Raw genomic sequence first — 57,671 nt, 5'->3', positions numbered from 1 at the left:
ACCACGGCCAGGGCGATGATCGCCGCCGCCGTCACCACCAGGGCCGTTCCCATCCTGGAGGGTCCGCGTCGGGCCAGTCGGACGACCGACAGTACGACGACGACGAGCACGACCGCCGCGATCACCAGTTGCCAGAAGGGCAGCAGGAGTCCCAGCAGTGCGTCGTCGGCGAGGGTGACCGTGGGGGAGCGGGACGCCTCATCCATGGCAGCCACTCTGGCACGGTTCGGCCACCTCGGCGTCGTTCCGGTACCCGGGCAGGACACCGGAAGGGGCGGACGTCGGCAGGTGAAGGCCGCCGACACAAGTAGTGACGATCATTGATTTGCCTTCCGTGGGGTGTCCGCGTAACTTTCTCTCTGCACGCGGGAGGCCGGACGAACCGGCCGAGAACGGGCACCAGGATCGTGGCGGTGACGCCGAGCGATGCTGAGGATCGGGCGGTGCGAGACTCCCCGGAAGTCGGGGTTGCGAACGCGAAGCCGACCGGGTAGAGTTCTGAAGCCGGCAGGGAGCCGGGCGGGCACCGTGAAAGCGGATGCCGGCCGGTCTGTCGATTCCCACGATCGGAACGAACGCCGGAAACGGTGCACGTTGCAGCGTGGATTGGCCGAACCGGGCTGACAGATCGCGACAGCGAATTTGACAGCGAAATTCGGCCCCAGTAACTTAGGGAAGTTACCCCGGTCGGGTTGCCGCTGTTGTGGTGGTCTGGTTGGTGTGTGGTTGTTCTTTGAGAACTCAACAGGGTGCTTGTAAAGCCAGTGCCAATTGTTTTATGCCCCGTGCTGGGCAGGCTTGTGAGTATTGGTCTGTTCGGTTGGGATTCCTTTGGCAACATTTGTTGTCGGGATTGCTGTTCGACAGGTTTTTGTTGGAGAGTTTGATCCTGGCTCAGGACGAACGCTGGCGGCGTGCTTAACACATGCAAGTCGAGCGGAAAGGCCCTTTGGGGTACTCGAGCGGCGAACGGGTGAGTAACACGTGAGTAACCTGCCCTAGGCTTTGGGATAACCCTCGGAAACGGGGGCTAATACCGGATATGACCTTGCCTCGCATGGGGTGGGGTGGAAAGTTTTTCGGCCTGGGATGGGCTCGCGGCCTATCAGCTTGTTGGTGGGGTGATGGCCTACCAAGGCGACGACGGGTAGCCGGCCTGAGAGGGCGACCGGCCACACTGGGACTGAGACACGGCCCAGACTCCTACGGGAGGCAGCAGTGGGGAATATTGCACAATGGGCGGAAGCCTGATGCAGCGACGCCGCGTGAGGGATGACGGCCTTCGGGTTGTAAACCTCTTTCAGCAGGGACGAAGCGTGAGTGACGGTACCTGCAGAAGAAGCGCCGGCCAACTACGTGCCAGCAGCCGCGGTAAGACGTAGGGCGCGAGCGTTGTCCGGATTTATTGGGCGTAAAGAGCTCGTAGGCGGCTTGTCGCGTCGACCGTGAAAACTTGGGGCTCAACTCCAAGCCTGCGGTCGATACGGGCAGGCTAGAGTTCGGTAGGGGAGACTGGAATTCCTGGTGTAGCGGTGAAATGCGCAGATATCAGGAGGAACACCGGTGGCGAAGGCGGGTCTCTGGGCCGATACTGACGCTGAGGAGCGAAAGCGTGGGGAGCGAACAGGATTAGATACCCTGGTAGTCCACGCTGTAAACGTTGGGCGCTAGGTGTGGGGGGCCTCTCCGGTTCTCTGTGCCGCAGCTAACGCATTAAGCGCCCCGCCTGGGGAGTACGGCCGCAAGGCTAAAACTCAAAGGAATTGACGGGGGCCCGCACAAGCGGCGGAGCATGCGGATTAATTCGATGCAACGCGAAGAACCTTACCTGGGTTTGACATGGCCGCAAAACTTCCAGAGATGGGAGGTCCTTCGGGGGCGGTCACAGGTGGTGCATGGCTGTCGTCAGCTCGTGTCGTGAGATGTTGGGTTAAGTCCCGCAACGAGCGCAACCCTCGTTCGATGTTGCCAGCGCGTTATGGCGGGGACTCATCGAAGACTGCCGGGGTCAACTCGGAGGAAGGTGGGGATGACGTCAAGTCATCATGCCCCTTATGTCCAGGGCTTCACGCATGCTACAATGGCCGGTACAATGGGTTGCGATGCCGTGAGGTGGAGCGAATCCCAAAAAGCCGGTCTCAGTTCGGATCGGGGTCTGCAACTCGACCCCGTGAAGTCGGAGTCGCTAGTAATCGCAGATCAGCAACGCTGCGGTGAATACGTTCCCGGGCCTTGTACACACCGCCCGTCACGTCACGAAAGTCGGCAACACCCGAAGCCGGTGGCCCAACCCTTGTGGAGGGAGCCGTCGAAGGTGGGGCTGGCGATTGGGACGAAGTCGTAACAAGGTAGCCGTACCGGAAGGTGCGGCTGGATCACCTCCTTTCTAAGGAGCACCATCCGGTGAAAGCCGGTATGGAGCCCGCGGCCTGCGGATGTCGGGTCGGGGTGCTCGGATGGCGGAGACACTGGCAAGTTTTTCCCTGGCAACGGCTGGGACGCCTAGTACAGCCACTTTGGTGGTGGGAGCGGGGTTCTGGTGCGGCTGGTGGAGGGATGTGGGCACCCTGTTGGGTCCTGAAGGAACAACCGGTGGGTTGTTTTTTCGGAGGACTGTTCTGGAGCGTTGGCTTCGGTGGTCTGCCAGGCATGGCCTGGTCTCGCATACCGGATTCTGTTCTGCCTGTGGGTGGGGTGGGGTTGCTGGTGTGGGGCTTTGGGGTTGTGGGTTGGTTGTTTGTTGAGAATTGCACAGTGGACGCGAGCATCTTTGTGGTCAAGTTGTCAAGGGCGGACGGTGGATGCCTTGGCACCAGGAGCCGATGAAGGACGTGGGAGGCCGCGATAGGCCTGGGGGAGCTGTCAACCGAGCTGTGATCCCAGGGTGTCCGAATGGGGAAACCTGGCACCAGTCATGTGGTGTCACCTGCACCTGAACACATAGGGTGTGTGGGGGGAACGCGGGGAAGTGAAACATCTCAGTACCCGTAGGAAGAGAAAACAATTTAGTGATTCCGTGAGTAGTGGCGAGCGAAAGCGGATTGAGGCTAAACCGGTTGCGTGTGATACCTGTCAGGGGTTGCGTGGTCGGGGTTGTGGGACCCTGCTGAACAGGCTGACACTTGTTCGAGGAGTTATAAAGTCAGTGGCTAGCCGAATGGTGTGGAAAAGCCAACCGTAGTCGGTGAGAGTCCGGTAGGTGAAAGTTGCTGATCTTCTGTGGGTGTTCCCGAGTAGCGGCGGACTCCTGTAATCTGCCGTGAATCTGCCAGGACCACCTGGTAAGCCTAAATACTTCCTGGTGACCGATAGCGGACGAGTACCGTGAGGGAATGGTGAAAAGTACCCCGGGAGGGGAGTGAAATAGTACCTGAAACCGTTCGCCTACAATCCGTCGGAGCCTTGCGGGGTGACGGCGTGCCTTTTGAAGAATGAGCCTGCGAGTTAGTGGCATGTGGCGAGGTTAACCCGTGTGGGGGAGCCGTAGCGAAAGCGAGTCTGAAGAGGGCGTTTGAGTCGCATGTTCTAGACCCGAAGCGGAGTGATCTAGCCATGGGCAGGCTGAAGCGTGGGTAAGACCGCGTGGAGGGCCGAACCCACCAACGTTGAAAAGTTGGGGGATGATCTGTGGTTAGGGGTGAAAGGCCAATCAAACTCCGTGATAGCTGGTTCTCCCCGAAATGCATTTAGGTGCAGCGTCGTGTGTTTCTTGCCGGAGGTAGAGCACTGGATGGTCTAGGGGGCCTACAAGCTTACCGAAATCAGCCAAACTCCGAATGCCGGTAAGTGAGAGCGCGGCAGTGAGACTGCGGGGGATAAGCTTCGTAGTCGAGAGGGAAACAGCCCAGATCACCAGCTAAGGCCCCTAAGCGTGTGCTAAGTGGAAAAGGATGTGGGGTCGCATAGACAACCAGGAGGTTGGCTTAGAAGCAGCCATCCTTTAAAGAGTGCGTAATAGCTCACTGGTCAAGTGGTTCCGCGCCGACAATGTAGCGGGGCTCAAGCACACCGCCGAAGCTGTGGCATTCACATTTTAACTTCGCGTGCCCTTGATGGTGCGTGCAGGTGTGTGGATGGGTAGGGGAGCGTCGTGCCGGGGGTGAAGCAGCGGGGTGACCTAGTTGTGGACGCGGCACGAGTGAGAATGCAGGCATGAGTAGCGAAAGAAGGGTGAGAAACCCTTCCGCCGGATGACCAAGGGTTCCAGGGCCAGGCTAATCCGCCCTGGGTGAGTCGGGACCTAAGGCGAGGCCGAGAGGCGTAGTCGATGGACAACGGGTTGATATTCCCGTACCCGCGAAGGAGCGTCCCTGATGAACCTCGTTGTGCTAACCACCCGAGCTGCCAAGGACTTTCGGGTCTGCGGTGGGGAGCGTGGGAACCTGGCGGGTAGTAGTCAAGCGATGGGGTGACGCAGGAAGGTAGCTGAGCCCGGCCGGTGGTTGTGCCGGGGTAAGCGTGTAGGCCGTGCCGTAGGCAAATCCGCGGTACATGAGGCTGAGACGTGATGCCGAGCCGATTCAGGTGAAGTCAGTGATCCTATGCTGCCGAGAAAAGCCTCTAGCGAGTTTCGAGCGGCCCGTACCCCAAACCGACACAGGTGGTCAGGTAGAGAATACCGAGGCGATCGGGCGAACTGTGGTTAAGGAACTCGGCAAATTGCCCCCGTAACTTAGGGAGAAGGGGGGCCGGAGACGTGAAGCCCCGTGCGGGTGGAGCGTTGTATGGCCGCAGAGAGCAGGGGGAAGCGACTGTTTACTAAAAACACAGGTCCATGCGAAGAAGTAATTCGATGTATATGGACTGACGCCTGCCCGGTGCTGGAACGTTAAGGGGACCTGTTAGCTCTTTGGGGCGAAGCGGAGAACTTAAGCGCCAGTAAACGGCGGTGGTAACTATAACCATCCTAAGGTAGCGAAATTCCTTGTCGGGTAAGTTCCGACCTGCACGAATGGCGTAACGACTTCCCCACTGTCTCAACCACAGGCCCGGCGAAATTGCAGTACGAGTAAAGATGCTCGTTACGCGCGGCAGGACGGAAAGACCCCGGGACCTTTACTATAGCTTGACATTGGTATCTGAATGGGCTTGTGTAGGATAGGTGGGAGCCGGTGAAGCCTGTACGCCAGTATGGGTGGAGGCAATCTTGAAATACCACTCTGGTTGATTTGGGTATCTAACTTCGGGCCGTTATCCGGTTCAGGGACAGTGTCTGGTGGGTAGTTTAACTGGGGCGGTTGCCTCCTAAAGGGTAACGGAGGCGCCCAAAGGTTCCCTCAGCCTGGTTGGCAATCAGGTGTTGAGTGCAAGTGCACAAGGGGGCTTGACTGTGAGACTGACAGGTCGAGCAGGGACGAAAGTCGGGACTAGTGATCCGGCACTTGCGTGTGGAAGCGGTGTCGCTCAACGGATAAAAGGTACCCCGGGGATAACAGGCTGATCTTCCCCAAGAGTCCATATCGACGGGATGGTTTGGCACCTCGATGTCGGCTCGTCGCATCCTGGGGCTGTAGCAGGTCCCAAGGGTTGGGCTGTTCGCCCATTAAAGCGGTACGCGAGCTGGGTTTAGAACGTCGTGAGACAGTTCGGTCCCTATCCGCCGTGCGCGTAGGATACTTGAGAAGGGCTGTCCCTAGTACGAGAGGACCGGGACGGACGAACCTCTGGTGTGCCAGTTGTCCCGCCAGGGGCACGGCTGGTTAGCTACGTTCGGAAGGGATAACCGCTGAAAGCATCTAAGCGGGAAGCCTGCTTCGAGATGAGGTATCCCACCCCACATTGTGGGGGTAAGGCCCCCAGCTAGACGACTGGGTTGATAGGCCGGAAATGTAAGCTCGGTAACGGGTTCAGTTGACCGGTACTAATAGGCCGAGGACTTGATAACAAGGCTGCTACGCGTCCACTGTGCAACTCTGAACAAACACCAAACAACCCCCCACGGGTAGAGGGTTTCTGTGGGTGTGTGTGTTGTTTGATATGTTCATAGTGTTACGGCGGTCATGGCGGAGGGGAAACGCCCGGTTACATTCCGAACCCGGAAGCTAAGCCCTCCAGCGCCGATGGTACTGCACTCGGGAGGGTGTGGGAGAGTAGGACACCGCCGGACAACCCTTTCAGATTGAGGCCGGCCCCGAACAGGGGCCGGCCTCAACTGCATTCCACACCATCCTCCCCCGGGAAATAGCACGGCCACCGGCGAGAGCACCCCAACCCTCGGGGACTCCTCACCCCCCGGCCGAGAGCCCCGGAGGTTGAGGCTGGTGAGCCGAAGAAGCGACTACCCCGGCACGGGACACCCCCAGATCCCCGATGTTGGGGCAACCGGCGGCGTCGCGACCACCATCTCCATGGCACGGTCAACGCAGCCACCGGGGCCGACGGAGGTCAGTCCCGGGTCTGGATGCCCTCGCGGAGCTGGCGGAAGAGGTCGGCTGACTCGTCGACGGACCGGTTGGCAAACATGCCCATCGCCACGCTGCCGTGGTCCGCCCAGCCGCAGATCGCGAAGTCTCCGCCGTCGCCGCTGGTCCGGCCGCACTTCATCACACCGCCGTACGTGCCGGCGGGCACCGTACGGACGTCGGTCACCCGGCCGGTCTCGTCGGCCATCAACCGGAACAGGCTGTCCAGGTCGCGTTCCGGCTGCCAGAGCAGGGTGGTGCCACCGAAGAACAGCACCACCCGCTTCTCGTCGGCCGGGTCGCGGTAGACCGTGCCGATGCTCCGGTCCAGGTCGATGTCGGCGGCGAATCCGCTACGCAGGTAGTCGGCGGTGCTACGGGCCCGGTCGGAGTCGTCGCGGGTGAGACCGGCGAGGTGGCCGGGCGCGTCCAGCCTGACGTCGTTCTCCTGCGCGATGCGCCAGCCTGCGGTGCCGAGCGCGGCGACGCCGACGAGGCCGACCACGAGAGCGACGGCCAGCGCGATCCGCCGACGGCGGGACACCGGGCCCCGCCCCTGCGGGTTCTGCTCCGGGTCGTGGGTGCTCAACCGGATCGGCTCGTCGGTCAGCTCGACCGGTTCGGGACCCTCGACGAGCTGACGCTCGGTGAGATGTGCGTCGGACATGTTGGCCACCGTACGCGAATGACAGGTGGCGCACGTCGGGTCCGTCGAAGCGCTCCGTAGACTTTCCGGGTGACCGAGAGACTGGATGCCCGACGCCCCGACGCCCCGACCCTTGCCGGCCAGTACCAGCCCGGCGAGGTAGAGCAGCGACGGTACGAGCAGTGGGTAGCCGCCGGCCACTTCCGGGCGTCGGCGCAGAGTGACAAGCCCCCGTTCACCATCGTGATCCCCCCGCCGAACGTCACCGGTGTGCTGCACATGGGCCACGCCCTGGACCACACCGTCCAGGACTCGCTGGTGCGCCGCAAGCGGATGCAGGGGTACGAGGCGCTCTGGCTGCCCGGCATGGACCACGCCGGCATCGCCACCCAGAACGTGGTGGAGCGGCAGCTCGCGGGTGAGGGGCTGTCCCGGCACGACCTCGGTCGGGACAAGTTCGTCGAGCGGGTCTGGCAGTGGAAGGCCGAGTCCGGTGGGGCGATCCTCGGCCAGATGCGCCGGCTCGGCGACTCGGTCGACTGGGACCGGGAACGCTTCACCATGGACGAGGGCCTGTCCCGGGCCGTGCAGACCATGTTCAAGAAGCTCTACGACGAGGGCCTGATCTACCGGGCCAACCGGATCATCAACTGGTGCCCGCGCTGCCTGACCGCCCTGTCGGACATCGAGGTGGAGCACACCGACGACGAGGGTGAGCTGGTCTCGATCCGGTACAGCGACGACGTGGTGGTCGCCACCACCCGGGCCGAGACCATGCTCGGGGACACCGCCGTGGCCGTGCACCCCGACGACGAGCGTTACCGGCACCTGGTCGGCACCGAGGTCGAGGTGCCGTTGACCGGCCGGCGGATCCCGATCGTCGCCGACGAGCACGTCGACCCGGCGTTCGGCACCGGCATGGTCAAGGTCACTCCGGCGCACGACCCCAACGACTTCGAGATCGGCCAGCGACACGACCTGCCCGCCCTGACGATCATGGACGAGCGGGGCGTCATCACCGCGCCCGGCCCGTTCCAGGGCCTGGACCGGTACGAGGCCCGTCCGGCGATCGTGGCGGCGCTGCGCGAGCAGGGCCGGGTCGTGGCCGAGAAGCGGCCGTACGTGCACGCGGTGGGGCACTGCTCGCGGTGTCGTACCACGGTCGAGCCCCGGCTGTCGTTGCAGTGGTTCGTCAACACCGCCCCGCTGGCGAAGGCGGCAGGCGACGCGGTGCGCGACGGCCGGGTGAGGATCGAGCCGGCCGAGCTGGCCAAGCGCTACTTCGCCTGGGTCGACAACATGCACGACTGGTGCATCTCCCGGCAGCTGTGGTGGGGCCACCGCATCCCGGTCTGGTACGGTCCGGCGGGCGAGATCGTCTGCGTCGGCCCGGACGAGACGCCCCCCACCGGCGAGGGCTGGGTCCAGGACGAGGACGTGCTGGACACCTGGTTCTCCAGCGGCCTGTGGCCGTTCTCCACCCTCGGCTGGCCGGAGCAGACCCCGGACCTGGCCAAGTTCTACCCGACGAGCGTGCTGGTCACCGGTTACGACATCCTCTTCTTCTGGGTCGCCCGGATGATGATGTTCGGCCTGTACGCGATGGACGGCAGGCAGCCGTTCGACACTGTCGCCCTGCACGGCATGGTGCGCGACCAGTACGGCAAGAAGATGTCGAAGTCGTTCGGCAACGTGGTCGACCCGTTGGACTGGGTCGACCGGTACGGGGCCGACGCGACCCGGTTCACCCTGGCCCGGGGTGCGAACCCCGGCGGGGACGTGCCGGTCAGCGAGGAGTGGTGCCAGGGCTCCCGCAACTTCTGCAACAAGCTGTGGAACGCCACCCGGTTCGCGCTGCTCAACGGCGCGCACACCGAGGGTCCGCTGCCGGCGGCCGACCAGCTCTCGACCGTCGACAGGTGGATCCTGTCCCGGCTGGCGCACGTCACCGCCGAGGTGGACGAGCAGTTCGAGGCGTACGAGTTCGCGAAGGTGTGCGACCTGCTCTACCACTTCGCCTGGGACGACGTCTGCGACTGGTACGTGGAGCTGGGCAAGCCGGTGCTCGCCGCCGGCGGGCCGGCCGCCGACGCCACCCGCCGGGTGCTCGGGCACGTGCTGGACCAGTTGCTGCGGCTGCTGCACCCGGTGATCCCGTTCGTCACCGAGGAGTTGTGGACGGCGCTGACCGGGGGCGAGACGGTGATGACGGCGGCGTGGCCGAGCGCCGACCGTACGCTGGTGGACGACGCCGCGGAGCGCGAGGTCGGCACCGTCCAGCGGGTGGTGACCGAGATCCGGCGGTTCCGCTCCGACCAGGGGCTGCGGCCCACCCAGCGGGTGGCCGCCCGGCTCGACGGGCTGGCCGGCGTCCAGATCGCGGCGCACGAGCCGTTGATCCGGTCGCTGGCCCGGTTGGACGCCCCGACCGACGACTTCCAGGCCAGCGCCACCCTCGCCATGCCCGGCGAGGTCAGCGTGGCGCTGGACACCCGGGGGTCGATCGACGTGGCCGCCGAGCGGGCCCGGCTCACCAAGGACCGGGCGGCCGCCGAGAAGGAGGTCGCGCAGGCCCGCGCGAAGCTCGACAACCCGGCGTTCCTCGGGAAGGCGCCCGAGCCGGTGGTTGCCAAGATCCGCGACCGGTTGGCGGTGGCCGAGGCCGACCTGGTCCGCATCGACGCCGCTCTGGAGGCGCTTCCGTCGTGACCGACCGTACCGACCACGCTAGCCGGTCCGGGACCGGGCAGGGGGAGTTCGCCGCCGTCGACGCGGAGTTGGCGGCGCGCGGGTTCACCCGGATGCACTTCTCGCTGGACCGCATCGAGTCGCTGCTCGACCTGCTGGGGAGCCCGCAGCGGGCGTACCCGTCGATCCACCTGACCGGGACGAACGGCAAGACGTCCACGGCCCGGATGATCGACTCGCTGCTGCGGGCCTTCGGCCTGCACACCGGCCGTTACACCAGCCCGCACCTGGAGACCGTCCGGGAACGGATCAGCCTGGACGGGGAACCGGTCGACTCCGAACGCTTCGTGGCCACGTACCGGGAGGTCAAGCCGCTGGCCGACCTGGTCGACCAGCGGTCGGCCGAGCCGCTGACCTACTTCGACCTGACCACCGCGCTGGCGTTCGCCACGTTCGCCGACGCGCCTGTCGACGTGGCCGTGGTGGAGGTGGGGCTGGGCGGCGCCGAGGACTCGACCAACGTGCTCCAGGCCGGGGTGGCGGTGCTCACCCCGATCGGGCTGGACCACACCGAGTGGCTCGGCGACACCCTGGAGGACATCGCCCTGCACAAGGCCGGAATCATCCACTCCGGCGCGACGGTGATCGCCGCCGCGCAGGAGGAGGAGGCGGCCCGGCCGATCCTGGAACGGTGCGCCGAGGTCGGCGCCACGGTCGCCCGGGAGGGTGCGGAGTTCGGGGTGCTGCGCCGGGCGGTCGCCGTCGGCGGGCAGGTGTTGACCCTCCAGGGCCTCGGCGGGGTGTACGACGAGGTGTTCCTTCCGCTGCACGGCGCGCACCAGGCGCAGAACGCGGCGGTGGCGCTGGCCGCCGTCGAGGCGTTCCTCGGGGCCGGGGCGAAGCGGCAGCTCGACGTCGAGGCCGTCCGGGAGGGTTTCGCGGCGACCAGCTCCCCGGGCCGGCTGGAGAAGGTGCGCAACGCCCCGACGGTGCTGCTGGACGGGGCGCACAACCCGCACGGGATGGCGGCCACGGTCACCGCGCTCCAGGAGGAGTTCGCGTTCAGCAAACTGGTCGGGGTGCTCGCCGTGCTCGGCGACAAGGACGCCACCGGGCTGCTGGAGCTGCTGGAACCGGTGCTCGACTCGCTCGTCGTCACCCGCAACAGCTCGCCCCGGGCGATGCCCGCCGACGAGTTGGCCGCGCTGGCCCGGGAGGTCTTCGGCCCGGACCGGGTGCAGGTGGCCGCCGCGATGCCGGACGCCATCGAGGCGGCCGTCGCCGAGGCCGAGTACGACGTCCCCGGGGAGTTGGCCGGGGTGGGGGTGCTGGTCACCGGCTCGGTGGTGACGGTGGCCGACGCCCGACGGCTGCTGAAGCGATGACCGGCCCGAACCCGGCCCCGGACTCGGCCGGTCCCGCCGACCACCCGGAGCCGCCCCCCACCGCCGCGCGCCGCGACGCCGGACCGGCCGGGGGCACCGGCCGGCGCGCAAGCACCGCACCGCCCGACCACGCCGGCCCGGCCGACCCCACCGGCACGCCCGGGCACGACGGACCGACCGAGGGCGGTGACCCGGCTGAGGGTGCCGGGGCGGCCGGGCGGCGTTCCGGGCTGCGTAACCCCGAGGCGGCCGTCCGGGGCCTCGGGGCCGGGACGCTCGGCCTGGAGGCGCTGGTGCTGCTGCTGGCGATCCAGCCGATCCGGCTGGTCGGTGGGCACTTCGGCGGGGCGGCGATCGCGGCCACCGTGGCGCTGGCCGTGGCGGCGGTGCTGCTGGCCGGCCTGATGCGCCGCCCGTGGGCCTGGTCGGCGGGCACCGTGTTGCAGGGGTTGCTGCTGCTCGCCGGCCTACTGCACTGGTCGCTGTTCGGGCTCGGGGTCATCTTCGCCCTGGTCTGGGCGTACGCGTTGCACGTGCGGCGGGTCATCCTCGGCTGAGCCGGGTCACGCCTCGGCGCGTTCCCGCCACTGGGTCAGCGCGATGCCGTGCCCGTCCGGGTCCCGGAAGGCGGCGGCCCACACCTCCAGCCTGGTGCCCCGGTTGACCACCCGGGGCGCGTAGGTGAACCGGACGCCGGTGTCCTTGAGCCGCCGGTACGCCGCCTCGATGTCGTCGACCTCCAGGTTGACGTGGACCAGCCGGCGGCTGATCGGGGCGGCCCCGGTCACCTCGCGCAGTACCAGCCGGGTCTGCCCGGAGGCGAGCACCGCGTTGCCGGAGCCCCGGTCGAACTCCTCGAAGCCGAGGTCCCGGTAGAAGTCCAGCGAGCGGGACAGGTCGGTGACCAGCAGGGTCAGCCCGACGCCACTGATCGGGCCGGCCGCATCGTCGGGTCCGGCGGCTGCGGCGGCCGGGTCGTACCCGAAGATCGCCTCGTCCAGGTCGGGGTCGAGCCGGCCGTCGCCGGTGGTGGGCGCGTCCAGCGGGACGTCGACCGGGTCGAGGATCGGTGCGTCGAACCGCTCCTCGGCGGGCGGCCGGAGGGCGGGCGGGGCCGTGGGCGCAGCGGTGGCAGCGGTGGCGGCCGTCGACGCGGTGCCGGCCGTCGACGCGGTGCCGGCGGCCGTGGGGGCGGTGGCCCGGCGGGGGAGTTGGCCGGTCGTCGGCTGCTCGACCAGGGTGCCCTCCAGCACCACCGGGCCGCCCGGCCGCTGGTGCACCACCACCGGTTCCCGCTCGTCGGTCAGCACCTCCACGTCGTCGCGCAGCGGCTCCGCCCGGACCGGGTCCGGGTGCGGCGGCTCCGGGCGTAGCGGGTCCGACCGGACCGGGTCGGCGGGGGGTGGGTCGCGCAGGTCGTCCCGGAACTCGTCGTGGAAGTCGTCGTCGGCCGTCCGGCCCGCCCACGGCGGAGCCTCCTGCTGGATCAGCAGGTCGTCGAGGGGCTCGGCGTCGGCGTACTCCGGGGGCAGGTCGGTCACGCCTCCGGCGGCCTCGGTGTGGGTCGGCACCTCGTCCCACAGGACGCGGACGTGCCGCTGGTCGTCCAGGGCCACCCGGATCGGCAGGGTCTGCCCCAGCGACGGCCACTTCGCCACCGGCACCCGGGGCTCGATGATCTTCTTGGACCGGGGCGGCAGGCCCGGCGCGTCGATCACCAGTTGGAGTTCGCACCGGCCGAAGGCGTACTGGGTGGGGGGTTCGGAGGCGCTGTGCACGTGACCGACGCCGACCACCCAGGTGCGTCCGCCGCCGCGCACGGTGCCCAGGGCGACGGCGAGCACGACCAGGGCCACCCCCAGCGCGACGATGGCCCAGCTGGTCATGCCCAGCCCGAACAGGACGACGAAGGCCGCCACGGTGCCGAGCACCGCGGCGACCAGCTTGCGTACCGGCGCGATGGTGCGGTTCCCGCCATTCGCCACAGTGGACCTCCCAGGGGTCAGAGCCAGGCTAGGCCGCGCGGCGACCGAGGGAAAGAGCAGCCGCCGCGCCGGTGCCGGGACCGGGTCGCTAGGCTGACCGTACCCAGCCGAACCGCCTTGTGCGCACAGGAGGAACCCAGCGTGTCCAGCAGCAGCCCGGATGAGCGCACCCTCGTACTGATCAAGCCCGACGCGGTGCGCCGTGGCCTGGTCGGCGAGATCATCTCCCGCTTCGAGCGCAAGGGCCTGCGGATCGACGCGCTGGAGATCCGGACGCTGGACGGCGGGTTCGCCGACCAGCACTACGCCGAGCACGTGGACAAGCCGTTCTACCCGCCGCTGAAGACGTTCATGACCAGCGGGCCGCTGGTGTCGCTGGTGCTCTCCGGCGACCAGGTGATCGAGGTGGTCCGGGCGATGATCGGCAGCACCGACGGGCGTAAGGCGGCCGCCGGCACGATCCGGGGCGACCTGTCGCTGTCCAACCGGGAGAACCTGGTGCACGCCTCGGACTCCACCGACAGCGCCAAGCGCGAGATCGCGCTCTGGTTCCCCACCCTGGGCTGACCCCGGGCCACCCCGGCGGCTGAGGGGCGTGCTAGGGGACGGGGCGGTCACGGAACGGGCGGCCCCGGCCGAGCGCGTCGGCGTACCCCCAGCGGCCCCTGAGGTCGAGCAGCTCGATCTGGCCCAGGTTCTCCGGGACCGCGGCGTCGACGGCGAGATGGTCCTCGTACGGTTCGAGTCCGAGCAGCGCCCGCAGCAGCATCAGGGGTGCTCCGGCCGACGGCGCGTACGGGCTGTCGGTGAACCCGTGCGGGACGGGGACGTGGGTGGTGGCCCGGTCGTAGCCGGTGAGGTACGCCGGCAGCCGGCCCTGGAAGTGCCGGGCGGCGTCGAGCAGCCCGGTGGCGACCCGGGCGGCCTGCGCCCGGAACCCGGCCCGGCGCAGGCCCCAGGCGATCAGCGAGTTCTCCCAGGGCCAGACCGCGCCGGTGTGGTGGCCCAGCGGGTTGTAGTCGGCCGCCGTGCTGGCCAGGGTGCGGATGCCCCAGCCGGAGTACAGCGCCGGGGACATCAGGTGCGCCACCATCTGCTCGGCGCGGTGCGGGGCGACGATGCCGGTGCACAGCAACTGCCCCATGTTGGACGTGAGGGAGTCCAGCGGAACGCCGTCGAGCTGCACCGCCACCGCGTAGTAGCCCCGGTCGGGCAGCCAGAAGTCCCTGTCGAACCGCTCCCGCAGCCGGGCGGCGTCGCGTTCGAGCCGGTCGGCCCAGGCGGGATCGTTCCAGAACCGGCGGGCCAGCCGGGCGGCCCGGCGGCGGGCCTCGAAGGCGTACCCCTGGATCTCGCAGATCGCCAGGGGATAGGTGGGCGGGCGGCCGTCGTCGAAGCAGATCGCGTCGGCGGAGTTGCGCCAGCTCTCGTTCTGCGGGCCGGTGCGGGTGGGGCGCTGGGTGGACCAGACGTAGCCGCTGCCGGCCCGGTCCGCGTCGTGGTCGAGCCAGCCGATGGCGGCCCGGGTCTCGAACTCGAACCGGCGGACCAGTTCCGCGTCGCCGGTCCAGCGTTCGTACTCGTCGAGCAGGATGACGAAGGCGGCGGTCGTGTCGGCCGCGCTGAAGTTGGCCGACTCCGGGGTGTCGTTGAACGCGCCGGAGTCGCCGTACCGGCTCTCCTGGACGATCTTGCCGGGTTGTTCGCCGCGGAACGGGTCGTGCCGGACGCCCTGGCTCAGCGCCAGGATGCGCAGCGTGTTGACCGCCCGTTCGGGCATGAAGGGCAGCGCCTGGAAGCTGCTGATCAGGCTCTCCCGGCCGAGCAGCGCCATCGACCAGGGCAGCCCGGTGGCGGGCAGCGCGGTCTCGAAGTTCAGCCCGGGGTAGTGCAGGGCGGCCAGGTCCCGGACACCGTACTCGTACGCCTGCTGGAGGGGTTTGTGGTCGGCGCGCAGCCGGGGCACCCCGGCGGTGCGGGCGGTGATGTCCCGGCCCCGCTGGTGCTGGCTGCGGCCCACCGAACTGGTCAGCTGTTCCCGCAGGTCACGACGGTGCAGATCGCGCAGGAGAGCCAGCACCCGCAGCCGGGTGGACCAGGTGCCGTGGGGTTGGACGGTGAACGTCCAGGTCAGGCCGTGCTCGTCGAGCGCGGCAGGTGTGCTGGCGGTGATCACCGTCTCCCGGTGCAGGCTGGCCCGCTTGTAGTGCAGCCGTAGCGTGTCGTCGGCGATGGTGGCGGTCACCGGCCGGGCCCGCCGGAAGCCGTCGCGGACCTCCAGCACCTCGGCGAAGTCCGCGCCGACGTCGAGCCGGACGACGTAGCGCACCGGTTCCGGCGCGAAGTTGAACAGGGTGATCTCTTCCTCGTACTCCGGACCGACCCAGCGGTGCCGCAGCACGGAGGTGGTGGCGTTGACGTAGTGGGTGGGTTCCCCGGGGACCAGGCCGAACTTCGCCTCGTAGGTGGCGACGTCGTCGACGGAGAGCACCGAGAGGGATTCGGTGTTGATGGTCAGCCGCCAGGTGGACAGGAACCGGGTGTCGAAGGAGAAGAGCCCGAGCGGGGAGGTCGGCGTGGCCAGCACGTCCCCGTTCTTCTCGCTGATCATGAACAGGTTGCCGGCGAAGACGCTGGTGACCTCGTGCAGCCCGACGACGCCGGGGGCGGTGTGGGGGACCAGTTCGGCGGCGGGTTCGGTGCCGACGCTGTCGGCGGTGCCCGGCAGCAGCCGTCGGAAGGTGAACAGCAGCGCCAGGTCGCCGGCGACCGAGACGTCGCCGCGCAGCAGCATCGACACCATGTTGTCCCGGCCGGCCAGCAGCCGGACGAACGCCTCCGGCCGGACCTCCACCACGCAGTCGGGGTGTTCACCGGTACGGGTGACCTGGGTCTGAGCGCCGGCGAGGTGGACGAACCAGGTGGCGGCCTCGCCGTCCTCGGCGACGACGTCGAAGCGGAGCAGTCCGGTGGGGGCGGCGGGCAACCGGCCCCGGCAGTCGGCGACCAGGGCGGCGAAGAACTCGTCGATCCGCCTGTCCACGGTCCGCTCCCGTCCCCACCGCGCTGTGCCCACCCGAAAAAGGTCCAGGCGTGCCAAAAGGAACAATACGCCGTGCCGGAACCGGTGGGGCGCGCTTAAGTGGAAGAACGCCACTACCTGCGAAAACGTCGGGGAGGGTTCGACGATGGACGGACAGACGGCCGCCGGGATGCGGTACTGGACGTACGGGCACGGCAGGCGGAGCACCTTCCTGCTGGTGCACGGCTGGTGCTGCGACCACGACTTCATGGCACCCCTGGCCCGGCACCTGGCCACCCGCCAGGCCCGGGTGATCGCCGTCGACATGCCGGGGCACGGGGCCAGCCCACCCCCGGCCGACGGCTACGGGGTCACCGCGATGGCCGGCCACCTGCGGGCCTTCGCTGGTGCGCTCGACCTGCGCCGGGTCTTCGTGCTCGGGCACAGCCTGGGCGGGGTCTGGTCGCTCGAGGCCGCCGCCGGGGACCGGGACCGGTTCACCGGGCTGGGGCTGCTCGACTCGGCGGTGGCCGGGCCACCCGGTTCCGCCGCCGCGATCGCCCAGGTGGCGGCGTCGCTGCGGGACGACACCTCGGGCGCGGTCCGGGAGTCCATCGTCCGGTCGTACTTCCCGCCGTACTCCGACCCGCGCCTGGTGGAGCGGGTGGTGGCGGCCACCGCCCGACCGTCGACCGAGGTGGCGTACGCGCCGATCGCCGGGCTGGCCGAGTGGATCGCCGCCGAGGGGGACGTGGCCGCACTACGCCGCTGGGACCGCCCGCTGCTCTTCGTGGGCAGCAACGCCCCGTTCGCCGACTACGCCCGGTTGGCCGAACTCGCCCCGCAGGCGTTCATCGGGCAGACCGTGGGTGCCGGGCACTTCGTGCAGCTCCAGGTGCCGGCGCAGGTCGACGCGATGCTCGACCGCTATCTGGAGGTCACCGACTAGCGCCGCCGCACCGCCGCACCGGGTGTCCAGCTCACCGGGTGTCCAGCTCACAGGGTGTCCAGCGAGGCGCGGCGACGGGACTCCGCCTCGAAGACCGTCAACAGTCCGGCCGCCAGCACGGCGTAACCGACCCCGACGGCCAGTTCGAGGCCGATCGTCGGCAGGACGTCGCCCAGTGGGGTTCCGCCGGCCAGCCGCCGGGCCGCATCGGCGGCGTGGGTGATCGGTAGCACCGCGCCGACCGCGCGGATGCCCGCCGGCAGGCTGTCGGCAGGCACGTTCACCCCGGTGAACAACAGCAGCAGCGCCACCGCCACGTTCGAGATCAGGAAGACGTCCCGGAAGCGCAACCCCAGCGCCCCCAGGGTCAGCCCGAAGAAACCGCAGGCCAGCGAGGCCGTGGACAGGGCCAGCAGCAGGCCGGGCAGGGCGGTGGCAGGGACCCGCAGGCCGAGCAGGAGCGCGGCCACGGTGAGCGTGCTCGCCGCGATCAGCAGGCCGTTGCCGGCGTACGGCAGCACCCGGCCGAGGAAGATGGCGGTGCGGCTGCGCGGGGAGAGCAGCACGTGCCCGAGGGTGCCGAAGCGCCGCTCGTTGGCCACCGCCATGGTGCCGCCGTAGACGCAGGCCAGCGAGGCGGTGAGCACCGCGTTGCCGACGACGTAGAAGCGGTCGTCGGCGACCCCGAACTCCCGCCCCAGGTAGGCGAAGAAGAACAGCTGGAACAGCGGACCCACCAGCAGGGTGCCCACGAAGATCGACGGGGTGGTCCAGTTGAACAGGGCCCGGTAGGCGATGACGCCGCCCACCCCGACCAGCCGCAGCAGCGCGCCCACCGGTGCCTCCTCAGGCCAGGGCCAGGGTCGCGGCGACCCGGGCCCGGCGCTCGACGTACGTCATCAGGGCCCAGCCGGCGGCCAGGCAGGCCAGGCTGATCGCCAGGCAGACGGCCAGCGCCGGCCAGACCGGCCCGCCGGAGGCGGCCTCGTGCACCGCGCGGGCACCCCAGGTGGTCGGCAGCACCGCGGCGACCGGCCCGGTCCAGCCGGGCAGCGCGGTGACCGGCACGAGCATCCCGGAGACCAGCCAGATCGGGTACTCCAGCATGTTCGCCAGCGCGTTGGCGTGCCGCAGCAGCACGAAGCTGGACGCCAGCAGCAGCCCGAACATGCCCAGCCCGGCGATGCAGCCGGCCACCGCCACCGGGAAGGCCACCGGGTGGGCGAAGTCGAGCGGGATGCCGTACAGCAGCCGGCCCCAGGCCAGCGTGGCGAGCATGGCGTACGTGCCGGTGACGCCGGTGGCCAGGGTGATCGGCAGCAGCACCAGCGCGGGCGGGCGGGGCGCCAACATGATCATTTCCAGGGTGCCCTGCCAGCGCTGCCCCTGGATCGCCCCGCCGGAGCCGAACAGCACCGTCGACCAGACCCCCATCAGGCCCGCGCCCACCGCCGCCTCCAGCAGCCGCTCCGGCTCACCGCCGGCCCGGAACAGGTAGACCGCCAGGGTCGCCTGCACCACCGGCACGAACAACGCGATGGCGATCTCGAACGGGGAACGGCTGAGCTGCTTGACGTGCAGCAGCGCGCCGACCGCGATCATCCGCAGGGTGCTCACGCCGGCACCCGCCCGAGCACAGGCGTCAGCTCCGCCGCCCGGTTGACGATCGCCACGTACGCGTCCTCCAGGGTGGGCTGCCGGGCGGTCACCCGGCCCAGCCGTACCCCGCTCAGCTCCCGCAGCACGTCGGACTGCACGTCCACCCCCGCGTCGGACTGCACCCCGAGCACCTGCGCCGCCCCGTGCACCGCCAGGCTCACCTCACGTACGCCCGGCCGGGCCCGGATGGCGGCCACCTGCCCGTCGGTCACCCCGTACGCCTCCACCTCCAGCACCCGCCGGCCGTCGGCGTGGTGACGCAGCTCGGCGGGGGTGCCCAGGGCCTGGATCCGGCCGCCCGCGATCACCGCGATCCGGCCGCACAACTCGTCGGCCTCGGCCATGTAGTGCGTCGTCAGCAGCACGGTGGTGCCGGTGGCGGCCAGGTCGGCGACGGTCTGCCGCAGTTCCCGGGCGGCCACCGGGTCGACCCCGATCGACGGCTCGTCGAGGAACAGCACCCGGGGCCGGTGCAGCAGCCCCCGGGCGATGTGCAGCCGCTGGCGCATCCCCCGGGAGTAGCCCTCGACCCGGTCGTCCTCCCGGCCGGTCAACCGGACCAGCTCGAACAGTTCGGCGATCCGGCGCTTCTGCTCCCGGCCCGGGACGCCGTACAACTCGGCGAAGTAGCGCAGGTTGTCCCGGGCGGAGAGCCGGTCGTAGAGGCCCCGGTCGCCGCCGAAGACGTACCCGATGCGCCGGCGCACCTCACGGGTCTGCCGGACCACGTCGAAGCCGCAGATCCTCCCCTCGCCCCCGGTCGGGACGAGCAGGGTGTTGAGCAGCTTGATGGTGGTGGTCTTGCCGGCGCCGTTCGGGCCGAGCAGGCCGAACAGCTCACCGTGGCCGACCGCGAGGTCGACCCCGGCGACGGCGTGCACCTCCCGGCGTTGCGGTCGTAGCCATCCGGTCCGGCTGCGGTAGCTGCGGTGCAGCCCCACCGCCTCGATCGCGTGCTCACCCATGGCGGCGAATCTATGGGTCGGCCCGGCCGTCCGCACCCCCGTTACTCGGCGGCGGCGACCCGCGGCGGTCGAGTATCCTTGCCGGTACAGGCGACGACCCGGCCATCACCGGTGAGCCTCCGGAAGAAAGGGCCCGGCGGGCCCGACTAGAACCGGACGGGGCGGCCCGTCACAGCCGGCCAACGAGCGGGCGGTCGACCCTTGACCGTCAAGCGGGGTGGTACCGCGGGCCCGGCCCGGGGCGTCGACCACGGCGTACCGGCGCGGGCTCGTCCTCGCAGACCACGAGACCAGTGAGCTGCCAGAGGAGACCGACCCCCGATGGGCTATCCGCTGCACGACCCGACCGCCGCCGGCGTCCCGGCGAGTCCGGACCTGCCCGACGTCGAGCGCCGCGTCCTGGAGCACTGGCGCACCGACCAGACCTTCGAGGCGTCGGTGACGGCCCGGCCGGCCGGCGACGACGGCAAGAACGAGTACGTCTTCTACGACGGCCCGCCGTTCGCCAACGGTCTGCCGCACTACGGCCACCTGTTCACCGGGTACGTCAAGGACGTGGTGCCGCGCTACCAGACCATGCGCGGACGGCACGTCGAGCGGCGCTTCGGCTGGGACTGCCACGGCCTGCCCGCCGAGGTGGTGGCCGAGAAGCAGCTCGGCATCACCAGCAAGGCGGAGATCCTCGACCTCGGAGTGGCCCGGTTCAACGAGGTGTGCCGGTCCTCGGTGCTGGAGTTCACCCAGGACTGGGAGCGGTACGTCACCCGGCAGGCCCGGTGGGTCGACTTCGCCAACGACTACAAGACCCTCGACCTGGACTACATGGAAAGCGTCATGTGGGCCTTCAAGACCCTGCACGACAAGGGCCTGGTCTACGAGGGCTTCCGGGTGCTGGCGTACTGCTGGCGGTGCGAGACGCCGCTGTCGAACACCGAGACCCGGATGGACGACGTCTACCGCGACCGGCACGACCCCACGCTGACCGTGTGGTTCGGGCTGACCGGCGACGAGTCCGCCCCGGAACTGCTGCGCGGTCCGGTCGAGCTCGGCGTGTGGACCACCACGCCGTGGACCCTGCCGTCGAACCTGGCGCTCGCCGTCGGCCCCGACATCGAGTACGCGGTCCTCGACCGCGACGGGGAACGGTTCGTCGTCGGCGCGGCCCGGCTCGGCGCGTACGCCAAGGAGCTGGAGGGCTACCAGCAGGTCGGCACCGTGTACGGGCGGGACCTGGTCGGCCGGCGGTACACCCCGCTCTACGACTTCCTCGTCGAGCAGGCCGGCGAGAACGCCTACCAGGTGCTCGGCGCGGAGTTCGTCACCACCGAGGACGGCACCGGGATCGTTCACCTCGCGCCGGCGTTCGGCGAGGACGACCAGAACGTCTGCAACGCCGCCGGCATCCCCACCATCGTCACCGTCGACGACCACACCCGGTTCACCGCACTGGTCCCGCCGTACTCCGGTGAGCAGGTCTTCGACGTCAACAAGCAGGTGATCCGGGAGCTGAAGGAGCGGGGGGTGGTGCTGCGGCAGGACACCTACACCCACTCGTACCCGCACTGCTGGCGCTGCGACACCCCACTGGTCTACAAGGCGGTGTCGTCGTGGTTCGTCGCGGTGACCCGGTTCAAGGACCGGATGGTCGAGCTGAACCAGCAGATCAACTGGACGCCCGGCCACATCAAGGACGGCTCGTTCGGCAAGTGGCTGGCCAACGCCCGGGACTGGTCGATCAGCCGCAACCGGTTCTGGGGCTCGCCGATCCCGGTGTGGAAGTCCGACGACCCGACCTACCCCCGGGTCGACGTCTACGGTTCGCTGGCGGAGATCGAGCGGGACTTCGGCGTACGCCTGACCGACCTGCACCGGCCGGCGGTGGACGACCTGACCCGCCCCAACCCGGACGACCCGACGGGCCGCTCGAGGATGCGTCGGGTGCCGGAGGTGCTGGACTGCTGGTTCGAGTCCGGGTCGATGCCGTTCGCCCAGGTGCACTACCCGTTCGAGAACGCGGACTGGTTCGAGCACCACTACCCGGGTGACTTCATCGTCGAGTACATCGGGCAGACCCGGGGCTGGTTCTACACCATGCACGTGTTGGCCACCGCGCTGTTCGACAGGCCGGCGTTCCGCAACTGCCTCAGCCACGGCATCCTGCTCGGCTCCGACGGGCGCAAGATGTCCAAGAGCCTGCGCAACTACCCGGACGTCTACCACGTCTTCGACGCGTACGGCTCGGACGCGATGCGCTGGATGCTGATGTCCTCGCCGGTGCTGCGCGGCGGCGACATGCCGGTCACCGAACCGGCGATCCGCGACGCCGTCCGGCAGGTGCTGCTGCCGCTGTGGAACGTCTGGTACTTCTTCTCGCTCTACGCCAACGCCGACGGGCACACCGCCCGGCGGCGGGTGGACAGCACGCACCTGCTCGACCGGTACGTGCTGGCCAAGACCCGGGAACTGGTGGAGACCGTCGGCGCGCAGATGGACGCGTACGACATCTCCGGGGCGTGCGGCACCGTCCGCTCCTACCTGGACGCGCTGACCAACTGGTACGTGCGCCGCTCCCGGGACCGGTTCTGGTCGGGTGACGCCGACGCGTTCGACACCCTGTGGACGGTGCTGGAGACGCTCTGCCGGGTGGTGGCGCCGCTGGCCCCGCTGACCGCCGAGGAGATCTGGCGCGGGCTGACCGGCGAGCGGTCGGTGCACCTGACCGGCTGGCCGTCGGCGCAGGACCTGCCCGCCGACCACGACCTGGTCGCGGCGATGGACGCCACCCGGGACGTCTGCTCGGCGGCGCTGTCGCTGCGCAAGGCCAAGGGGCTGCGGGTCCGGCTGCCGCTGCCGAAGCTGACCGTGGCCTCGCCGGTCGCCGACCAACTCCGGCCGTTCGCCGACCTGGTCGCCGACGAGGTCAACGTCAAGGAGGTGGCGTTCTCGACGGAGGTCGCCAGCTACTGCCAGCAGGTGTTGACGGTGGTGCCCCGGGCGCTCGGTCCCCGGGTCGGCAAGCAGGTGCAGCAGGTGATCAGGGCGGTCAAGGCGGGGGAGTGGGAGCTGCGCGACGGCGCCCCCGTCGCCGCTGGGGTCACCCTCGCCGAGGGCGAGTACGAGCTGCGCCTGGTCGCCGCCGACGCCGAGCACTCCGCGCCGCTGCCCGGTGGCGAGGGTGTGGTGGTGCTCGACACCGAGGTCACCCCGGAACTGGCCGCCGAGGGGCTGGCCCGGGACGTGGTCCGGGTGGTGCAGCAGGCCCGCCGGGACGCCGACCTGGACATCTCCGACCGGATCGTGGTGTCGGTGGCGGCCTCCGAGCAGGTCCGGGCGGCGGTGTCGGCGTACACCGGGTTCGTGGCCCGGGAGGTGCTCGCCGACACGGTGGACTTCGCCGACGGCGTCGACGGCTTCACCGGTGAGGTCGGCGACGGCGAGCGGGTGACGGTGACCGTCCGCCCGGTGTGAGGTCGTCCGCGGGGCCCCGACCCGGTGGGCCGGGGCCCCGCGGACGCCCGCGCCATCCGGCAGGCGGACGCGCGTGCACCCGTTGGGTCGTACGGGCGTCCGTCCGCTACCGTGACACCGCCTGTTTCACCGTACGATCGCCGGAGGACCCGTGCCGCTGCTCTACACCATCGGCAAGCTCACCGTGGGACCCGCGATGCGGCTGGCGTTCCGCCCGGTCGTGGAGGGGCTGGAGCACGTTCCGGCGAGCGGCGGTGCGATCTTCGCGGGCAACCACCTCTCCGTCGCCGACGAGCTGCTGCTCGGCACCGTCGTCCCCCGGCACCTCGCCTTCTGGGCCAAGTCGGAGTACTTCACCGGCACCGGTCCGAAGGGTGCGCTGTCCAGGTTCGTCCTCACCGGCCTGGGGGCCATCCCGGTCGAGCGGGCCGGTGGCCGGGCCGCGCTGTCCGCGTTCGACGCGGCCATCCCCGCGCTGCGCGGCGGTGACCTGGTCGCCGTCTATCCCGAGGGGACCCGGTCGCCCGACGGCCGGCTCTACCGGGGACGGACCGGCACCGCCCGGCTCGCGGTGGCGACCGGGGTGCCGGTGATCCCGGTCGGGGTGACCGGCACCGACAAGGTCCAGCCGATCGGCACCCGGATTCCCCGCCCGGGCAAGGCGAAGATCATCATCCGGTTCGGCAAGCCGCTGGACTTCTCCGGCCGCTCCGACGACCGCACCTCGCTGCGGGAGATGACCGACGAGCTGATGGCCGAGATCCAGAAGCTCACCGGCCAGGAGTACGTCCCCCGGTACGCCCCCCGCCGCGCCGAACCGACCTCGGGCGGTAAGCCCGCCACCGGCAGCGCCCCGGCCTGACCGCCGCGCCCGCGTCCGACCGGCGTGACCGGGCACCGCCTGACCCGCGCGACGGCTCGGGCCGAGTGACGGGGGGCCCGGCCGTGCGGTGGTCGGTCCTCCGCGGGGTGGACCGTGCGGCGGTCGGGCTCAGCCCTGCTTCGGGGTGACGATCTGGGCGCGCATCGTGGCGAGCAGCCGGGCGCTGTCGTCCACCGAGAGCCGGGTGAACACGCCGGTGGCGCTGCTGCCGTGGTCCACCGAGGTGCACACCACCACGTCGGTGCCGTCGGACGACCCGGTGGCGCAGCGCTCGTACCGGCCCCGGACGCCGCTGTCGACCGGTTGGGGCGTACCCAGGCCGAAGGTGTCCGTCAACCGCGCCATCGCGTCGTCCGCGTCGGACTCCGGCCGCAGCCGGAAGCCGGTGTCACCGAAGACGGTCACCCGTTTGCCGTCGGAGGTGCTGTAGATCCCGGCGTAGACGTCCTCGGCGAGCAGGTTCGCCTTGCGTACCTCGGTCTTGAGTTTCTCGACCTCGCTGCCGGAGTCCGACCGCAGGGTCAGGTCGGCCACCTCAACGGGCAGGGCGGCGTCGGCCGGGTACTGCTCCCAGGCCGGCTTGCCGAACCAAGCGGGGCAGCCGCAGCAGCAGGCCAGGCTGAGCAGCAGCACCCAGGGCCAGCGGCGGCGCTTGCGGCGGACGTACCCCTTCGGCGGCCGGTTGGGCGGTGGCTGCGGCGGCGGGACGGGCGGCTGCGGGCGGACCCGCCGCTGCTTCGGCGGGCGGGCCGGCGCGGGCGGCGGAGGCGGCGGTGACGCCGGGCGGGCCGGGGGCGGTGACACCGGGCGGGCCGGCGGCAGGGGCGTCGGTCGCGCGGCGGGCACCGGCGTGACCGGGTACGGCCGGGTCGGCGAGGGCGTGGCCGGGCCGGCCGGTGCCGCCGACGGGTACGGCGTCGCCGGGCTGTGCTGGCGTGGCGGGGTCGGGGTGTGCTGCTGCGGCGGGGTGGGGGTGTGCTGCTGGGGTGGGACCGCCGCCGCGGCGGGTGGCGGCGGGTCGCCGGCCGCCGGGTAGGGGCGGGTCGGTGGCGGCGGCGCGTACGGCAGCGGCGCCAGCTCCGGATGGTGCACGTCCCAGCCACCGGTGTCGGCACCCGCCCACGGGTCGACCGGGGTGCGGTGTTCGGGCAGCTCCGGCGGGGGTGGCGGAGGCGGTGGAAGCGGGACGAACTCGACCGACTCGCCCCACCCGGGTCGACGCGGCGGTGGTGCGGGCACGGCGGCGGAACCGCTCCACCGGGGTACCGCCGGCTCCTCCAGCGTCGGATCGGGACGCTGCCCGCCCGGGTACTGCTCCACCCGGGTGGCGTCCGGCCGCTGCGCCACCGGGGTGTCGTCGGGATGCCGCTCGATCCGCGTCGGGTCGGGCCCCTGCCCCCTCCGGACGGCGTCGGGCTGCTCGACCCGGGTGGGGTCGGGCCGGTGCGGTGCGCCGGGCGGGGTGATCCGGCCCGGAACGGCGGCCGACCCCCGGGCCGGGGTGACCGGGCCGGGCGCGACCCCCCGCGCCGGACCCGCCGGCTCCACCGGATCGGCGGACGCGACCGGCGGCGTGGGCGCGGCCGGGCTGACCTGGCCCGCTGGACTGAGCTGCTCCCCGGGGCCGGTCGGCTCCGGTGGGTCGACCGGTTCCGGCGGACCGGCCTGTGCGGTGGGGCCGGTGGGCGCCGGCGGGTCGGGGTGCCCGGCCCGGTCGGCCGGATCAACGGACTGCGGCTGCTCGGCCGGCTCGACCTGCTCGTCCTGTGGGTTCGGGTCGGCCTGCGCGGTGGGGTGGCCCGGTGCGGTCGCGTCGTCGTCCCGTTCGGCCGGGGTTTCCGGCGCGGCGGGGACGTCGACCGGGTCTGCGCTGGCGGTGGCGTCACCGGCCGGAGGGGCGGGGTCGGCCGCCGGAACCGGGGCGGGCTCCCCGGCCGGCGTCGCCGGGCCGGTGGGCCCGTGGGGCGGCGGTACGGGGAGGTCGGCCGGACCGGTGGCGACCACCGGACCCTGCTGCCGACCCGGGACGGGGACGTCCCCGTCGGCCGGCCGGTCTGCTCCCGGCTGCGGCTCCGGCATCGCGGCAATCTCCTCTCGCACCGGTTGCGAGGTTAGTACCGGGCTGCCACCTCGACCAATCGGCCGCCCCGCGGCCCCCGCCGGCGGGGAAGCCTCGCACAGCCAAACCGGTCCCCGCCGCCCGCCCGACAGGCGGCGGTGGGACGGGTGGGCGGGCGGGTGACGGGAACGGGCAGGTCGGCGGTGCGGCAAGCCGTCCGCCGGTGGACGCGTACCCTTGGGCTCCATGAGTGCTCCGTCCACGACCCCGCGCCCCGCCGCGGCCCCGACCGACGACGCGGCGGTCGCGTCGCCGCACCACGACCCCACGCTGTCGGTGTGGCCCCGGCTGGAGGCGCTGCTGCCCCAGGTGACCAAGCCCATCCAGTACGTCGGTGGCGAGCTGGGCGCGGTGGTCAAGGACTGGGACGCGGCGACCGTACGGTGGGCGCTGATGTACCCCGACGCGTACGAGGTGGGGCTGCCCAACCAGGGTGTGCAGATCCTCTACGAGGTGCTCAACGAGCTGCCCGACGTGCTGGCCGAGCGGACGTACGCCGTCTGGCCGGACCTGGAGCGGTTGATGCGCGAGCACGGCGTGCCGCAGTTCACCGTCGACGCGCACCGCTCGGTGCGCCGGTTCGACGTGTTCGGGGTCTCGTTCTCCACCGAGCTGGGCTACACCAACCTGCTCACCGCGATCGACCTGGCCGGCATCCCGATGCTGGCGGCCGACCGGACCGACGCCGACCCGGTGATCGTGGCCGGCGGGCACGCCGCGTTCAACCCGGAGCCGATCGCCGACTTCGTCGACGCCGCGGTGCTCGGCGACGGTGAGGAGGCGGTCCTGGAGATCACCGCCATCGTCCGGGAGTGGAAGGCGGAGGGCTCCCCGGGCGGCCGGGACGAGCTGCTGCTGCGGCTGGCCCGCACCGAGAGCGTCTACGTGCCGCGCTTCTACGACGTGGACTACCTGCCCGACGGCCGCATCCAGCGGGTGGTGCCGAACCGTCCGGACGTGCCGTTCCGGGTGCACAAGCGCACGACGATGGACCTGGACGCCTGGCCGTACCCGAAGAAGCCGCTGGTGCCGCTGGCCGAGACGGTGCACGAGCGGTACGCGGTGGAGATCTTCCGGGGCTGCACCCGGGGCTGCCGGTTCTGCCAGGCCGGCATGATCACCCGCCCGGTGCGGGAGCGGTCGATCACCACCGTGGGGCAGATGGTGCAGCAGGGGCTGGAGTTCTCCGGCTTCCACGAGGTGGGGCTGCTGTCGCTGTCGTCGGCCGACCACTCCGAGATCGGCGACATGTGTTCCGGCCTCGCCGAGCAGTACGCCGGCACGAACGTGTCGCTGTCGCTGCCGTCGACCCGGGTGGACGCGTTCAACATCGACCTGGCGCAGGAGCTGTCCCGCAACGGCCGGCGCACCGGGCTGACCTTCGCCCCGGAGGGCGGGTCGGAGCGGATCCGCAAGGTCATCAACAAGATGGTGTCGAAGGACGACCTGATCCGCACGGTGGTCACCGCGTACACCAACGGCTGGCGGCAGGTGAAGCTGTACTTCATGTGCGGCCTGCCCACCGAGACCGACGCCGACGTCCTGGAGATCGCCGACATGGCGCACGAGGTGATCCGGGCCGGGCGGGCGGCGACCGGCTCCAAGGACATCCGCTGCACCGTCTCGATCGGCGGGTTCGTGCCGAAGCCGCACACCCCGTTCCAGTGGGCGTCGATGGAGCGGCCCGAGGTCATCGACGGCCGGCTCAAGCTGCTCAAGCAGGCCATCAACAGCGACCGCTCGCTGGGCCGGGCGATCGGCTTCCGCTACCACGACGGTGAGCCGTCGCTGATCGAGGGCCTGCTCAGCCGGGGTGACCGCCGGGTCGGCGCGGTGATCCACGAGGTGTGGCGCAACGGTGGCCGGTTCGACGGCTGGAGCGAGCACTTCTCGTACCAGCGCTGGGTGGACGCCGCCGCGGCGGTGTTGCCGGGCTTCGGTGTCGACCTGGACTGGTACACCACCCGCGAGCGCGACGAGCTGGAGGTGCTCCCCTGGGACCACCTCGACTCGGGCCTGGACAAGGACTGGCTCTGGCAGGACTGGCAGGACTCCCTGGGCGAGTACGAGCAGGACGACTGCCGGTGGACCCCGTGCTTCGACTGCGGCGTCTGCCCGTCGATGGACACCGAGATCCAGATCGGGCCCACCGGCCGCAAGCTCCTGCCGCTCACCCCGGTGACCACGTTGAAGGTGCCCACCGGCGCCCAGCAGTGACCGCCGACGGGACGGGGCCGGCGTGCTGCGGCGGGCCGCCCGTCCCGTTGCGGCGGGTGTGCGGCTATCGTCACCGGCAGCCCGCGCCACGGGGGGCGGCGACCGGTGACCAGACCGAGGAGTACGACGATCAGCAGGAAACCACAGCCGGAGGGCGGGCAGGCGCCTGTCGTCCAGCGTGTCCGCATCAGGTACGCCAAGCGCGGGCCGTTGCGGTTCACCTCCCACCGGGACTTCGCCCGCGCCTTCGAGCGCGCCCTGCGCCGGGCCGCCGTGCCGGTGGCCTTCTCCCAGGGCTTCACCCCGCACCCGAAGATCTCCTACGCCAGCGCCGCCCCCACCGGCGTGGCCAGCGAGGCGGAGTACCTGGAGGTCGGCCTCCAGGCGGCGGTGGACCCGGAGCAACTGCGGGTGGCCCTCGACGCGGCGCTCTCACCCGGCCTCGACGTGCTGGACGTGGTGGTCGCGACCGGGGGGAGCCTGGCGGAGCGGATCGAGGCGTCGTACTGGCGCATCGAACTGCCCGGGGTCGAGCACGCGGTGGCGCAACGGGCGGTTTCCGCCTTCGTGGCCGCCGACGAGGTGCAGGTCGAGCGGATGACCAAGCAGGGCCGGCGGACGTTCGACGCCCGGGGCGCGGTGACCCGTATCGATGTACTGCCCCCGGTGCAGACGCCTTCCGGGGCAGCGGAGCCGTCATGTGCGATACTCGAACTGGTCGTACGGCAGGTCACCCCGTCCGTGCGACCCGATGACGTCCTTTCCGGCCTCCGCGTGGTGGCCGCCCTGGAGCCGCCGGTCTCCCCGAGGGTGATCCGGCTGGCGCAGGGCGTGTTGACCGCGCAGGGTGCGATCGTGGATCCGTTGGACGCGGACCGCGACGGGGCAGCCATCGGAGAACGCTGACCGTCGGTCGGCGTTCTGGCAGGCAGACTTCGGCGGTCGCGCACGTCGCGCGCCCGGCGGAAACACTTTTGCGGCGATCCTGCGTGGCAGCGCTCACCCGCGCCCGGGGCCGCCAGAACTGGAGAACGTCCATGCTCGAGAACGAGCCCGAGGGCGGCGAACGGACCGGTTCCCAGCCGGCCGGCGACACCGCCGACAGCACCATCGGCACCGGCGCGGGAACCGCCGCCACCGACGGCACGCCACCGCAGGAGGCGGCGTCCCCGGACGGCACGGCGGCACCGACCCGGCGGCGGACCACCAGGCGGCGGGCCGCGCCGCTGAGCCAGCCGGAGCTGACCGGGGGAGCGCCCGCCGAGGCGTCCGGCACCGCCCCGTCGGCCACCGACGAGTCACAGCAGGCCGAGGTGATCGTCCCGGTCGCCGGTGAGCTGGACTCCGCGCCGAAGACCACCCGCCGCCGTCGCAAGGCCACCCCGGCCAAGGCGGCCGAGGAGCCGGTGGTCGTCGACGGGGTCGAGGAGGGCAGTGCGGAACTCGTTCCGCCGGTGAAGGTGACCCGGACCCGGCGGAAGAAGGCCGTCGCCCCGGCGGCGACCGAGCCGCCCGCCGAGGCCCCGGCGTCGCCGCCGGCTGCCGACGTGACCACCGGCCAGGCGACCGTGGGTGAGACTCCCGCAGCTCAGGGGGTTGCTCCCGAGGAGGAGCCCGCCGTGGAGGCGGCCGCCCCGACCGAGCCGACCGTCGCCGACGAGGCCGCGGAGCCCGTGGCGGAGGAACCTGCTGCCGACCGGCCGGCCGCCGCGTCGACGCCGCCGGCCGCCGGCAACCGGACCGGGGACGTGTCGCCAGGCGTCGCCGTGCCGGCCGCCGACGAGCCGGTGGAGCCGGCCGAGCCGCAGCCGCGTACCCGTCGGCGGCGGGCCGCGATCGCCGCGCCGACCGTCCTGTTCATGGCCCCGCAGCCGGAGGAACTGCCCACCTTCCGGGTGGTCGAGCCCGGCCCGGTCGCCGAGGAGCCCGTCGAGGAACCGGTCGAGACCGGGCGGCGGCGTCGCCGTGGCCGCCGGGAGGCCGAGCCGGTCGAGGCCGTGGAGGTCGTCGAGGAGGAGCCGACCGGCGAGGTCGGAGAGGCCAGCGAGGACGAGAGCGACGAGGAGGACGACGACGAGTCGGCCGCCGCACGTCGCCGTCGCCGCCGGGGTCGCCGGGGCCGGGGCCGGGGCAAGGGCGGCGCGGACGAGACCGACGAGGACGAGACCGAGGAACCGGCCCAGGCCGAGACCGAGGGTGAGGGCGACGACGCCGAGGACGAGGGCGACGGGGACGGGCTGACCCGTCGGCGTCGTCGGCGGCGGCGTCGGGGTGCCGGGGACGCCGAGGGCGGTGCCGACGACGGCGTGCCCACGGTGGTCAAGATCCGGGAGCCCCGCAAGGCCGTCGACGAGGTACAGGGCGTCTCCGGTTCGACCCGACTGGAGGCCAAGCGCCAGCGTCGCCGGGACGGCCGGGAGCAGCGCCGGACCCGCCCGCCGATCCTGAGCGAGTCGGAGTTCCTGGCCCGCCGGGAGGCGGTCGACCGGGTGATGGCGGTCCGCCAGCGTGGCGACCGTACCCAGATCGCGGTCCTGGAGGACGGCGTCCTGGTCGAGCACTACGTCACCCGCAACTCGTCGGGCACCATGGCCGGCAACGTCTACCTGGGCAAGGTGCAGAACGTCCTGCCCAGCATGGAGGCGGCGTTCGTCGACGTCGGGCGGGGCCGCAACGCCGTCCTGTACGCCGGTGAGGTCAACTGGGACAGCACCGGCCTGGAGGGGCGCTCCCGCTCGATCGAGCAGGCGCTGCGCTCCGGCGACTCGGTGCTGGTCCAGGTCACCAAGGACCCGATCGGGCACAAGGGCGCCCGGCTGACCAGCCACGTCGCGCTCTCCGGCCGGCACCTGGTCTACGTGCCCAACGGCAACGCCTCCGGGATCAGCCGTAAGCTGCCCGACACCGAGCGCAAGCGGCTGCGGGACGTGCTCAAGAAGCTGGTCCCCGACGGCGCGGGCGTGATCGTCCGGACCGCCGCCGAGGGCGCCAGCGAGGACGAGCTGGCCCGGGACGTGAAGCGGTTGCAGGCCCAGTGGGAGGACATCCAGGCCAAGGCGACCGCCGGTGGCGCCCCGGTGCTGCTCTACGAGGAGCCCGACCTGGTCATCCGGGTGGTCCGGGACCTGTTCAACGAGGACTTCCGCGAGCTGGTCATCGAGGGCGAGCAGTCGTACGGCATGGTCGAGTCGTACCTGTCGCACGTCTCGCCGGACCTGGTCGACCGGGTGCGCCGGTACGTCGGCACCGCCGACGTGTTCGCCGAGTACCGGATCGACGAGCAGATCATCAAGGGGTTGGACCGCAAGGTCTTCCTGCCCTCCGGCGGCTCGCTGGTGATCGACCGCACCGAGGCGATGACCGTCATCGACGTCAACACCGGCAAGTACACCGGTTCCGGGGGCAACCTGGAGGAGACGGTCACCCGCAACAACCTGGAGGCCGCCGAGGAGATCGTCCGCCAGCTGCGGCTGCGCGACATCGGCGGCATCGTGGTGATCGACTTCATCGACATGGTGTTGGAGTCCAACCGGGAGCTGGTGCTGCGCCGGCTCACCGAGTGCCTGGGCCGGGACCGGACCAAGCACCAGGTGACCGAGATCACCTCGCTCGGCCTGGTGCAGATGACCCGCAAGCGGATCGGCGCCGGCCTGCTGGAGGCGTTCAGCGAGCCCTGCGAGTGCTGCAAGGGCCGGGGCCTGGTGATCCACACCGAGCCGGTGCCGGAGAAGCCGCGTACCGGTGGTGGCGCGGGCGAACGGGTCAAGGCGGTCGCCTCGGCGGTGACCGCCCCGGTGGCCGAGCCGCCCGCCACCGCCACCCCCTCCGCGCGGCGGCGTGCCCGCAAGGCGGCGACGACGGAGCGGGCCGTGGTGGAGACCACCGAGGCCCCCGAGGCCGAGGTCGCCGCTCCGGCGGCCGACAACGGCTACCACGACACCATGGGCTACGACCTGTCCCGGTACGAGACGCAGACCCCGGCCGCCCCGGCCGCGGCCGACGCTCAGACCGGCGAGTCGGCCCGGCTCGCCGGGGCGGACGACCCGGACGCGCTCGGTGACCCCGACGACGACGGCGAAGCCGGCGCGGGCCGGCGGCGCTCCCGCCGGGGCGGTGCCCGTCGCCGTACCCGGCCGTGATTGGCTGAGCCGTATCCGGCCGTGACCGGCTGAGCCGTATCCGGCTGTGACCGGCTGAGCCGTGTTCCGACGGCAGTGGACCCCTTCCCCGGCGTACCGCCGGTGGGAGGGGTCCTGCCGTGCCGGGGGTGCGGCGATACCATCGGTCACCCCCGGCTAGGAGAAGACCATGCGCCGCCTGCCCGCCGCCATCGTGGTGACCACCGTTCTGCTGGCCGGCGTCGGCTGTTCCGGTGACCGGGCCGACGCGCCGACGGCCTCCGGCCGGCCGTCCGGCGTCGCCACCCCCGCCTCGGTGGTCCCGTCGGCCGCGGTGAGCGGGTCCCCGGCCGGCGGCAACGGGCCGCAGGTGTGTGCCGACGCCGAGGCGGCGTCGACCACGGCGGTACGCACCTACGTCGAGGAACTGGGCAAGATGATCGCGGCGGTCGGCGCGAACGACAGCGCGGCGGCGGACACCGCCCGCAAGCGGGCCGAAACGGCGCTGACCACCTGGCGGACGGTGCTGCGGCAGCAGTCCGGCCGGGCCACCGATCCGCAGTTGAAGACCCTGCTCACCGATCTGGCCGCCGAGGTCGGTCGGCTCGGCGCCGACGTCGACTCGATCGACGAGACCGAGCTGGACCGGCTCCAGCAGCGGCTGGACCAGCTCTGCGCACGCTGACCGCGGGCCCGGCCGGCCGGGGGGTCGGTTTGGGTGGCGGGCAGGTGATGGCGTACCCTTTCCTGCGGCGCACTTTGGTGTGCCGAGTTCCCGCGTGCCCGCGCTGCCGGTGTCACAGCTACCCGGCGAGTTGCCATGGGAACGACCGCCAGCAGCCTCAACGACAGGGAGTCCGCCTCCGATGTACGCGATCGTCAAGACCGGCGGCAAGCAGTACAAGGTCGCCGAGGGCGACGTGATCGAGGTCGAGAAGCTCACCGGTGCCCCCGGTGACGCGGTGAAGCTCACCGCAGTGCTCCTCGTCGACGGTGACGACCTGGTGACCGACGCGGCGAAGCTTGCCAAGGTCGCGGTGTCCGGCGAGATCGCCGCGCACACCAAGGGCCCGAAGATCCGGATCCACAAGTTCAAGAACAAGACCGGCTACCACAAGCGCCAGGGTCACCGCCAGCCGCTGACCCAGGTCAAGGTGACCGGCATCTCCAGCGGGAAGTAGGTCGTCGGACAATGGCTCACAAAAAGGGTGCGTCCAGCTCGCGTAACGGTCGTGACTCCGCGGCCCAGCGACTCGGCGTGAAGCGCTTCGGTGGTCAGGTGGTCAGCGCGGGTGAGATCCTCATCCGTCAGCGCGGCACCAAGTTCCACCCCGGTGACCTGGTCGGCCGCGGTGGCGACGACACGCTCTTCGCGCTGGCCGCCGGCTCGGTCCTGTTCGGCACCAAGCGGGGTCGCAAGACCGTCAGCATCGTGCCGCAGTAACACGAAGGCGAAGCGGGCCGCGGACCTGGGGGTCCCGGCCCGCTTCGCCGTTTCAGGTGCGGGATGCGGGATGCCCCGACCGGCGGGTGTCCGTCCCCAACCGGGCGGGCCCCGGCTGGTGCTTTTCTCAGGTGCGGGGGCCGACCCCCGCTGGAAGGATTGGCGTCGTGACGACGTTCGTTGACCGGGTCGTCCTGCACATGCAGGCCGGCGACGGCGGGCACGGCTGTGTCTCCATCCACCGGGAGAAGTTCAAGCCCTTCGGCGGCCCGGACGGGGGCAACGGCGGACACGGCGGCAGCGTGTCGCTGGTGGTCGACCCGCAGGTGACCACCCTGCTCGACTTCCACTTCCGCCCGCACCTCAAGGCCGAGAACGGCAAGGGCGGCGCGGGGTCGAACCGGGACGGTGCCAACGGCCGGGACCTGCTGATCAAGGTGCCCAACGGCACGGTCGTGCAGACCCTCGACGGCACCGTGCTGGCCGACCTGGTCGGCGCGGGCACCACCTTCGAGGCGGCCCGCGGCGGGCGCGGCGGCCGGGGCAACGCCTCGCTGGCCAACGCCCGGCGCAAGGCCCCCGGCTTCGCCGAACTGGGCGAGCCCGGCGACCGGCTCGACGTGGTGCTGGAACTCAAGAGCGTCGCCGACGTCGGCCTGGTGGGCTTCCCGTCGGCGGGCAAGTCGTCGCTGATCTCGGTGATCTCCGCCGCCAAACCGAAGATCGCCGACTACCCGTTCACCACCCTGGTGCCCAACCTGGGCGTGGTCCGGGTGGACAACCACACCTTCACCGTCGCCGACGTGCCGGGGCTGATCCCCGGGGCGGCCACCGGCAAGGGGCTGGGCCTGGAGTTCCTGCGCCACGTCGAGCGGTGCGCCGTGCTGGTGCACGTGGTCGACACGGCGACCCTGGAGCCGGGGCGGGACCCGCTGGCCGACATCGACACCATCGAGGCGGAACTGGCCGAGTACGGCGGGCTGGCCGACCGGCCCCGGCTGGTGGCGCTCAACAAGGTCGACGTGCCGGACGGGCGGGACCTCGCCGACATCGTCCGCCCCGACCTGCAGGCGCGCGGGTTCCGGGTGTTCGACGTCTCCGCGGCGACCCGGGAGGGGCTCAAGGAGCTGACGTACGCGATGGCGGAGCTGGTGGACCAGGCCCGCCAGGCCGCCCCGCCGGCCGAGCCGACCCGGATCGTGATCCGGCCGAAGGCCGTCGACGACGCCGGTTTCACCATCGAGGCGCAGGCCGACGGCTCGTTCACCGTGCGGGGCGTACGACCCGAACGCTGGGTCCGGCAGACGAACTTCGACAACGACGAGGCGGTCGGTTTCCTCGCCGACCGGCTGGCCCGGCTGGGCGTGGAGGAGAAGCTGGCCAAGGCCGGCGCCAACCCCGGTGACCTGGTCCGCATCGGTGAGCGGGAGTTCGACTGGCAGCCGACCCTGTACGCGGGCGTCGACTTCATCCCCGGCAACCGGGGCACCGACGTCCGGCTGGAGGAGAAGTCGACGCGGGTCTCGGCGGCCGAGCGGCTGGCCGCCCGCAAGGCGCGTCGGCAGCGTCCGGAGGACGAGCTGGACCCGGCACCGGAGCCGGCGGACGACGACGAGGACAGCGACGGGGACGAGGAGTAGCCCGTTACCGGTCGGGCCCGGGTCGTTTCCTGGAAACCTTCGTGAAACGGACCCGTCCTACCGTGGGATGATGCTGATCGAGTCCCGTCCCGCCACCGACCCGGAGGTCGACGCGCTGGTCGCCGCCCAACAGCGGGAGCTGCGCGAGGCCGACGGCGGGCTGGACGGGCAGGTCACCGTGGTGCACGACGGCATCCGCTACCTGGTGGTGGTCGACGGTGGCCGGGTGGTCGCCTGTGGCGGCGTGCAGTCCCTCGACGCCGAGACCGGCGAGCTGAAGCGGATGTACGTCCGGCCGGCGTACCGGGGGCGGGGGATCGCCAGGCAGTTGCTCAGCGCGCTGGAGGAGTTGGCGTTCCAGCGGGGCCACTCGGTGCTCTGCCTGGAGACGGGCAGCTACCTGCCGGCCGCGATCGGCCTCTACACCTCCTGCGGCTACGAGCCGATCCCGGTCTACGGCGAGTACGTCGACAACCCGTACAGCGTGTGCTTCGCCAAGCGGCTGCCGGTGGCGGCCTGAGCCGGGCCGGCGGGCCGGTCAGGCACCGGTCTGGGCGTGGGCGGCGGTCACCGGCTTCGACTCCGGCGACGACGCCTGCCGCAGCACGATGCTCAGCAGGATCAGCGCCCCGACGGCGAGGAACTCGCTCTGCCAGTTCTGCATCGACTGGAACCAGAAGTCACTGGTGTGCAGGAACTGCCAGGCGGTGATCGGGGCCGCGCCGCTCTGGAGGGCCTGTTCCTCGTTGTAGGCGGCCACCCCGCCGAACAGGTGCCCGACGAAGGACCCCGCGAAGATCAGCAGCAGGACCAGCGGAAGGCTGTGCCGGTACACGGCGAGCGGGAACCCGCCGGCCCGCACCGGCCACGGCGCGTCCGGCCCGGCCTCCCGTTCGTCGTCGGCGGCCCGGTCGGTGGTGTCGTCGGTCTTCGACTCGGCCGACCCCTTCTGCACCAGGTACGCGGTGAGCAGGACGTAGCCGCCCATCTGGAGGAACTCCGACTCCCAGTTCTCGAAGACGGACTCGGCGAAGTGCCCGCTGCCGAGGTAGGCCCACCAGCTCAGCGCGGGAGCGCCGTACTCGGTCAGTTCCTCGTTGTGGGTCTGCCAGCCGGTGATGCTCTGCAACACCAGGAACACGGCGAACGCGCCCAGCATGGCCAGGCTCAGGGCGTTGTTCCGTATCCAGCGCGCCATGGTGACCTCCTCGTCCGTCGATCCCCTGCCCCGGGTTTGCGGCCGGCAAACGCCACGACGGCGTGCCGGGTCCGGCGACCACCCGACCGGGTGCCGGGAGGTCAGCCCCGGTCGAGGGGGACGTCCAGCCGGCCGCCCGTGCCGGCGTCGTTGGACAGCAGCAGGCCGACGGCGAGCATGCCGAGGCCGAGCCCCAGGTGCAGCCAGCTGTCCGCGCCGTTGACCGGGACGATGTTGGCCGGGGCGTCCCGGGAGACGGCGAAGCCGTACAGCCACAGCGCCAGGTAGAGCGCCCCGCCGACGGTGAGGTAGAGCCGGGCACCACCGAGCCGGCGGGCCAGCACCAGGCCGACCAACCCGAAGATCAGGTGCAGCAGGTTGTGCAGGACCGACACCTGGAACACCCCGAGCAGCTTCGCCCCGGAGTGGTGCCCGGCGAAGGTCAACGTGTCGTAGCCGGTGGTGACGCCGGGGACGAAGCCGAGGACGCCGAGCAGCAGGAAGACGGCCGCGACGACGGTCGCGACCGTCTGGACCCGGGGCTTCGGGGCGGCCGGGGCTGGCCGTCGTACGGCGTGGGCCATCGCTGTCACCTCCACGGGAGCCAACTGCGCGGCACAGTCGGACGATTTTCACATTCTGGGCTGACCGGCGACGTTCGGCGGGGAAAACGCGAATTGTGCATGGACCCGGGAGGTGGGGGTAGGTCGAAAGGCACCGGCCGACCAGATCGGCACATCCCCCGCAATCACCGCGACGAGTATCCGAGCGGAAGGACCACCATGACGCACGATCTTTCGTCCACCACGTCGTACGGCCAGCAGAGCAACGGCACCGGCGTCCGGGAGCAGGCCCGCCACGTCGGCACGGACGCCGCCCACGCCGGCGGGGCGGTCGCGCAGACAGCCCGGGAGCAGGGGCACGAGGTGGTCGGCGAGGCCCGCCGCCAGGCGCGCAACCTCTACGGCGAGGCCCGGGACCAGCTCACCGCCCAGGGCGGCGAGCAGCAGCGCAGGGCGGCCGGCGGACTGCGGTCGCTGGCCGAGGAGATGCGCTCGATGGCGCAGAACGGCGGGCAGGGTGGCCCGGTCACCGAACTCGCCCACCAGGCCGCCGACCGCGTCCACGGGGTGGCCGGCTGGCTGGAGGAGCGCGAGCCGGGCGACCTGATCAACGAGGTCAAGACGTACGCCCGCCGCAACCCCGGCACGTTCCTGATCGGCGCGGCGGTGCTCGGTGTGCTCGCCGGCCGGCTCGCCAGGGGCCTCACCGCCGACAGCGACGCCGGCCGGCACGGCGCGACGGGCGGCTACGACCCGGAGCGGACCGCCGTCATCCCGACCCAGGCCCCGCCGACCCCGCCCGGCGGCCACCTCGACCCGACCCCCGGCACCTACGCCGAGCCCGACCCGGGCTACCCGGGCCAGGACCCGGCCCGGCCCGACGGCGCGACCGGCCGCACCGCGTACCCCGACAACGGGACCGGCACCGGCTACGCCGACCCGGCCGGCGGCATCGGCCAGCCCCTGCCGCCGGTGACCCAGACCGACCCGCTACCCGGCGTGCCGGCCAGCGGCGTGACCCGCCCGTGAGCCGCGCGACCAGCCGAAGGGAGGCGACGGCATGACCGTGCCGACGCAGGGGTCCGGACTGGACTCCGGATACCACCCCGCGGGTGCGCCGCACTCCGCGGACGAGGTCAGGGGCAGCTCACTGGGCGACCTGATGAGGTCGGTCACCGCCGACCTGTCCACCCTGATGCGCCAGGAGGTGGAGCTGGCCAAGGCCGAGATCCGCCAGGAGGGCCGCAAGGCGGGCAAGGCCGCCGGGTTGTACGGCGGAGCCGGCTTCGGCGGCTACATGGTCGCCCTCTTCCTCTCCATCGCGCTCTGGGCCGGGCTGTCCAACGTACTGGACGCCGGGTGGGCGGGCCTGATCGTCGCCGTCGTCTGGGCCGGCATCGCCGCCGTCCTCTACTCGATGGCCAAGAAGAACGCCGCGCACGTGCGGGGCCTCAGGCAGACCAACGACAGCGTGCAGCGCATCCCCGACGCGCTGAAGCCGCACCCGGAGGGAGTCACCCGATGAGCACCGACCCCGACCAGATCCGCCGGGAGATCGAGGCCACCCGCAACAGCCTCAGCTCCGACGTGGACGCGCTGGCGTACAAGGTCAGCCCCGGCCGCATCGTCGACGACCGCAAGCAACGGGCGCGCAACGCGCTCCAGAATGTGAGGGACAGGGTGATGGGTACCGCTTCCGACCTGGGCCACGGCACCAGCCACGCCGCGCACTCCGTCGGTGACCGCGCCGCCGCGGCGGCCTCCGCCGTCGGCGAGGGCGCCCACGCGGCGGCCTCGTCAGTCGGGGACGCCGCCCAGCGGACCCCGCAGATGATCCGGCAGAAGTCCGAGGGCAACCCGATCGCCGCCGGCCTGATCGCCTTCGGGGTCGGCATGCTGGTCTCCTCGCTGATCCCGGCCAGCCGGCGCGAGCAGGACCTGGCCGCGCAGGTCAGGGAGAAGGCCGGCGAGCACAGCGGGGCCGTCAAGGAGAAGCTGGGCGCGGTGGCCGGCGAACTCACCGAGGAGTTGCGCGAGCCGGCCCGGCAGGCCACCGAGTCACTGCGCGGCACCGCCCAGGAGGCCGTGCACGCGGTCCGGGACGACACCCGGTCGGCCGCCCGGGACGTGAGGAACTCCGCACAGCAGTCCCGCGAACAGGTACGCCACTGAAGCAGCACCGGCACCGGCCCGCGGCCGGTCAGCGGCCCCGGGAGGCCGGGTCGGCCCGGACCCACCGGGTCAACTCGCCAGGCTCCACCGGGGTCATCCGGTGCCGTAGCGCCCGCACCGAGTGGGCAGGGCGGCGCACCCGCCGACCGGCGTACCGCACCCCGCCACGCCCCACCCGACGGGCCACCGCGAGCCACCCGCAGAGCCCGCGTTCGAGCAGCCAGAGCGGTGCGGCCAGCGGGGTGCCCGGCGGGAACACCGCCGTTCCGCCGGCCCGTCGCCGGCCGACCTCCGCCAGCGCCACCGCACCGGCCGCCGCGCCGACCAGCAGTCCCGGCCGGCGGGCCACCGACGCGGCCACCACCGCCGGCAGCACCGCCAGCGCCACCAGCAACCGCGCCGGTCGGGCCAGGTCGTCGTACGCCTGGCGGACCCGCTGGCCCCGGAAGTGCGCCGCGGTCGGCGGCAGCCGGCGTACGTGAAGCCAGGCGGGGCTGGCCTCGGTGCCGCCGTACGCGCGCACCGTGCGGACCAGTTCGAGGTTCTCGAAGAGCACGTCCGGGTCGTAGCCGCCCATCGCCCGGAACGTGCTGCGCCGCACCGCCAGGGTGCCCGGCCAGTCCACGCCGAACGCCCGGTTGAGCAGGGTCCGACCGGTGTCCCACCAGGCGTGCCAGGGCAGCGGGTCGAAGTAGTTCTGCGGGCGGACCAGGTCGACGGTGTCCAGCAACCGGTGCACCACCCGTAGTTCCGCCTCGGCGTACCGGACGTCGTCGTCGGCGATCACGACGTGTTCGTGCCGGGCCGCCGCCACCCCGGTCAGCACCCCGCGTACCTTGCCGTTGAGCCCGTGCACCGCCGGGTCGGGCGGCAGGTGCCGCAGCAGGCCCTGCCAGTGGGCGGCGTGCCGGGCGAACACCGGCGGCGGCGAGCCGTCGACCACTGTCACGTCGACCAGCCGGCACAGGGTGCGCAGGTAGCCGGTCAGTTCGTCCAGGCCGTCGTCGTCGGTCCGGCGCAGCGGCAGGACGTACTCGACGGGGAGCCGGGGCGGGCGCGGCGGGCCGCCCGGCGCGGCGGCCGGGCGGGACCCGACCGGGGCCGGACGCGCGGACCCGGCGGGGGCGCTCACCAGCGTTCCCCGCGACGCCGGGCGGCCGGCCCGTGGCCGGCGGTGGTGGCGGTACGCCGGCCGGTGCCGGCGCGGTGGTCGACGGTGTCGGGCACGGGTCCTCCCGGTGACGGTGGTGCCCGAACATCCCCCGCCCCCGGCCGGGCAAACCGCGTGGCGTCCGGCTTCCGCACCCGACCCGTGCCGGAGTGCCCGCCCGGCGGTCCGGTCCGCTGTCAGCCGCTGCGGCGGACGTCGGTGAGCACCAGGCCGCTGGGCGGCAGGGTCGGCACCTGGGACAGGTCCAGGGCCAGATCCTGCGGCGGCAGCCGGTAGTCCATCGCCCCGGTCAGCAGGCCGACCGCCTGCTTCATCAGCTCGATGGTGATCCACTCCCCGGCGCAGCGGTGGCCGCCCAGGTGGCTGCCCCCGCCCTGCGGCACGAAACCGTACGGGTCGTCCCGCCAGCCGGCGAACCGCTCCGGGCGGAACCGCTCCGGCTCGGACCAGAGCCGGGGATGGTGGTTGGTGCCGTACAGGTCGAGCAGCACCCGGCGGTCCTTCGGGAAGTGGTGCCCCTGCCACTCGAAGGGGTGCCGCACCCGGGCGAAGGCGACCGGGAAGAACGGGTAGAAGCGGCGGACCTCCTGGACGAACCACTCGGTCGGCTCGTCGCCGGTGCGCACCCGGTCCCGCCAGTCCGGATGGTCGTGCAGGGCGAGGGCGGCGAACAGGACGTACCGGTCGACGGCCACGGTGGGACGCAGCACGTTGATCAGTTCCACGGCGGCGACCCGGCGGGGAAGCAGCCGCCCCCCGGCGTCGCGGTGCTCGGCGATCACCGCGAGCGCGCTGCCCTCGGGCGCGGCCACGGTGCCGACCCGTACCCGCTCCACCAGGTCGGCGATCCAGCGTTCGGCCCGCAGCCGGCCGCGCAGCCCGCGCCAGTGCCGGGGGCCGAGCGCGGCCGGTCCGTCGATCATGGCCTGCATCTGGGCGTTGCGCCGGCCGACCTCGCTCTCCGGCAGCGGTACGCCGGCCCACGAGCAGACGGCCCGCAGCAGCATCGGACCGATCTCGTCGCGGAGCACCACCGGGCCGGCGTCGCCCCAGGCGGCCAGCCGGATGCGCCACTGGTCGGCGAAGAGCCTGCCGATCCGCTCGACCGCCGACGGCGTCATGATCGACATGAACATGGCCTTGCGGTCGGTGTGGGCCGCACCGTCCAACCCCTGCACCCCACCCTGCCCGGTCAGCGTCCGCTGACCCCGCTTGGGTGCCGCCCCGGCACGCCGGAACCGTTCGGTGTCGTAGAACAGTTCCGTCGCGGCCCGTCCGCGCAGGAAGATCGTCGGTTCCAGCAGCAGCCGGCCGGTGAAGATGTCCGTGTCGTAGCGCTCACACCGGTTGCTGATGAACCGGTAGCCCTCGCGGAAGAACGCCAGCGTGCTCTCCGGGCTGCGGTCGGCCGGTGTGGTGGCCATCGGGCTCTCCTGACGCGGTGACGGTGGGCGGACCCGGTTGGTCGGCCGTGGGTGGTCTACCCGGGTTTGGGGCCCTGAATCCCGCCGCGCCCGGCACGGTGACCGGACGCCCGCTGGCCCCTCCCGGGCCGCCGCCAACCGCTGCGCCGACGTCGCCGGCCATCCCGGGTTCCATCACGCCCCGGGGCGGGGCGGCGGTCGACCGACGGGCCGGTGCCCCCGGGCGCGGGGCGGATCGCCGCGTACCGCCCGGGGGCCGCCGTCCGGCGGTCAGTCCAGGTCGAACTCGCCGTCCTGGGCACCGGCGACGAACGCGTCCCACTCGGCCTGGGTGAACACCAGCACCGGGCCGTCCGGCTCGGCCGAGTTGCGCATCCCGATCAGGTCGTCCACGAAAGCGACCTCGACCGCGCTGTCGGAGGTGTCGCCCTCGGCTCGCTGCCAGACCGCCCGGGACAGGTCGAAGTCGCCCTTGGGGTGCTGACCCATTGTTGATCCTCCATTGCCGCGCGTACTGGGGAGCCCGGCCGGCTCCCCGTCGGGCAGGATAAGCGGATGCCGAGCCTGACCCGTGTAGAGGCGACCGCGCGTCGCGCACTGATCGATGTCGAGTCCTATCAGGTGGACCTCGACCTCACCGCTGGCGACGAGCGGTTCCGCTCGACGACCACCATCCGGTTCCGCGCCGCCACCGCCGACGCCGAAACGTTCGTCGAGGTCAAGCCCGCGACCCTGGAGACGGTCCGGCTCAACGACCGGGACCTGGACCCGGCGGCCCTCGCCGACGGCCGGTTCCCGCTCACCGGGTTGGCGGCGGAGAACACCCTCACGGTCACCGCCGAGATGGCCTACACCAACACCGGTGAGGGCATGCACCGCTTCGTCGACCCGGCCGACGGTGCGACCTACCTCTACGCGATGTCCTTCCTGGACGAGGCGCCGCGCATCTTCGCCGCATTCGACCAGCCCGACCTCAAGGCCCCGGTGACCCTCACGGTGACCGCCCCGCCACAGTGGACGGTCGCCGGCAACGGCCCGCTCGCCGCCAACCCGGCCCCGGGACGCTGGGAGTTCGCCCCCACCACGCCACTGGCCAGCTACTTCGTCACGCTGATCGCCGGCCCCTGGCACGTCCGGCGGGACAGCCACGGCGGCATCCCGCTGGGCGTCTACTGCCGCCAGTCGTTGGCCGCGCACCTCGACGCCGACCTCGACGAGATCCTCACCGTCACCAAGCAGTGCCTGGACCGGTTCCACCAGCTCTTCGCCGAGCCCTACCCGTTCGTCAAGTACGACCAGGCGTTCGTGCCGGAGTTCAACGCGGGCGCGATGGAGAACCCGGGCCTGGTCACCATCCGCGACGACGACGTCTTCCGCTCGGCGGTCACGGACAGCGAACGGGAGCAGCGGGCCACCACCATCGCCCACGAGATGGCCCACATGTGGTTCGGCGACCTGGTCACCATGCGTTGGTGGGACGACCTGTGGCTCAACGAGTCCTTCGCCGAGTACCTGGGCACCCGGGTCACCGCCGAGGCGACCCGGTTCGACCGGGCCTGGACGACCTTCGCGATCCGCCGCAAGGCGTGGGGGTACGCCGCCGACCAGCGCCCGTCCACCCATCCGGTCGCCCCGCCCGAGGTCGCCGACGCCGCCCAGGCGCTGCTCAACTTCGACGGCATCTCGTACGCCAAGGGTGCCAGCGTGCTCCGCCAGCTCGTCGCCTGGCTCGGTGACGACGCCTTCCTGGCCGGGCTCAACCAGCACTTCGCCGCCCACCGGTTCGGCAACGCCACCCTGGCCGACCTGCTCGCCAGCCTCAGCGCGGCCAGCGGGCGGGACCTCACCGACTGGGCCGCCCGCTGGCTGCGTCAACCGCAGGTCAACACGCTGCGGACGGAGACGTCGGTGGACGCCGACGGCCGGTGGTCCTCGGTGGCGGTGGTGCAGACCGCGCCGCAGGAGCACCCGGTGCTGCGCCCGCACCGGATCGCCGTCGGTCGGTACGCCCCCGACGGCGCGGTGGAACGGGTCGAGGTCGATCTCGACCCGGCCGCCGACGGCGGGCGCACCGCGCTTCCCGCGCTGACCGGCCGGGCCGCCGGGCTGCTCCTGCCCAACGACGGTGACCTCACCTTCGCCAAGATCCGGCTCGATCCGGCGTCGGTGGACGCGGTCGGCACGGTGCTGCCCGCGCTCACCGACCCGCTGGCCCGCGCCCTGCTCTGGGAGGAGTCGCTGGATGCCGCCACCGACGGCGAGCGGCCGGTGTCGGCGGTGGTGGCGCTGCTGACGGCCGCCCTGCCCACCGAGACCGAGGTGGCCGTCGCCGAGAGCGTGCTCGCCCGCAGCCGCAACCTGGTCGACCGCTATCTCGACCCGCTCGCCCGGGACGCCGCGCTGCTGCGTACCGCCGACGCCTGTGCCGCGCTGCTCGCCACCGCCCCGGCCGGCGGGTCGCTGCAACTGGCCGCCGCGCGGGGGCTGCTCTCCGCCACCGCCGACGCCGACCTGCTCGCCGGGTGGCTCGCCGGCCGGGGCGTGCCTGACGGGCTCGCCGTCGACGCCGAACTGCGCTGGGCGCTGCTGCGCCGGCTGGTGGTGCTGGGCGCGGCCGGCGAGACCGAGATCGCGGCCGAGGCGGCAACCGACCGCAGCGCCACCGGCGCGGAACGGGCGGCCCGGTGCCGGGCGGCCCTGCCGGAGGTGGCCGCGAAGGAGGCCGCCTGGGAGATTGTCACCCGGGACACCACCCGCTCCAATCGGCTGGTCGAGGCGGCGGCCGAGGGGTTCTGGCAGCCGGAGCAGGCCGAGTTGACCGGCACGTACGTCGACAGGTACTTCATCGAGATGCCGGCGGCGGCGCGGCGGCGTACCCCGTGGGTGGCCGAACGGGTCGCCCGGCTGGCCTTCCCCCGCTACGCCGTGGCGCAACCCACGCTGGATTCGGCCGCGACCCTGCTCACCCGGGACGACCTCACCCCGGGGCTGCGCCGCAGCGTCGTCGACGCCGCCGACGACCTGCGCCGGGCCCTGGTCGCCCGGACGGCGGTCGCCGTGGCCGCCGCCTGACCCTGGCCGTGTGCCGGGCCCCGGCGGGCCCGGCACACGGCGGCCTACGATCATGTGGTGGAGGACGACATCCGACGGATCGGCATCATGGGCGGCACCTTCGACCCGATCCATCACGGTCACCTGGTGGCGGCCAGCGAGGTGGCGGACCGGTTCGGCCTGGACGAGGTGGTCTTCGTGCCGACGGGGCAGCCGTGGCAGAAGGCGGACACCCCGGTCAGCCCGGCCGAGGACCGCTACCTGATGACGGTGATCGCCACCGCCTCCAACCCCCGGTTCCAGGTCAGCCGGGTCGACATCGACCGCGGCGGCCCCACCTACACCGTCGACACCCTGCGGGACCTGCACCGCGAGTACGGCCCGAAGGCGCAACTGCACTTCATCACCGGCGCCGACGCGCTGGAGCGGATCCTGTCCTGGAAGGATCTGGACGAGATCTTCGCGCTGGCCCACTTCGTCGGGGTGACCCGGCCCGGGTTCGAGCTGACCGACAAGCACCTGCCCGCCGACACCGTCAGCCTGGTGCAGGTGCCCGCGATGGCGATCTCCTCGACCAACTGCCGGGAGCGGGTCGGCCGGGGGGAGCCGGTCTGGTACCTGGTGCCCGACGGTGTGGTGCAGTACATCGCGAAACGGCGGCTCTACCAGCGGTGATTACGCCCGGTAGCTCCCACTTCGTACCGGTAAGCGGTCAGAACTGACAAGTCGTCTCCGCGCCGGGTGTGAGACGCTTGACGGGTCGCACTGTTGATCGAAGGAGAACGGTGACAGTTTCCGAACGCGCTCACGAGCTGGCGATGGCCGCCGCCCAGGCCGCGGCCGACAAGAAGGCGCAGGACATCGTCATCATCGACGTGGGTGACCAGCTCGCCATCACCGACGCGTTCCTGGTGGCCTCGGCGCCCAACGAGCGTCAGGTGATGGCCATCGTCGACGCCGTCGAGGAGCGTCTGCTGGAGCTGCCCGAGAAGGCCAAGCCGGTTCGCCGCGAGGGTGAGCGGGGTGGCCGCTGGGTGCTGCTCGACTACGTCGACATCGTGGTCCACGTCCAGCACACCGAGGAACGTGAGTTCTACGCCCTCGACCGGCTCTGGAAGGACTGCCCCCAGCTCCCGTTCGTCGACCGCGACCTGGTCGAGGCCGACGCCGCGGGTGCCGCCGCCGAATGACCCGCCTGATCATCTGGCGGCACGGCAACACCGACTGGAACGCCAGCGGTCGGGTGCAGGGGCAGATCGACGTACCCCTCAACGACCTCGGGCGGGAGCAGGCCAGCGCCGCCGCCCCGCTGCTCGCGGCGCTGCGCCCGGCCGTCGTCGTCGCCTCCGACCTGTGCCGCGCCGCCGACACCGCCGCCACGCTCGCCCGGCTCACCGGCCAGCCGGTACGCCCCGACGCCCGGCTGCGGGAACGGCACTTCGGCCAGTGGCAGGGCCTCGCCCTCACCGACGCCGCAACCCGGTTCCCCACCGAGCACGCCCGGTGGCGGGCCGGCGACCCGGACCCGGGAGCGGGCATCGAACCCCTCGACGACCTCGGCAAGCGGGTCGGTGAGGCGTTGCTGGCCGCCGCCGAGCTGGCCGACGGGGGCACCGTCGTGGTCGCCACCCACGGTGGCGCGGCCCGGCAGGGCGTCGGTCAGCTGCTCGGCTGGGACCACACCGTGCTGCGCAGCATCGGTTCGCTGGCCAACTGCCACTGGACCGAACTACGCCACAACGACCTGCGGGGCTGGCACCTGCGGGCGCACAACGTCGGCCCGATCGCCCCGCCGCCACCGGCCGAGCCGCTCTGAACCGACAGGTCCCGCAGAGCCCGGGCCGGCCGGTCCGCGACGTCCGTGCCGGCCGGTCGGGGCGACCGGCCCCGGCATCGGCTAGCGTGCCGGGCATGTCCGTCGCGGTCGTCACCGACTCCACCGCCTACCTTCCACCCGGGCCCGTGCGGGCGCACCGGTTGACCGTGGTGCCGCTCACCGTCGTGCTCAACGGCGCGGAAGGGCTGGAGGGGGTGGAAACCCTCCCTGCCGACGCCACCCGGGCCCTCAGCGGCCGGCGGGTCTCGGTGAGCACGTCCCGGCCGTCCCCGGCGCAGTTCGCCGCCACGTACCGGCGGCTGCTGGCCGACGGCGCGGACGGCGTGCTGTCGGTGCACCTGTCGGCCGACCTGTCCGGCACGGTCGACGCGGCCCGGCTCGCCGCCGTCGAGGTCGGCGACCGCGTCGAGGTGGTCGACAGCCGGTCCACCGGCATGGGGCTGGGCTTCCCGGCGCTGGCCGCCGCCACCGCCGCCGAGGCGGGCGTCGACCTGCCCGGGGTACGCGCGGCTGCGCTGGCCGCCGTCGGGCGGACCACCATCTTCTTCTACGTCGACACGCTGGAGTTCCTGCGCCGGGGCGGCCGGATCAACGCGGCGGAGGCGCTGCTCGGCACGGCCCTGTCGGTCAAGCCGATCATGCACATGCCGGACGGCGCGATCGTGGTACGCGACAAGGTGCGTACCGCCAGCCGGGGGGTGGCCCGCCTGATCGACCTCGCGGTCGAGGCCGCCGCCGACGCCGAGGTGGACCTCGCGGTGCACCACCTCGCCGCCCCGCACCGTGCCGAACACCTCGTCGAGGCGCTCACCGCCCGGCTCGGCGACCGCCTGCACGACACGTACGTCTCCGAGGTCGGCGCGGTGGTCGCCGCCCACGCCGGGCCGGGCCTGGCCGGAGTCGTGATCCACCGCCGGTCGGCCTGAACCGGATCGGCCGCAGTGCCCGCCGGACGGCCCGAACGGGGTGGGCCGCAGTGCCCGCCGGACGGTCTCCGCATAGCAGGTCCGGCCATGATCAGGCAGTTGTCCACAGCCGCCTTCGTCGTCCACAGCCGACCGCCGTCGGGCTGAACGGGTGCCGCCCACCGGCCTAACCTCGCGCCGTGTCGGAGGACGAGGAAACCAGGGTGCGGGGACGGCTGTACCGGCTGACCGCCGGGGTGTCAGCGGTGGCACGGTCGGCGGGCCCGCCGGAGCCGCCACCCCGCCCGTACGGGCCGGGCGCGTCCCGCGTACCGCCGGATGCGGGTGGGGCGTCGGCCCGCCGCCGCCCCGGGCCTGCCGCCGCCGGCGGCCCCCGCGACGCCGGCTCCCTCGACCTCGGCGACTACCTCGACGGCGCTCCGCGCGGTCCCGGGCCGTATGACGACGACCCGCCCGACGCCGGTCCACGTCGCCCCGACGACCCTACCGACATCGGTCCGCGCCCTCGCGACGTCGGTCCTCGTCGTCGGGACGGGGACGATCCGGCCGCGTTCCGCCCCGGCGACCTCGACCGGTATCCCGCTGACGGTGACGACCCGGCACCGGCCGGCCGGCTGCCCGGTCCCGGTGTCTTCGACCCCGGCCGGCGTGGCGTCCGGGCGCTGGCGGCCGTGGCGGTGGCCGTGGTGCTCGGCGCGGGGTTCTGGGCCTGGCGCTCCCGCCCACAGCCGGAACCGGTCCGCCCGGCGACGACGGTGGCCGGGCCGGAGTCCTCCGGTGGGCCCGCGTCGGGTCCGGCCGTCGCGCCGACCGGCGAGCTGGTGGTGGCGGTGGCCGGCCGGGTCCGCCGCCCCGGTCTCGTCCGGGTACCCGCCGGGGCGCGGGTCGCCGACGCGGTCGAGGCGGCCGGCGGTGCCCTGCCCGGCACCGACGTGGCACTGCTCAACCCGGCCCGGAAGGTGGCCGACGGGGAGCTGATCCTGGTCGGCGTCACCGCCCCACCCGGCGCGACCGGCTCCGGGGCGGCCCCGGCCGGGCCGGCGGCCGTACCCGGCGGGGCAGCGCCGGGTGGCCGGGTCAACCTCAACACCGCCACGTTGGCCCAGCTCGACGCGTTGCCCGGGGTCGGCCCGGTGCTCGCCCAACGCATCCTCACCCACCGCGACCAGCACGGTGGCTTCCGCAGCGTGGGCGACCTGCGTCAGGTCGACGGCATCGGCGACGCCCGGTACGAACAGCTCAAGGACCTGGTGACGGTGTGACCGCCGACCGGGCACCCGACCTGCGGCTGGCCGGGCTGGCGGTGGCGGCCTGGCTGGCGGCGCTGGCCTGCCTGCACCTCACCACCCGTACGGCGGTCCTGCTCGCCGCGAGCGCCGCCGTCCTCGCCGTCCTGCTCACCGCGCACCTGCTCGCGGTGCTGGGCGCCCCGGCCGCCCCGGTCCGCCGGTACGGCTGGATCGCCGTCGCCGTGCTGCTCGGCGTGGTCTGTGGCGGTGCCGCCACCGCGGCCCGACTGCACGTGCGGGACGCCGCACCGCTGCGCCTGCTGGTCGACGACCGGGCCCGGGTCACCGTCGACCTGGTGCTCCGCGACGATCCCCGGCCGGTACGCGGTGCGCCCGGCCGTCCGGCGACCCTGCTCGTCACCGCGCAGTCGAGCGTCCTCACCGACCCGCGGGGCCACCGCCTCCGGGTCCCGGTACGCCTGCTCGTGCTCGCCACCGACCCGGCCTGGCGGGGTCTTCTGCCAGGGCAGCGGCTGACCGTCCAGGGCAGGCTCGCCGCGCCCCGGGGCGGCGACCTCACCGCCGCCGTGCTGACCGTGTCCGGCCCACCGGTCCGGGACGGGCCACCGCCGTGGCTCCAGCGTGCCGCCGGCACCCTGCGGGCCGGTCTGCACCGGGCCTGCGCTCCGCTCCCGCCCGAGCAGGGTGGCCTGCTGCCCGGTCTGGTCGTCGGGGACACCAGCCGGTTGCCGGCCACCGTGGAGGAGGACTTCCGGGCCACCGGGATGACCCACCTCAACGCCGTGTCCGGGTCGAACGTGGCGATCGTGGTGGGCGCGGTGCTGCTGGTGGCCCGGTGGGCCCGCGCCGGCCCCCGGCTGGCGGCGGTCCTCTGCGGGCTCGCCCTGATCGGCTTCGTCGTCCTGGTCCGTCCCTCGCCCAGCGTGGTCCGGGCGGCCACCATGGGGGCGATCGGGCTGGCCGCGTTGGCGGTCGGGCGGCCCCGGGCCACGCTGCCGGCGTTGGCCGCGGCGGTGGCCGTGCTGGTGCTCGTCGATCCCGAGTTGGCCGGGGACGCCGGCTTCGCGCTGTCGGTCCTGGCGACCGGCGGGTTGCTGCTGCTCGCCCCGGGCTGGCGCGACAGGCTGCGGCGGCGGGGCGTACCGGCCGGGTTGGCGGAGGCGCTCGCCGTCCCGGCGGCGGCCCAACTCGCCTGCGGACCGGTGGTGGCCGGCATCTCCGGCACGGTGAGCCTGGTGGCGGTGCCGGCCAACCTGCTCGTGGTGCCGGCGATAGCCCCGGCCACGGTGCTGGGGGTGACGGCGGCGGTCGTCTCGCCGGGGTGGCCGGCCGGGGCGGAGTTCGCCGCCTGGCTGGCGAGCTGGCCGGCCTGGTGGCTGGTCACCGTGGCCCGGGTGGGAGCCCGGCTGCCCGCCGGCACCCTGCCCTGGCCGGGCGGACTGCCGGGCGCGTTGCTGCTGGCCGGGCTGACCCTGGGGCTGCTGCTTGCCGTCCGCCGCCCGCTGGTGCGTCGACTGGTGGCGGTCGGCGCGGCGGCGGTGGTGCTGGGCACCCTGCCGGTCCGGCTGCTGGCGAGCGGGTGGCCGCCGGACGGTTGGGTGGTGGTGGCGTGCGCGGTCGGGCAGGGGGACGCCGTCGTGCTGCCGGTGGCGGGCGGCCGGGCGGTCGTGGTGGACGCCGGTCCGGAGCCGTCGGCCGTGGACGGTTGCCTGCGGCGGCTCGGGGTACGCGAGGTCTCCCTGCTGGTGGTGAGCCACTTCCACGCCGACCATGTCGGTGGCGTGGCCGGGGTGACCCGGGGCCGGCGGGTGTCCATGGTGCTCACCCCGACCCTGGCCGAGCCGGTGGCGGGGCGGGATCTGGTGACGGCCGCCGTCGGGCCGGCACGCCGGGTGGTGCCGGCGGCCGGCTGGTCGTACCGGTCGCCAGGGGTGGAGGTGGTCGCTCTCGGGCCGCCCTACCCGCTGCGGGGCACCCGGTCCGATCCGAACAACAACTCGTTGGTGCTCCGGGCCACGGTGGCCGGCGTACGTGTCGTGCTGCCCGGGGACGCGGAGACGGAGGAGCAGCGGGCCCTGCTGGACCGGGTGCCGCCGCACGCGTTGCGGGCCGAGGTGCTCAAGGTGGCCCACCATGGTAGCGCGTACCAGGACCCGGCCTTCCTCGACGCGGTCCGGCCGGCGGTGGCGCTGGTGCCGGTGGGGGTCGACAACGACTACGGGCATCCGAGCCCGGTGATCCTCGACCGGCTCGCCCGGTCCGGGGTGCGGGTGCTGCGGACCGACACCGACGGGGACGTTGCGGTGGTGGTCCGGTCCGGCCGGCTCGCGGTGGTGAGCCGGGGCCTGCCGCCGGGCCGTCGGTGAGCCGGTCGACAGGCGTCCCGGTGGACCAGCCTCTCGCTGGGCCGGCGTCCCGGTGGGCTGGCGTCGCGGTGGGCCGATGGCGCGGTCCGTCGTCCCGGTTCGTGGTGGGAGCAGAGGCGAGAGGAAATCAGGAATGGAAGGGATATTGCGTACACTGGGCGGCAATCGAGGTATATGTCTATATTTGCGCTGAGTGCGGGGTGGGCCGTCGCCGCCGTCGATGAGCAGGCGCGATCCTCCGCCGAGCCGTGCCAAGATGAGCGACGTGACCGGCGTCGACCTTGCTCCTATTCTGCTCGTCCTCGGCGACGAGGAGCTGCTCGCCACGCGCGCGGTGACCGAAGCCGTGGCGAAAGCCCGCAGCGTCGACCCGCAGGTCGACGTCCGCGAGTACCAGGCCGGGGCGTTGGCCGTCGGCGAGATCGCCGAGATGCTCAGCCCTTCGCTGTTCGGCGGGCGTCGGGTGCTGGTGCTCCGATCCGCCCAGGACGCCCGCAAGGACCTGGTCACCGCGCTGCTCGACTACGCCCGGAATCCCGACCCGGACGTCCAACTGCTGGCCCTGCACCTGGGCGGCGGCAAGGGCAAGGCGTTCGCCGACGGGCTGCGGGCCGCCGGCGCCACGGTCGTCCCGGCCGCGAAGCTCAAGGGGCACCGCGAGCGGGTGGCGTTCGTCCGCGACGAGATCCGCCGGGGCGGTGGCAGGTGCACCGACGACGCGGCCGAGGCGCTGATCGCCGCCGTCGGCACCGACCTGCGGGAGCTGGCCGCCGCCTGCTCGCAACTGCTCGCCGACACCGACGGGCGGATCGGCGCGGACACGGTGGCCCGCTACTACCGGGGCCGGGTCGAGGTGAGCGGTTTCACCGTCGCCGACGCCACCATGATCGGCGACGTGCCGGCCGCCCTGGAGGCGTTGCGCTGGGCCCTGCACGTCGGGGTCGATCCGGTCCCGATCGCCGACGCACTCGCCGACGGGGTCCGTACGGTGGCCCGGGTCGCCGCCGCCGGCCGGGGCGATCCCTACCAGCTGGCGAGCACCCTCGGCATGCCGGCCTGGAAGATCAAGAATGCCCAGCAGCGGGCCCGGGGCTGGACCCCGGAGGGCCTGGTCGAGGCGATGCGGGCGGCGGCCGAGTGCAACGCGGCGGTCAAGGGCGGTGCCGACGACCGGGGATACGCCCTGGAGAAGGCGGTCTTCTCGGTTGCCGCCGCCCGCCGGGGCAGCGCCCGGTGACCGGCCCCTCCCGCCCGGTGGCGGGGCGCGGCGGGCGGGTGGCCGGCCCTGCCCGCCCGGTGGCGGGGCGCGGCCGGCCCGGGTGGTCGGTCGTGCCGGCGGACGACCGCCGCTACCGGCCGCTCTACGCCCGGCTGCTCGGTCTGCGCATCGTCAACCCCGGCGGGGTGCTCTGCTTCCTCTTCTTCGAGGGGGCGGTGGCGTTCGCGGTGCTCCTCGCCCTCGCCGAGCTGGTGAGCTGGTGGGCGGTGGCGGTGCTACCGCTGGCGGTGGCGGTCATGGTGAAACTCAACGACGAGGTCGCCGGGTGGGTGATCCACTCGGCGGCACTGGTGCCGGAGCAGGAACGTGACAGGTTCCGGCGGGAACTCGAACCGGTCGTCGGCCGGGCCCCGGTGCCGTACACGCTGCCCGGCACGGTGGTCACCGACGCGCCTGCGGCGGCGGAGCCGACCGGGCCGCCGCTGCGCTCCCGGCGCTACCACGGCTAGGCCCGCCCACGGTCGTCGTCCCGTGGCACACCCGGGGGCGGATAGGCGGTCGTCGCAGCCCACCGGCCCGGCAGGGCGATGAAGCGCTCCGCCACCAGGGGGAACGCAGCCGAGAGCCCCGGGACAACGCCCCGGGGCTCTCGGTCAGGTGTGGGTTGCTCGGTCAGGCCGAGAACGAGTCGACGCGCTTCGCGATGGCCGACTTCCGGTTGGCCGCCTGGTTGGCGTGGATGACGCCCTTGCTGGCGGCCTTATCGAGCTTGCGGGCGGCGTCACGCATCAGGGTGGTGGCCTTCTCGGTGTCACCAGCCTCCGCAGCCTCGTGGAACTTCCGGATGGCGGTCTTCAGCGACGACTTGACCGACTTGTTACGCAGCCGGCGCTTCTCGTTCTGCCGGTTGCGCTTGATCTGGGACTTGATGTTCGCCACGCGACAGCCTCGTCTTGATAGCTCGGTTTGGTCTGCAATCCGCGTGTGACGAGCATGCGTCATCGCCACGCGAAAAGCCAGGCTACCAGGTCGGCCGGGACGAGCCAAAACGCCCCGCCCCCGCCCGCACCGGCCTGGCCCGCCGCCGGGTAGCCGACCGGTTCGGGCCGGCCGGGTCAGTGCCAGCCCTGCCGGGCGGCGAGCCAGCGGAGTGCCTGCTCCCCGCTGAACCGCCGGTGCGCCCCGAGCAGCGCGGACGTGCCCGCCGGATTCATCTCGGCCGTGCCCGCACCCGGCGCGGGGGCGACCGGCGCGGGTGGGCCGGCGGCGGTGAGGTAGTAGCCGGCGAGCGCGGCCAGGGTCACGTCCAGGGCGTCGGGTGGGGCGTCGACCGCTGCCGGATGTGCGGCGAAGACGGCGTCCAGCCCGACCCCGTCGGCGTACCCGGTGATCAACAGGCCGGCCAGGTCGAACCACGCGGGGCCGTGGCAGAGCCAGTTCCAGTCGCAGAACCAGGCCCGGCCGGCGGGATCCAGCAGCACGTTGTCCACCCGCAGGTCGCCGTGGGCCAGACCGCGCGCGGCCGCCGCGTACCCGGGCAGGCGGGACTCCAGCGCGACGAGTTCGGGCAACCGGTCGCGGGCCGGCGGGATCAGCGGGGGCACCGGCTCCCGACCGGCGGCCACCTCGTCCCACCACAGGATGTCGGAGTGGGCCAGGTCGGCCAGCCGGGGCAGGCCGAGCGCGGTCAGCCCGGCGGGTGGGTCGGCCAGCGCGGCGGCGACCCCGGCGTACCCGGTGAGCACGGCGTCCAGCTCGGCCGGGTCCCAGGGCAGGCGGGGCGTCCGACCGTCGACGGCGTCCAGGCCGACCGCGTACCAGCCGGCCGCGTCGAGCGCCCAGTGCGGCCGGGGCACCGGCAGGCCGGCCGGCAACCGGGCGAGGACGGCCAGTTCCCGGGCGTACCAGTCGGCCAGGTGGCGCTGGCGGGCCAGGTCGGCGGCCTTGACGAAGACCCGCGCGCCGGTGGCCGTGGTGAGCACGGCGGCGAAACCGCCGGTGAAGCCCGCGGTCGCGGTCCGGGCCGCGACCACCGGCGCGCCGAGCCGGCCGCTGACCGCCTCCCGTAGGCCGTCGGGCAGGTCCCGCCAGTCGGGTCGCACGGCGGTCCGGTGGTACGGCGGCGGCGTCGCGGACACCCCACCATGGTGCCCGGTCCGGTCGGACCCGGTGACCGGCCGGGTGGGCGGGTGACCGGCCGGGTGGGCCGGGGGCCGGCGCGGGTCTGGGAGACTCCGGGCCATGAGGACCGACGACTTCTGGCAGTTGATCGACCAGGCCCGCGCCGGGGCCGGGGGAGAGGCCGAGGCGGTCGCCGCGCGGGCGGTCGCGCTGCTCGCCGGGCGCACCCCGGAGGACATCGTCGGGTACGCGCACCACCAGCAGCGGGTGCTGGCCGCCTCGTACCGGGTCGACCTGTGGGGTGCGGCGTACCTGATCAACGGGGGTGCCTCCGACGACGGGTTCGAGTACTTCCGGGGCTGGCTGATGACCCAGGGCCGGGCGGTCTTCGCCACCGCGGTGGCCGACCCGGATTCGTTGGCCGGGCTGCCCCGGGTGCGGTCGGCGGCGCTCAGCGGCGAGGAGTTCGAGTGCGAGGACATGCTGGCGGTGCCGTGGGACGCGTACCGGAAGGCGACCGCGAGCGACCTGCCGGCGCAGCGGGACCCGGTGCGGATGCCGGACCTGAACGACTTCTGGGACTTCGACGACGAGGCGGAGGCCCGCCGTCGGCTGCCGAAGCTCGCCGCCCTCTTCGTCGAGCCGCCCGAGGAGTGAGTCACCCGTGGGGCCGCCGCCGGGTACCCCAGGAGTGATCGGACCGGGTTCGGAGCGACGTGGGAGCATAGAGGGGGCCGGCGGCGTGTCGGCCCGCTCACGTCAGCCGACCAGAACGGACCGCTGTGCCACCGACGCTCGATCCCGGCGCGAACGCTCCTGGTGCCACCGACCCGGCGCGCATCCGGAACTTCTGCATCATCGCCCACATCGACCACGGGAAGTCGACCCTGGCCGACCGGATGTTGCAGCTCACCGGCGTGGTCGATCCCCGGCAGATGCGCGCGCAGTACCTCGACCGGATGGACATCGAGCGCGAGCGCGGCATCACCATCAAGAGCCAGGCCGTCCGGATGCCGTGGACCATCCGTGACGGCGAGCGGGCCGGTGAGCAGGCCGTCCTGAACATGATCGACACCCCGGGCCACGTGGACTTCACCTACGAGGTGTCCCGGTCGCTGGCCGCCTGCGAGGGGGCGCTGCTGCTGGTCGACGCCGCCCAGGGCATCGAGGCGCAGACGCTGGCGAACCTCTACCTGGCGCTGGAGAACGATCTCAAGATCATTCCGGTGCTCAACAAGATCGACCTGCCGGCTGCCCAGCCCGAGAAGTACGCCGAGGAGCTGGCCCATCTGATCGGCGGCGACCCGGCCGACTGCATCAGGGTGTCCGGCAAGACCGGCGACGGGGTGCCGTACCTGCTCGACGAGATCGTCAGGCAGTTCGTCCCGCCGGTCGGTGACGCCGACGCGCCCGCCCGCGCGATGATCTTCGACTCGGTGTACGACGTCTACCGGGGCGTGGTCACCTACGTCCGGGTCATCGACGGCCGGATCAGCGCCCGGGACCGGATCAAGATGATGTCCACCGCCGCCGTGCACGAGCTGCTGGAGATCGGCGTCATCTCACCCGAGATGGTCAAGGCCGACGCGCTCGGCGTCGGCGAGGTGGGCTACCTGATCACCGGTGTGAAGGACGTCCGCCAGTCCCGGGTCGGTGACACCGTCACCATCAACGCCCGGCCGGCCACCGAGGCGCTCGGCGGCTACAAGGACCCGAAGCCGATGGTCTACTCCGGCCTCTACCCGATCGACGGTTCGGACTACCCCAACCTGCGCGAGGCGCTGGACAAGCTCAAGCTCAACGACGCCGCGCTCGACTACGAGCCGGAGACGTCGGGCGCGCTCGGCTTCGGCTTCCGCTGCGGCTTCCTCGGCCTGCTGCACCTGGAGATCATCCGGGAGCGGCTGGAACGGGAGTACAACCTCGACCTGATCTCCACCGCGCCGAACGTGGTCTACCGGGCCATCACCGACGACGGCCAGGAGATCGTGGTGACCAACCCGAGCGAGTACCCCACCGGCAAGATCGCCGAGGTGTACGAGCCGGTGGTGCGGGCCACCGTGCTCACCCCGAACGACTACGTGGGCGCGGTGATGGAGCTGTGCCAGGGGCGGCGGGGCAGCCTGCTCGGCATGGACTACCTCTCCGCCGACCGGGTGGAGCTGCGCTACACCCTCCCGCTCGCCGAGATCATCTTCGACTTCTTCGACCAGCTCAAGAGCCGTACCAAGGGGTACGCCTCGCTCGACTACGAGCCCTCCGGCGAGCAGGCGTCCGACCTGGTCAAGGTGGACATCCTGCTGCACGGCGAGCCGGTGGACGCGTTCAGCGCGATCGTGCACAAGGACAAGGCGTACAACTACGGCACGACCATCGCGGCGAAGCTGCGTAACCTGATCCCGCGCCAGCAGTTCGAGGTGCCGATCCAGGCGGCCATCGGCAGCCGGGTGATCGCCCGGGAGACCATCCGCGCCATCCGCAAGGACGTCCTCGCCAAGTGCTACGGCGGTGACATCAGCCGCAAGCGCAAACTGCTGGAGAAGCAGAAGGAGGGCAAGAAGCGGATGAAGATGGTGGGCCGGGTCGAGGTCCCCCAGGAGGCCTTCATCGCCGCGCTCTCCTCGGACTCCGCCGACGCCAAGCCGGCCGGCAAGAAGTAGCCCGGGGCCGGCTCCGGGCCCCACGACGGCCGTCGGCCCGGTGTCCCGACCGGGCCGTCGGCCGTCGGCACGCCCGCCCCGGTGTCGTACGGACGAATTTTCCGCCCTCCGTGCCGCTGCCGGA

44 protein-coding genes and 3 rRNA genes (1 of these 47 running past the window's edge) are annotated in these 57,671 nt (G+C 72.1%); 32 read left to right on the top strand and 15 right to left on the bottom strand.

Going from position 1 to position 57,671, the window contains the following annotated elements:
- Positions 1 to 206 carry the 5' portion of a hypothetical protein gene (locus Q2K16_RS13300; RefSeq protein ID WP_302745726.1) on the bottom strand. 19 nt of this gene lie to the left of the window's left edge, so the window shows 206 of its 225 coding nt (coding positions 1–206); its start codon is at positions 204 to 206; its stop codon lies beyond the left edge, outside the window.
- Positions 207 to 871: 665 nt separating this feature from the next.
- Here Q2K16_RS13300 and Q2K16_RS13295 point away from each other — a divergent pair.
- The 3 genes from Q2K16_RS13295 (at position 872) to rrf (ending at position 6,106) form a co-directional block, all read left to right on the top strand.
- Positions 872 to 2,386 (top strand): 16S ribosomal RNA (locus Q2K16_RS13295).
- A 388-nt stretch (positions 2,387 to 2,774) separates the two neighbouring features.
- Positions 2,775 to 5,884, top strand: a 23S ribosomal RNA gene (locus Q2K16_RS13290).
- Between the two features lie 105 nt (positions 5,885 to 5,989).
- A 5S ribosomal RNA gene (gene rrf / locus Q2K16_RS13285) occupies positions 5,990 to 6,106 on the top strand.
- The 16S, 23S and 5S rRNA genes sit together here, the layout of an rRNA operon.
- Positions 6,107 to 6,384: 278 nt before the next feature.
- On the opposite strand, the gene Q2K16_RS13280 is transcribed toward rrf, so the two are convergent.
- Entirely contained in the window at positions 6,385 to 7,068 is a 684-nt protein-coding gene (locus tag Q2K16_RS13280) for a hypothetical protein (RefSeq protein ID WP_302745725.1), read from the bottom strand.
- A 69-nt stretch (positions 7,069 to 7,137) separates the two neighbouring features.
- Between Q2K16_RS13280 and Q2K16_RS13275 the strand changes: the two genes are divergently transcribed.
- From Q2K16_RS13275 to Q2K16_RS13265, 3 genes are all read left to right on the top strand, one after another.
- Entirely contained in the window at positions 7,138 to 9,756 is a 2,619-nt protein-coding gene (locus Q2K16_RS13275) for a valine--tRNA ligase (RefSeq protein ID WP_302745724.1), read from the top strand.
- Between the two features lie 92 nt (positions 9,757 to 9,848).
- Positions 9,849 to 11,120 carry a bifunctional folylpolyglutamate synthase/dihydrofolate synthase gene (locus tag Q2K16_RS13270; protein WP_302746468.1) on the top strand — a complete coding sequence of 424 codons (1,272 nt, stop codon included), beginning with the start codon at positions 9,849 to 9,851 and terminating at the stop codon, positions 11,118 to 11,120.
- On the top strand, positions 11,117 to 11,677 hold the full coding sequence (locus Q2K16_RS13265) for a DUF4233 domain-containing protein (protein ID WP_302745723.1): 561 nt from the start codon (positions 11,117 to 11,119) through the stop codon (positions 11,675 to 11,677). Before Q2K16_RS13270 ends, Q2K16_RS13265 begins: the two co-directional genes overlap by 4 nt.
- A 6-nt stretch (positions 11,678 to 11,683) precedes the next feature.
- Here Q2K16_RS13265 and Q2K16_RS13260 read toward each other — a convergent pair whose 3' ends face one another.
- Positions 11,684 to 13,105: a VOC family protein gene (locus Q2K16_RS13260; protein ID WP_302745722.1), complete on the bottom strand. Its 1,422-nt coding sequence runs from the start codon at positions 13,103 to 13,105 to the stop codon at positions 11,684 to 11,686.
- Positions 13,106 to 13,246: 141 nt separating this feature from the next.
- Here Q2K16_RS13260 and ndk point away from each other — a divergent pair, with 141 nt between their 5' ends.
- A complete protein-coding gene (ndk, locus tag Q2K16_RS13255; protein WP_302745721.1) occupies positions 13,247 to 13,672 on the top strand; it encodes a nucleoside-diphosphate kinase in 426 nt (141 codons plus the stop codon).
- A 31-nt stretch (positions 13,673 to 13,703) separates the two neighbouring features.
- Here ndk and Q2K16_RS13250 read toward each other — a convergent pair whose 3' ends face one another.
- Positions 13,704 to 16,148: a glycogen debranching N-terminal domain-containing protein gene (locus Q2K16_RS13250; RefSeq protein ID WP_302745720.1), complete on the bottom strand. Its 2,445-nt coding sequence runs from the start codon at positions 16,146 to 16,148 to the stop codon at positions 13,704 to 13,706.
- A 145-nt stretch (positions 16,149 to 16,293) separates the two neighbouring features.
- Here Q2K16_RS13250 and Q2K16_RS13245 point away from each other — a divergent pair, with 145 nt between their 5' ends.
- A complete protein-coding gene (locus Q2K16_RS13245; RefSeq protein ID WP_302745718.1) occupies positions 16,294 to 17,076 on the top strand; it encodes an alpha/beta fold hydrolase in 783 nt (260 codons plus the stop codon).
- A gap of 47 nt (positions 17,077 to 17,123) precedes the next feature.
- Here the strand turns inward: Q2K16_RS13245 and Q2K16_RS13240 are convergent, their stop codons facing one another.
- Genes Q2K16_RS13240 through Q2K16_RS13230 form a run of 3 tightly spaced genes read right to left on the bottom strand, consistent with a single transcriptional unit; the run spans position 17,124 to position 19,700 of the window.
- Positions 17,124 to 17,912 carry an ABC transporter permease gene (locus Q2K16_RS13240; RefSeq protein ID WP_302745717.1) on the bottom strand — a complete coding sequence of 263 codons (789 nt, stop codon included), beginning with the start codon at positions 17,910 to 17,912 and terminating at the stop codon, positions 17,124 to 17,126.
- A gap of 10 nt (positions 17,913 to 17,922) precedes the next feature.
- Entirely contained in the window at positions 17,923 to 18,693 is a 771-nt protein-coding gene (locus Q2K16_RS13235; protein ID WP_302745716.1) for an ABC transporter permease, read from the bottom strand.
- Positions 18,690 to 19,700 carry an ABC transporter ATP-binding protein gene (locus Q2K16_RS13230; protein WP_302745715.1) on the bottom strand — a complete coding sequence of 337 codons (1,011 nt, stop codon included), beginning with the start codon at positions 19,698 to 19,700 and terminating at the stop codon, positions 18,690 to 18,692. The genes Q2K16_RS13235 and Q2K16_RS13230 overlap by 4 nt, the downstream gene beginning before the upstream one ends.
- A 321-nt stretch (positions 19,701 to 20,021) precedes the next feature.
- On the opposite strand from Q2K16_RS13230, the gene ileS reads away from it, so the two are divergent.
- Entirely contained in the window at positions 20,022 to 23,168 is a 3,147-nt protein-coding gene (gene ileS, locus Q2K16_RS13225; protein WP_302745713.1) for an isoleucine--tRNA ligase, read from the top strand.
- A gap of 151 nt (positions 23,169 to 23,319) precedes the next feature.
- Positions 23,320 to 24,030: a lysophospholipid acyltransferase family protein gene (locus tag Q2K16_RS13220; RefSeq protein WP_302745712.1), complete on the top strand. Its 711-nt coding sequence runs from the start codon at positions 23,320 to 23,322 to the stop codon at positions 24,028 to 24,030.
- Between the two features lie 129 nt (positions 24,031 to 24,159).
- On the opposite strand, the gene Q2K16_RS13215 is transcribed toward Q2K16_RS13220, so the two are convergent.
- Positions 24,160 to 26,151 (bottom strand): hypothetical protein, encoded by a 1,992-nt coding sequence (locus Q2K16_RS13215; protein WP_302745711.1) that lies wholly within the window; start codon positions 26,149 to 26,151, stop codon positions 24,160 to 24,162.
- Positions 26,152 to 26,356: 205 nt separating this feature from the next.
- Between Q2K16_RS13215 and Q2K16_RS13210 the strand changes: the two genes are divergently transcribed.
- From Q2K16_RS13210 to Q2K16_RS13175, 8 genes are all read left to right on the top strand, one after another.
- The gene (locus Q2K16_RS13210) at positions 26,357 to 28,387 is read left to right on the top strand and encodes a TIGR03960 family B12-binding radical SAM protein (RefSeq protein ID WP_302745710.1); all 2,031 of its coding nucleotides are present in this window, start codon (positions 26,357 to 26,359) and stop codon (positions 28,385 to 28,387) included.
- 186 nt (positions 28,388 to 28,573) lie between these two features.
- Positions 28,574 to 29,293: a TIGR03936 family radical SAM-associated protein gene (locus Q2K16_RS13205; protein ID WP_302746467.1), complete on the top strand. Its 720-nt coding sequence runs from the start codon at positions 28,574 to 28,576 to the stop codon at positions 29,291 to 29,293.
- 131 nt (positions 29,294 to 29,424) lie between these two features.
- Positions 29,425 to 32,526: an Rne/Rng family ribonuclease gene (locus Q2K16_RS13200; protein WP_302745708.1), complete on the top strand. Its 3,102-nt coding sequence runs from the start codon at positions 29,425 to 29,427 to the stop codon at positions 32,524 to 32,526.
- 169 nt (positions 32,527 to 32,695) lie between these two features.
- The gene (locus Q2K16_RS13195; RefSeq protein ID WP_302745707.1) at positions 32,696 to 33,190 is read left to right on the top strand and encodes a hypothetical protein; all 495 of its coding nucleotides are present in this window, start codon (positions 32,696 to 32,698) and stop codon (positions 33,188 to 33,190) included.
- 181 nt (positions 33,191 to 33,371) lie between these two features.
- A complete protein-coding gene (rplU, locus tag Q2K16_RS13190) occupies positions 33,372 to 33,686 on the top strand; it encodes a 50S ribosomal protein L21 (RefSeq protein WP_067312477.1) in 315 nt (104 codons plus the stop codon).
- 11 nt (positions 33,687 to 33,697) lie between these two features.
- Positions 33,698 to 33,949 carry a 50S ribosomal protein L27 gene (gene rpmA / locus Q2K16_RS13185; RefSeq protein ID WP_088647594.1) on the top strand — a complete coding sequence of 84 codons (252 nt, stop codon included), beginning with the start codon at positions 33,698 to 33,700 and terminating at the stop codon, positions 33,947 to 33,949.
- A gap of 167 nt (positions 33,950 to 34,116) precedes the next feature.
- On the top strand, positions 34,117 to 35,589 hold the full coding sequence (obgE, locus tag Q2K16_RS13180; protein ID WP_302745705.1) for a GTPase ObgE: 1,473 nt from the start codon (positions 34,117 to 34,119) through the stop codon (positions 35,587 to 35,589).
- A 70-nt stretch (positions 35,590 to 35,659) separates the two neighbouring features.
- Entirely contained in the window at positions 35,660 to 36,109 is a 450-nt protein-coding gene (locus Q2K16_RS13175) for a GNAT family N-acetyltransferase (RefSeq protein WP_302745703.1), read from the top strand.
- Positions 36,110 to 36,127: 18 nt separating this feature from the next.
- On the opposite strand, the gene Q2K16_RS13170 is transcribed toward Q2K16_RS13175, so the two are convergent.
- Together Q2K16_RS13170 and Q2K16_RS13165 are read right to left on the bottom strand one after the other, a co-directional pair.
- Complete coding sequence (locus Q2K16_RS13170; protein ID WP_302745701.1) at positions 36,128 to 36,787, bottom strand: DUF6766 family protein; 660 nt, start codon at positions 36,785 to 36,787, stop codon at positions 36,128 to 36,130.
- Positions 36,788 to 36,888: 101 nt separating this feature from the next.
- Positions 36,889 to 37,371: a DUF4383 domain-containing protein gene (locus tag Q2K16_RS13165; RefSeq protein ID WP_302745699.1), complete on the bottom strand. Its 483-nt coding sequence runs from the start codon at positions 37,369 to 37,371 to the stop codon at positions 36,889 to 36,891.
- Positions 37,372 to 37,569: 198 nt separating this feature from the next.
- On the opposite strand from Q2K16_RS13165, the gene Q2K16_RS13160 reads away from it, so the two are divergent.
- The 3 genes from Q2K16_RS13160 to Q2K16_RS13150 are packed head-to-tail and all read left to right on the top strand — an operon-like array spanning position 37,570 to position 39,522.
- Positions 37,570 to 38,379 (top strand): hypothetical protein, encoded by an 810-nt coding sequence (locus tag Q2K16_RS13160; RefSeq protein WP_302745697.1) that lies wholly within the window; start codon positions 37,570 to 37,572, stop codon positions 38,377 to 38,379.
- Between the two features lie 31 nt (positions 38,380 to 38,410).
- Complete coding sequence (locus Q2K16_RS13155; RefSeq protein ID WP_302745695.1) at positions 38,411 to 38,875, top strand: phage holin family protein; 465 nt, start codon at positions 38,411 to 38,413, stop codon at positions 38,873 to 38,875.
- Positions 38,872 to 39,522 (top strand): DUF3618 domain-containing protein, encoded by a 651-nt coding sequence (locus Q2K16_RS13150; protein WP_302745693.1) that lies wholly within the window; start codon positions 38,872 to 38,874, stop codon positions 39,520 to 39,522. Before Q2K16_RS13155 ends, Q2K16_RS13150 begins: the two co-directional genes overlap by 4 nt.
- A gap of 28 nt (positions 39,523 to 39,550) precedes the next feature.
- Here the strand turns inward: Q2K16_RS13150 and Q2K16_RS13145 are convergent, their stop codons facing one another.
- The 3 genes from Q2K16_RS13145 to Q2K16_RS13135 form a co-directional block, all read right to left on the bottom strand.
- Positions 39,551 to 40,654 (bottom strand): glycosyltransferase family 2 protein, encoded by a 1,104-nt coding sequence (locus tag Q2K16_RS13145; RefSeq protein WP_302745691.1) that lies wholly within the window; start codon positions 40,652 to 40,654, stop codon positions 39,551 to 39,553.
- Positions 40,655 to 40,869: 215 nt separating this feature from the next.
- A complete protein-coding gene (locus Q2K16_RS13140) occupies positions 40,870 to 42,117 on the bottom strand; it encodes a cytochrome P450 (RefSeq protein WP_302745690.1) in 1,248 nt (415 codons plus the stop codon).
- A gap of 270 nt (positions 42,118 to 42,387) precedes the next feature.
- Positions 42,388 to 42,606 carry a DUF397 domain-containing protein gene (locus Q2K16_RS13135; protein ID WP_067312494.1) on the bottom strand — a complete coding sequence of 73 codons (219 nt, stop codon included), beginning with the start codon at positions 42,604 to 42,606 and terminating at the stop codon, positions 42,388 to 42,390.
- A 66-nt stretch (positions 42,607 to 42,672) separates the two neighbouring features.
- Here Q2K16_RS13135 and pepN point away from each other — a divergent pair, with 66 nt between their 5' ends.
- The 9 genes from pepN to Q2K16_RS13090 all read left to right on the top strand — a co-directional run bounded on the left by pepN (position 42,673) and on the right by Q2K16_RS13090 (position 53,275).
- The gene (pepN, locus tag Q2K16_RS13130) at positions 42,673 to 45,189 is read left to right on the top strand and encodes an aminopeptidase N (protein ID WP_302745683.1); all 2,517 of its coding nucleotides are present in this window, start codon (positions 42,673 to 42,675) and stop codon (positions 45,187 to 45,189) included.
- Positions 45,190 to 45,246: 57 nt separating this feature from the next.
- Positions 45,247 to 45,843, top strand: a complete 597-nt coding sequence (nadD, locus tag Q2K16_RS13125) for a nicotinate-nucleotide adenylyltransferase (protein WP_302745681.1) — start codon at positions 45,247 to 45,249, stop codon at positions 45,841 to 45,843.
- A 110-nt stretch (positions 45,844 to 45,953) separates the two neighbouring features.
- Entirely contained in the window at positions 45,954 to 46,358 is a 405-nt protein-coding gene (gene rsfS / locus Q2K16_RS13120) for a ribosome silencing factor (RefSeq protein ID WP_088644366.1), read from the top strand.
- Positions 46,355 to 46,984 carry a histidine phosphatase family protein gene (locus Q2K16_RS13115; protein ID WP_302745679.1) on the top strand — a complete coding sequence of 210 codons (630 nt, stop codon included), beginning with the start codon at positions 46,355 to 46,357 and terminating at the stop codon, positions 46,982 to 46,984. The genes rsfS and Q2K16_RS13115 overlap by 4 nt, the downstream gene beginning before the upstream one ends.
- A 95-nt stretch (positions 46,985 to 47,079) precedes the next feature.
- The gene (locus Q2K16_RS13110; protein ID WP_302745677.1) at positions 47,080 to 47,931 is read left to right on the top strand and encodes a DegV family protein; all 852 of its coding nucleotides are present in this window, start codon (positions 47,080 to 47,082) and stop codon (positions 47,929 to 47,931) included.
- 491 nt (positions 47,932 to 48,422) lie between these two features.
- Positions 48,423 to 49,193 carry a ComEA family DNA-binding protein gene (locus tag Q2K16_RS13105; protein ID WP_302746466.1) on the top strand — a complete coding sequence of 257 codons (771 nt, stop codon included), beginning with the start codon at positions 48,423 to 48,425 and terminating at the stop codon, positions 49,191 to 49,193.
- Positions 49,190 to 51,547 carry a ComEC/Rec2 family competence protein gene (locus tag Q2K16_RS13100; protein ID WP_302745675.1) on the top strand — a complete coding sequence of 786 codons (2,358 nt, stop codon included), beginning with the start codon at positions 49,190 to 49,192 and terminating at the stop codon, positions 51,545 to 51,547. Before Q2K16_RS13105 ends, Q2K16_RS13100 begins: the two co-directional genes overlap by 4 nt.
- A gap of 256 nt (positions 51,548 to 51,803) precedes the next feature.
- Positions 51,804 to 52,784: a DNA polymerase III subunit delta gene (gene holA / locus Q2K16_RS13095; protein ID WP_302745674.1), complete on the top strand. Its 981-nt coding sequence runs from the start codon at positions 51,804 to 51,806 to the stop codon at positions 52,782 to 52,784.
- 92 nt (positions 52,785 to 52,876) lie between these two features.
- The gene (locus Q2K16_RS13090) at positions 52,877 to 53,275 is read left to right on the top strand and encodes a hypothetical protein (protein ID WP_302745673.1); all 399 of its coding nucleotides are present in this window, start codon (positions 52,877 to 52,879) and stop codon (positions 53,273 to 53,275) included.
- Positions 53,276 to 53,438: 163 nt separating this feature from the next.
- Here Q2K16_RS13090 and rpsT read toward each other — a convergent pair whose 3' ends face one another.
- Positions 53,439 to 53,705: a 30S ribosomal protein S20 gene (gene rpsT, locus Q2K16_RS13085; RefSeq protein ID WP_088644372.1), complete on the bottom strand. Its 267-nt coding sequence runs from the start codon at positions 53,703 to 53,705 to the stop codon at positions 53,439 to 53,441.
- A gap of 176 nt (positions 53,706 to 53,881) precedes the next feature.
- Positions 53,882 to 54,904 (bottom strand): phosphotransferase family protein, encoded by a 1,023-nt coding sequence (locus Q2K16_RS13080; protein WP_302745672.1) that lies wholly within the window; start codon positions 54,902 to 54,904, stop codon positions 53,882 to 53,884.
- Between the two features lie 103 nt (positions 54,905 to 55,007).
- On the opposite strand from Q2K16_RS13080, the gene Q2K16_RS13075 reads away from it, so the two are divergent.
- Together Q2K16_RS13075 and lepA are read left to right on the top strand one after the other, a co-directional pair.
- Positions 55,008 to 55,544 carry a DUF4240 domain-containing protein gene (locus Q2K16_RS13075; RefSeq protein WP_302745671.1) on the top strand — a complete coding sequence of 179 codons (537 nt, stop codon included), beginning with the start codon at positions 55,008 to 55,010 and terminating at the stop codon, positions 55,542 to 55,544.
- A gap of 125 nt (positions 55,545 to 55,669) precedes the next feature.
- A complete protein-coding gene (gene lepA, locus Q2K16_RS13070; RefSeq protein ID WP_302745669.1) occupies positions 55,670 to 57,547 on the top strand; it encodes a translation elongation factor 4 in 1,878 nt (625 codons plus the stop codon).
- Positions 57,548 to 57,671: the final 124 nt, after the last annotated feature.

Source organism: Micromonospora cynarisoli (assembly GCF_030518815.1).
Lineage (GTDB): Bacteria > Actinomycetota > Actinomycetes > Mycobacteriales > Micromonosporaceae > Micromonospora > Micromonospora wenchangensis.
This window is presented reverse-complemented; position numbering and strand designations above follow the sequence as displayed.

Excerpts from the sequence above, each read along its gene's own strand:
- Q2K16_RS13150 (WP_302745693.1), top strand. The coding sequence starts at position 38,872 with ATGAGCACCGACCCCGACCAGATCCGCCGGGAGATCGAGGCCACCCGC.
- ileS (WP_302745713.1), top strand. The coding sequence starts at position 20,022 with ATGGGCTATCCGCTGCACGACCCGACCGCCGCCGGCGTCCCGGCGAGT.
- Q2K16_RS13210 (WP_302745710.1), top strand. The coding sequence starts at position 26,357 with ATGAGTGCTCCGTCCACGACCCCGCGCCCCGCCGCGGCCCCGACCGAC.
- pepN (WP_302745683.1), top strand. The coding sequence starts at position 42,673 with ATGCCGAGCCTGACCCGTGTAGAGGCGACCGCGCGTCGCGCACTGATC.
- Q2K16_RS13265 (WP_302745723.1), top strand. The coding sequence starts at position 11,117 with ATGACCGGCCCGAACCCGGCCCCGGACTCGGCCGGTCCCGCCGACCAC.
- Q2K16_RS13280 (WP_302745725.1), bottom strand. The coding sequence starts at position 7,068 with ATGTCCGACGCACATCTCACCGAGCGTCAGCTCGTCGAGGGTCCCGAA.
- Q2K16_RS13140 (WP_302745690.1), bottom strand. The coding sequence starts at position 42,117 with ATGGCCACCACACCGGCCGACCGCAGCCCGGAGAGCACGCTGGCGTTC.
- Q2K16_RS13155 (WP_302745695.1), top strand. The coding sequence starts at position 38,411 with ATGACCGTGCCGACGCAGGGGTCCGGACTGGACTCCGGATACCACCCC.
- holA (WP_302745674.1), top strand. The coding sequence starts at position 51,804 with ATGAGCGACGTGACCGGCGTCGACCTTGCTCCTATTCTGCTCGTCCTC.
- Q2K16_RS13165 (WP_302745699.1), bottom strand. The coding sequence starts at position 37,371 with ATGGCCCACGCCGTACGACGGCCAGCCCCGGCCGCCCCGAAGCCCCGG.
- Q2K16_RS13230 (WP_302745715.1), bottom strand. The coding sequence starts at position 19,700 with ATGGGTGAGCACGCGATCGAGGCGGTGGGGCTGCACCGCAGCTACCGC.
- rpmA (WP_088647594.1), top strand. The coding sequence starts at position 33,698 with ATGGCTCACAAAAAGGGTGCGTCCAGCTCGCGTAACGGTCGTGACTCC.
- Q2K16_RS13110 (WP_302745677.1), top strand. The coding sequence starts at position 47,080 with ATGTCCGTCGCGGTCGTCACCGACTCCACCGCCTACCTTCCACCCGGG.
- Q2K16_RS13170 (WP_302745701.1), bottom strand. The coding sequence starts at position 36,787 with ATGGCGCGCTGGATACGGAACAACGCCCTGAGCCTGGCCATGCTGGGC.
- Q2K16_RS13075 (WP_302745671.1), top strand. The coding sequence starts at position 55,008 with ATGAGGACCGACGACTTCTGGCAGTTGATCGACCAGGCCCGCGCCGGG.
- Q2K16_RS13270 (WP_302746468.1), top strand. The coding sequence starts at position 9,849 with ATGCACTTCTCGCTGGACCGCATCGAGTCGCTGCTCGACCTGCTGGGG.
- rplU (WP_067312477.1), top strand. The coding sequence starts at position 33,372 with ATGTACGCGATCGTCAAGACCGGCGGCAAGCAGTACAAGGTCGCCGAG.
- Q2K16_RS13175 (WP_302745703.1), top strand. The coding sequence starts at position 35,660 with ATGCTGATCGAGTCCCGTCCCGCCACCGACCCGGAGGTCGACGCGCTG.
- Q2K16_RS13115 (WP_302745679.1), top strand. The coding sequence starts at position 46,355 with ATGACCCGCCTGATCATCTGGCGGCACGGCAACACCGACTGGAACGCC.
- Q2K16_RS13135 (WP_067312494.1), bottom strand. The coding sequence starts at position 42,606 with ATGGGTCAGCACCCCAAGGGCGACTTCGACCTGTCCCGGGCGGTCTGG.
- Q2K16_RS13200 (WP_302745708.1), top strand. The coding sequence starts at position 29,425 with ATGCTCGAGAACGAGCCCGAGGGCGGCGAACGGACCGGTTCCCAGCCG.
- Q2K16_RS13245 (WP_302745718.1), top strand. The coding sequence starts at position 16,294 with ATGGACGGACAGACGGCCGCCGGGATGCGGTACTGGACGTACGGGCAC.
- Q2K16_RS13160 (WP_302745697.1), top strand. The coding sequence starts at position 37,570 with ATGACGCACGATCTTTCGTCCACCACGTCGTACGGCCAGCAGAGCAAC.
- Q2K16_RS13195 (WP_302745707.1), top strand. The coding sequence starts at position 32,696 with ATGCGCCGCCTGCCCGCCGCCATCGTGGTGACCACCGTTCTGCTGGCC.